Raw genomic sequence first — 57,671 nt, 5'->3', positions numbered from 1 at the left:
TTCTCTGCCGGGACGGGTATGCTAAGCGGCGTGCTGAAACCGTCGAAGCGCCCGACCAGCATCGCCTCGTCGACGCCCTCCGCGAAGCCCGCGAACGTCAGCGTGTCTTGTTGAATCGCGCCGAGCGCGCCGAACGCCTGCCATCTCACGATGCCCGCCGGAATCGTTCCGGTGCGTCCATCCGTCAGCGTCGCCTTCACTTCGAGCCGAATCGCATCGCCGGCGACCCATGCGCCCGGCGCTTTGCTCGGGACGACCTCGAGCTTCTGGACGAGCGTGCGATCGATAATTTCCACCGCGTAATCTTCGGCGATCGTGCCGGAATACGCGACTACGGTATCCGTCCCGCCCGCCGCTGCGGTGAACGAACCAGCCGCCGAATCGAGCAACAAATTCGTCCCTCTCGCCTTGAACTGCACCGGGACGGCCAGCTTCGCCGGGTCGAGCGGATTGTAATTGACGTCGTACGCTTTCGCCGAGTATGACGCGGTTTGCCCTTTCCACAACGTCTTCGGCCCGTCGACGATAAAATCCTTAAGCGCGGCCGGCAGCGCCGTCGTAAAAATGCCGAGACCGTTCACGACGCGGCGCTGCGAGCCGTCCTTCGGCGTATTGACGAGCTGCGCTTCGAATTCGCCGAGCGGCCGGGACACGATCGTCGTCGAGCCGCCGCCGTCCAAATTGACCGCGCGCCATAGCCCAAGGTCGACTAACAATTGCTGAAAATCGGGCAGCGTCGGCCCGACGCTGTCGTCGGCATGCTCCGCCGTCACCATATACACGTACCGTCCGTCTTTGGAAAACCCGACGGCGGTCCGAGCCGTGTTTCCGCTGCCGCTGATCCCCTTCACGTCTCTCGTGAATGCAGCGGGCGCGCCGTCGATCAGCAAAATCGTATGCCCGCCGATCAACATCTTAAAATCGTTCTCTGTATATTTCAGATTCGGATTCACGGGAACGAGCGAGGTTTTCGCCAGAAGCGCATCGCCGACCTTGACGTTCGCCGCCAAAAACTCGGCGCCCTTCCCGCCGGCGCTCAGGATATACCCGTTCGCCGGAACGGTTCCCGGAATGCGGCCGCCCGCCACGATGTTTTGCACGATCCCGTTAACGACCAGCACCTCGGTATGCGGCGTCGCGTCCTTCGCTCTCGTCGCGCTGCCCCATGCCGCATCGTACATGTAGATCGCGTTGCCGATCGTTCCGACGACCCGGTTCAAGCCCGTCAGCGGATACGTTTGACCGTTGACGGCCGCGACCGTCCCCGCCGAGGTGAACGTCTCGATGATCGGTTGGTTCTGCTTCGTAATTCCGAACGCGTACATTCCTTCGAGGCCCACGGTCGGCGTCGCCATCAGCGCGTTTCCCGCCACCTGCGGCCCGAGCGTCGACGGCTCTTGCGCCTGCATATCGAAATAGTCCCCGTTGACGCCGGCGACGGCCCCCGTCGCGCGCGCCATATCCAAGACGTTCGCCTTTTTCGTAAACTGCCCGTCGACGCCCGTCATGACGTCCAACTTGACGTTCGGGTTATGCAAATCCGCGATCAGCACCTGTACGTCGGTCGACACGGGCTGGGTATTCTTCGTCCGCGTCCATCGGTACGTTCGCAGCTTTACGCCAGCTGTGACGATCGACTCCTGCTGCATGACCAGCTGATGCTCCGCCGCGTATGCGGCCGGCGCGAAGGGACCGATGCCGGGAACGACGGCCGTACCGATCAAGAGGCTCCCTGCGACCGCGCCAATGAAGATCGGTTTTCCCCACCGCGGGAACGATGCTCTCTCGCCCATCCTAGTATTCTCTCTCCTATCTGTCCTTGAAGTCTAGTATCTCTCTAACAGTAATAGACTCCTAGACTATGGGAAAGGTTGCATTCTCTTTTAGTACATTTTTCTGGGAATGGCCCTCCTCTCCTAAAATTGATTCTCTTTACATACAACCTTCGTAGGAGAAATCCGTTTTCTGTCGGCCCGCTGGTAAAAAATCCTCTATAACGCAAAAAAAACGCCGCCCGCGATGATCGCGAACGGCGATGGATTGATCGATTCTGTCCTTCGGCTTACAGCGCTTCTTTGCGAAGCACTTCCGCTTTGTCGGTTCTTTCCCATGGCAAATCCAAGTCGTTGCGGCCGAAGTGGCCGTACGCCGCCGTTTGACGATACATCGGGCGACGGAGATCGAGCATCTTGATGATGCCCGCCGGACGCAAGTCGAAATGCTTACGCACGAGCTCGACCAGCTTTTCTTCCGATACCTTGCCCGTGCCGAACGTATCGACGGCGATCGAAACCGGCTGCGCGACGCCGATCGCGTAAGCGACCTGCACTTCGCACTTGTCGGCCAGACCTGCGGCGACAATGTTCTTCGCGACGTAACGAGCCGCGTATGCGCCGGAACGGTCGACCTTCGTCGGGTCTTTGCCCGAGAAAGCGCCGCCGCCGTGGCGCGCGTAACCGCCGTATGTATCGACGATGATTTTCCGGCCTGTCAGCCCGGCGTCGCCCTGCGGTCCGCCGATGACGAAACGACCCGTCGGGTTGATGAAGTACTTCGTCTCGCCGTCGAGCAGCGATACCGGAACGACCGGCTTGATTACGTGCTCCATGATGTCTTGCTTGATGCGTTCCAGCGTAATTTCTTCCGCATGCTGCGTCGAAATAACGATCGTATCTACGCGCACCGGCTTGTCGCCTTCATACTCGATCGTAACCTGCGTCTTACCGTCCGGGCGGAGGTATTCGACGATACCTTCTTTGCGGACTTCGGTCAAACGGCGCGACAGCTTGTGTGCGAGCGAAATCGGGAGCGGCATCAGCTCCGGCGTTTCATTCACGGCAAAACCGAACATAAGTCCCTGGTCGCCAGCGCCGATCGCTTCGATTTCTTCGTCCGTCATCAAGCCTTCGCGCGCTTCGAGCGCTTTGTCGACGCCTTGCGCGATGTCCGGCGACTGTTCGTCGATCGACGTCAGGACGGCGCAAGTTTGGTAATCGAAGCCGAATTTCGCGCGCGTATAGCCGATGTCCTTGATCGTATTGCGCACGATGGACGGAATGTCGACGTACTCGGAGCGCGTGCTGATCTCGCCGGCAACGAGCACAAGCCCGGTCGTTACCGACACTTCGCACGCGACCCGCGCGTTCGGGTCGTTCTTCAAGAAGGCATCAAGCACCGAATCGGAAATTTGATCGCAAATTTTGTCCGGATGTCCTTCCGTCACGGATTCGGACGTGAACAGGCGACGCCCGCGGTTTGTAGTCATGGTTATCGACCTCCTATAAGGAATAGTTTGCTGCGCCGAAGGCCAATCTATGCTCAAGGTGCGCATTCGCAAACGCAAAAAAAGGACCTTTCCCTAAGAAGGAAAAGGTTTCAACCTTTCGATTATCCATCATACCCCAACTGTCGAGACGTGTCAATTTCTAGGGAAGCGTCGTACCTCGCGCCGCTTCTTAGAAAATTACGGTTTCATGAATTGGAATAAGTCCTGCTGCGCCTGCTGAATCAAACGACGGGTAATATGCCCTCCGACGGCGCCGGTATCCCGGGAGGCGATATAGCCCCAGTAATCCTCTTTGCCGTTGTATGCGGCCGCTCCCGTTTCTCCAAGCTCTCCGGCGAATTCCGTGTCGCCAGCGCCGAAAGCGCCACTGCGCCCCGGTCCGACCGGAAGCCCGAGCTCCGCCGCGATCTCATACTTCATAGCATCCAACGCCTTGTGCGAATCGGGCACGATTTGGCGTCGTTTCGCGGATCCTTTCGCCATGGCGGTTCACCTCCTCTGTTGGTGTACCGTTAGTATGGCTCGATGGGGTTCGCCCCACGATGCAAACATATTGTCATGCTTCGCAACATTTGTCCTTTATTCCGTAACCTCGTTGCCTTGCGCGTCGATTTCCACATATGCGCCTTTGACGGTCACGTACACATCGTTCGGATAATCGGCTTTCACCTTCACGCCGCGCCCTTCCCGAGGAACCTGAAGAAGATGATTTTTCGGAATTAGCGTATCCAGCTTCAAATCGACGCCGTCCGTCAAGTCGGGAACGCCGTTTTCCGGGTTGCTGTGTACATAGGCTTGACCCGTCCGAACGATGAACTCAGTCCCCATCTCCCCGAGCAGCATATGTCCGGGCTTTAGCCTGATGACGGTGTAAGGCACCCCTGCATCCTGCGCTTCGGCCAACTGGGCTTCCAGCGCTGCGATTCGTTCCTGCAGCCTCTGAACCGTTGCGCCGGTTCCGCCGACCGCCTCGCCGTTCAACGCGCGTTGAATTTGTTCATCCACATAGCTTTTCGTTACGACCGGATCTTCCGAAGAACCCGGTTGCCCCGCCGCCGGAATGCCGTTCGCGAGCGCCGTGATCATCGAGCCGATGCCAACGCCGCAGCAAATCGCCGCTACGGCTGCAGCCGTTTTTCCCCACTTCATTGCTTTCCTCTCCCTTGTCTTCTCTTGTTTCATAATCATAACGAACGTACCGCTGCAAGCGCCATAAGTTTTTTAGTAAAAAAACCGCCGGACGTTCCGGCGGCTTTTTTCATTAATTGAGCGTTTCCGTGTAAAACCAACGAAGCTGCTTGCTTGCGACAAGCACCTTGTTGCCCTCGTGCGATAAGTACACGTTCAATTTGTAAGTTTGGAAGCTGCTGATTTTCCGCATAATTTGGTCGTCCTCGAACGTAATCGTCAACGGAATTCTCGTTCCTTCGGAAAGTGCGTTCGTCGTTCCCTTCAATGCGTACTCCTTCGAATAGGTCGCTTTGTTCGTAAGCTGGTCGACAACTTCGAAAATGACCTTTTGGTCGGACGGAATAAATTCGTACGAATCGTCGTGTGTGAGCGTGTAATTGAATTTTAAATCGAACCCTTTATAAACGGTACTGTTTTCGAGGTTCAGATTGGTGATAATCGTATCCAACGACAACGTGCTGCCGCCGATATAGATGTCTTTCAGCGTCGTGTTGATCGACGATTCAACCGCAACTCGATAACCCGTAGGTTTATACAGCACTTGCTTCGCCGTATCGCCGGTACCGACCGCGACGCTTTGGCCGACGACCATCTGGAAGTTGTTCAAGTCGAACTCGTTCGGCAAATTGCCGAACGCCGCATACAGCGCTTTGCCGTTCGGGGAAATTTTCGAATCGACCTTCGTGAACGATAAGCTCGCCGTCGTTTCGTTGCCGTCGATCAAGTATCCGCCCAACTGCGCGACAGAAGCCGTACGTTTTTCCTGGTTCGTCAGTTCGAACACGCCATAGAAGCTTTTCCCGTCTTCGCTTTCGTTGACGACAGTGTCGACCACTTTGACGTTAGCCTTATTGCCCGTCGTTAAGATTGGATACGATACGTTCGTCGACTGCCTGCCTAGAGGAACGATCGTACCGCTCAGCTGAGAAAGCACCTTGCTCTGCTCCGCGCTGACGGCCTCGGTCAGAACGAACGCGATGCTGGCGATTTCGGACGAGTACGGCAAATTCGCAAACACCGCTAATTCGTACGTCCCCTGAGCCGGAACCGTGATTTTCGAATCGACCGTCGCCTTCGTGCCGTCCAGCTTGACGCTGTCCGCCATAAAGTAGCCGGACAAATTCGGAATGCTGATCGGCGCATTCGTCTTATTCGTAACGGTCAGCTCCGCCACCAGCATGTCGTCTTCGCCGTCCGGCACTCGGTGAATCGCCGTCAGCCTAACGTCGTATGCGCTGTGGCTGTAGACGGCGCCGCCGCCTTCGTTACCGTTAGCCGTCTGCCCGCTAATGCCGTACATGCCGATCGCGATGCCTTTCCCGTTTTGAGAAGCGGCATTCTTTACGATCAGTCTCAGGTCCTCCGCCGAATATGTGCTCGGAATCTCCCCGGTCAGCGTATAGTCCTGCTGTATGTTCGGGAACAATGTCGTTACCGTTTCGGAAGCTTTCAACGGGTATTGAACGCCGGCCGCGGTTTCCGCGTAGAAGCTTAAGTTCGCTGCATTGACCGGCACCGCGCCCGTATTTTTTAACGAGAACGGGATCATAATGCTCTTGGTGGCACTGCCCTGGTTAATGAAAGCCGCGCGCGTCTGCGATTCCATGATTTGCCCGTCGATATAAATCGGGACGGTTTGTCCGACCTTCGCCGGCGTGCTGGATTCGATCTTCGGCAGGGCGAACGCCCCGATCGGCACGATCGTCGTTTCGTCCGTTCCTTTCTTCGCGACGATCAACGTCAGCGGCTGTTTCGCGATATTGATTGGAATGGAGGCTTGCAGCGGAACGATTTTACGCTCCTTCGGCTCCAACGTCATTTCATTCGTAGTCGTCGTTACGGTGTACACCGACATATCGTCGGTTTGAATGTAAAATTGCAAATTATTGAGATTCATCGACCGAAGACTGACGTTCTCGAGTAAAAATTGCAGCGTCACGTTGACCGAGGCTGTGTCGCTCGTAACTAAGTGGCCCTTCAGCGCCGCTCGCAGATTCGCCCCGTCGTACGCCATGACTCTCGCCTTATATTCAGGCGTCTTCACTTGCGAATTCGGAATTTGCCCGATCGTGCCGAGCGTCCTTTCGAAGTTTGCCACTGAAAAATCCCAAGCGATTACGTCGAAGACAATGTCGGATATGTTCGTTTTCGTATCGATGACCGCGTAATACGTTAAATATGTAGTCGTTTTGGGGGCGACCTCTCGCTTCGACTCGTCCGCTTTGATCAATTTCGGTTGGAACTTCGCGCCTGCTTTGTTCCTAACCTTAACCCAATAATCCATCAAATCCAGCGATACGTTCCCGTTGTTCGTAATCGCCGCGGTGAACGACAACACCTTGCCTTGCTCTTGCATCAATACTTGAACATCATGGATGCGAAACGTCGACGTCGAGTTCAATTGCACCTGTTGGCTGCTGACCGGCACCTGCTCGGTAACGGCAGCTTCGGTCACCGACGGTCGGACGACAGATATCGATTGAAGCAATGAGAGCGCAACGAGGGTGTTGACGGTAAGCTTCGTCCATTGCATAGCTTCTAACCTCCTAGGCAGTCTACTATATATAACGTAATTTCTGCACAAGAAGTTGCTCGCCACGCAGAAAGTATCGGAAAAAGAAGAAAGAGAGCCCGGATGGGCTCTCTTCTTGAAAGAACTGAGACTTAAGGATTAGTTCGTGCGCGTTACGCGTACCGTTGCCGTTACGCCGTCAGCGTACTCGAGCGTTACGTCGAATGCTTCGTACTGCTCGATACCCGTTACAGCTGCGGAAGCCGTACCGTTGCCAGTGATCGTTACGGAGCCCGTTACCGGTGCTACGCGGATTGCAACAGTCGTGATTGCCGTGCCGTCGTCGAACGTTACATGGCCGTTAGCAGCCGTTTGCTTGCTTGCGCCGTATTGGTCTTTCGCCCATACGTCGTAAGTTGCGCCGTTGAGGATGTCGGCAACGTTGAAGGAGTTGGAGCTGATCGACAACGTCGTCTTAGCCGTGCCGTCCTTACCTTTGCCGGACTCAACGAACTTCACGGAAGCAACCTTCGGAGCTACTTTCGAGATCGTTACGTCTTGAGCAAGCTTCTCGCCCGTCTTGCTGATAACAACCGTTACCGGTACTACGACTTCCGTCTTATCGCCATAGGATACCGGCGAGGACGCGATGTTCAACGTGCTGTCGTATACGTCGCCGTTGACCGTAGCGTTCGTCAGAGCCGATACCGTGTACTCCGTACCAACATCCAACTGAACTTTGTTGCCGTCGCCGAGTACGCCGTAAACTTTAACAGCTTTGTCGTATGCAGCTGCGTTCGTCTTGCTTGCGCCAGCTTCATCGTAAACCGTACCGATGGAGTCTACCGAGTACGAAACGTACTCCGTGCCGTCCGTTACGCGAAGCGTTACGTCTGCAGCGCTGGAAGAGATTGCCGCACCGTTGTCGCCATGGAGCGTCAACGTCAGTTTCTCGGAACCTTTGCCAGTCGTGTCAAACGTGACAGTGGATACCGTCGTACCGTTCGAAACGATGGAAGTTGCTCCACCCAGAACGATAACATCGTTAGAGTTGCCCGCTGCGTATTGTTGCGCAACTTCGATTTTGCGGTCCGTGTCAGCGTCCAACCAAGCCTTCACGTCTGCGTCAGCCATAACGCGGCCGTACTGGTCTTCGATCGCCAGGTTCGTGTACGTCAACGTTACGCCCGTCTTGCCTGCTTTGTATGCTTTTGCGAAGTCTGCGTCTACGCCGCGGATAAGCGTCGGTACAGCTGCGTCCTTCACTTCGAGCGTCAACGTCTTGATGTTGTAGCTCGACGTTTGAGCCATAACCGTTACATAGCCTTTAGCCGTGAACTTCGAAGCCGGGATCTCGATTTGAACGATGCCGTCTTTCTCAACGAAAGCGTTCGTGAGGTCGCCGTTAACGTTCACTTTAACGCCCTTCGTAGCGTGGTTCAACGTGCTCAGGTTCGTGATCGCGTTGCCTTGCTTGTCGAATACTTCGACTGCTACATACGCCTTCTCGCCAACATATACGGATCCCGGGCTGATCAGGTTGATCGTGTCAGCGCGAGCTGCTTCGGATACCGTGATGTTGAAGGATGCGTTCTTACCCGTCGTGTTGGAGATCAACGTAACGTTGTTCTGGCCAACCTTGATGCCTGCTGCCGGAGCATCGATGCGAACGACCGTCTTGTCGACGCCGTCGATCGAGAGCGTTTCGAAGTCTGCGTACGTCGTGCCGCCGGACGTGATGTCGCGAACGTCGACAACCGTGTTGTTCGACTGGCTCAGAACGAGGTCGCTTTCCAAACGCGTCAGGTTGGAAACCGGGTTGCCGTATTGGTCCTTCGCTTCTACTACGAGGTAGAATGCGTCCGTACCAAGGTTCGTGTCTTCATCCAAAGACTTGTTGTCTTTGTTGTACAGACCCGTGATCGCAACGTCGCCTACGCGAGCTTGTGCGACAACCGTGAACTGTTGAACTGCGGACGTAGCCGTCGACGGGTGGATCAACGTAACTGCTACTACGTCGTTCAGCTTGTAGTTGCCCGTGATTTCAACTTGCTTCGCCGAAGCGTTGACCGTACCGATGTTCGTCGTCAAGGACGTCGTCTTCGTGATGTCCTCGCCGTACTGGTTCGATACTACGTACGGGATTGCAAGGTCGTCGATGCCGTCGGAGTCAAGCTCCGTCAGCGGTGCGTTCGTTGCTTTGAACTCGATCTTCGCTACTTTCTCGTTTTCAGCCGTGAAAGAGGAAGTCAGGTCCGTTGCGCTTACGCCGCCAACCGTAACCGTGTACTCGCCTTCGGACAGCTTGCTGCTCAGTTCGAGCGTTACTGTCTTCTTGTCTTCGGAAACGGACTTGCTAGCTACGTTCAGCGAGATCGTGCCTTTCTTAACCGTGAACGTTGCTTTCGACTCGTCGATTGCCGCGCCGAATTTCACTTCGATCTTCTTCGCGCCTACCGGCGTTGCCGTTGCTGCTGCAACTACTTCGTCTTCTTCGCCGATAACCGCGTATGCCGAGTAGCTCGACTCTACGAGGATTTCGCGGGAAGCCGGTGCAGTGTAGTCGTCTTGCTCTGCGATCAGACCAGCTTCGATCGCTGCTGCAACATAAGGAGCTGCCCAAGGATCCGTGCCAGCAACCGTTGCGGATGCGTCTACGTCAAGATCAAGAGCTTCTACAATGATCTTAGCGAGTTCTTGGATCGTTACGTTAGCAGACGGATCGAATACGCCGTTGCCGCGACCTTCGAGGATGCCAGCTTTCGTAGCTGCGCCGATGTAACCAGCCGCCCACTCAGCGTCCTTCAGATCTTTGTAAACGGAAGCTGCCGATGCGTCTTGGTCAAGGCCGAGAAGCAACGCAACGATTTTCGCTGCTTGCGCGCGAGTCATGTTTTGGTCGAGGTGTGCTTGACCGTCCGGGAAGCCCTCGAAGATGCCTGCTTCAACAAGCGCTTGATATTTTTCTTCAGCCGTTTGCGGAGTAGCCGCGAATGCTGTAGCGGAGAATGCCGAGAATGCTACGGATGCTGCGAGAAGCAGCGATAAACCTTTTTTCATAACCTTTTTTTCTCCTCCTCGAATTACGTTCGGTGTGTGAGAATTTCTTTTAATGGAATAGCTCGATTCCCTCATCGCCGATTCACCCCCTTTCCAAGGTTGAGCGTTACTTTCCTATTAGGAAGTCTGCAACATTACAAACAAAAATTGCTGCTGCAGAAACTAGTAAACAAGGTTGCTAGACACTAAAACCACTTTACAATTATACATTGGTGAGCATGTACCGTAAAGAGGGGATTGTGAAATTGTTCCAACCTAACCCTCTGCCGGTCGACTCACCGCCCGAAACGGCGGTTCCCGTCTCGGTTTCAACATATTAAACGCATGGTTTCGCGAAAAGTTGCGATGATCTGTAAAACTTTTTTCGCTTCTTTTCTGCGTTGCAGCCCGGTATTGCTTGCCGGCTACGAAACATAGTATATCTCGATCTATCACTTTCGTCTATCACTTAAGATTTTCCATGAAAGCGGACCTTGCTTTCATAATTGAAAAACGGCGCCCTCTCGCGGGCGCCGCTTCATCCACCGTTGTTATTTCGGAATTTTGCCGAGCGATTTCATAATACGGATTATGACCGCAGCCGCTTGATCCCGCGTGAACGTCGTTTTCGGTTCGAACCGGTATGTCGGTTTTCTTTGGCCTTGCAGCGTAACGTTCTCCAAGCCTACGATATAGCCTTCGTCGACGACCGCCGCCACGGAAGCGCGCGAATATTGGTTGATCTCGTTCGCGTCCGTGAATTCCTTCTGCAAGTCCTTCAGCAATTTCGTTTGATCCGTGTCGAGCTTCAAATTGGCCGCCCGCGCGATCATGACGGCGGCGTCTTCCCGCGTAATGCTGCCGTTCGGTTCGAATCTTCCGTTCTCTTTGCCGCGGATGATGCCGGCGCGCGCTGCCGTCTCGATATACTTATAGTTATATATTCTGAAGTTCAGCAAATCGACCATCGGCACGTCGGTGAACGTCAATCCGCCGCCGTAGTTGAGCGGAATGTCGAACGCCTTCACGAGCAATGTGGCGAATTCGCCTCGAGTCATGACGTCGAACGGGCGGAACCAGCTGTTCTCTTTGTTCATCATCATGCCCTTGGAGTACAGAATGTCGAGTTCGTCTCGCGCCCATTCGTGCGTAATGACATCATTAAAGCTTTGGTCCATGTACATGACCTGATAATATCCGAATCGTTGGAACGGTACAGTAATTGTATTTCGGTTCGAGTCGACCTTCCCGCCGACGTTATGCCAGCCCCAAACGAGGTTCCCATAAGCGTCTTCCTGGGCGTCGTAATGGAATACGGTGACGTATTTCCAGCCATCGTTCCGAATGTTCCTATTATATTGAAGCGTCAATGTGCCCGCCGCCGTAGGCACGACTTGGTCCTCTGGGTTTCGGTTGTAGAACCGCGTGCCGTCGTATGGCTGCTGGCCGCTTCCGCGCATCGCGTCTTCGTAATCGTTCGTGTTCTCCTGAATGAAGCCGGCGTCGATCCAGAACATCGGGCTGGCTGCGCTGAACCGTTCCCGCTCCGTGCTGCCGAGACGGGAGATCGCGGCCGGGTCCGGCACCGGATGTCTGATTTTATCGAGTCTTCCGTCCGTATCATTCGCAATGCCTATCAGAATTTGCCTCTCCGACGTTATGAATTGATTCGCCGCGTCGGGGTCGTTCCGGCGCAGTTGCGCATTATTCGGGAACGTCAACGATAACTGTTTATTGAAGGCTTCCACCTTCTTGCCGATCGGAGCTTTGTACATCGCCCCTTCGGCCGTCGTATTGACGTTATTGACGATCACCTGAGCTTGGATCTGCTCGGTGCCCCGATAGATCGTAAATTTGACGGTGTTTTTCCCGCTCTTTAAATTTCGAACTTCGTACGTGTATGTGTCCTCGGCCGTCTCGACCGCATCTTCTTTATTAAAGACGATTCGATCCGAACCTTCCGCCTCGATGATCAACTCCACGAAGTTCGAGTTGATGTTCGCTTGGTCGATACCGTCGGCGTTTTTCGCGAATATCGGCAAAACCAACACATACGGCACCACTTCCCGGCGAATCGTTACCGTGTAGAACACTTGAATGCCGGATCCGTTCGTGATCGAGAATATGAACGTCGTGTTCCCCATCGGCGCCAAATCGAACACCGCGGTCGTGAAATCCGCATTGTCGGGGACCGCCATGCTGCTCGTACCCGCATCAGGTCCTCCGACGACCTCGATATTCATGGCCGTCGCATTTCTTACTCTCCCCGAAAACTGAACGGTCGATTCGTTCGTGGCGTATGTATTCGCGACGTTGGTCGTCTTATAGTCGTCGCGCCCCGCCGTCTCGACAGGCGTCATGCTCACGAAGCTCGGGATCGGCACCGTCGCCACGAAGAGGTTCAACGTTTGCTCTGTAACTCTCGTCGTTTTCGTCGTATCGCTGTACACGATCACCTTGAGCGTGTTGGAGCCTTCCTTCATTCTCCTCTCCGTGGCGGCGGATACGACCGGCGCCGTCAATTGGAAGGAGAAGATGTTGCCCGAAGTCGTGACGCCGCTCGCAACCACAATATCATTGAGGACGATATCCAGCTGGTTCGTGCCCTGCGGAATATTCGCCATCCGCACATTGACCGTTTTCGGGAAATCGGCGCCGGTCAACGTTTGGGCATCGTATAGATTTTGGAAAATAACGTACGGCGCTGCCGAAACGCTCAAGCTATAGCTTTTCCCGTTCGCCGCGTATTCCGTAGGTCCTGGACCAGTAAAAGGAGAGAAGCTAATGTCGTAATCGCCCAAAGGCAGAACGGAAGCACCCGTGCCGGTGAACGTAAATTCGGCCACGCCGCCGACGATCGACGTATCCGATTGAAGCACGGTGTTCCCGCGCTTCATATCGACCCGGTTCGTGTTGGCGCTCACGCGTACCCGGAACGTGATCGGATGCTCGTTCACTTGCGTCAGGGACGGGGACTCGCCCATGCGGACGTAAACTGAACCGTTCCCCAAACTGCGTTCCGCATAATCCACGTAAGGCGCCGCAGGATCTTGATACGTTACGCCGAACGTAGAACCGGTGACCGCGGGACCGCCGGCGCTGAATGCGAAGTCGATCGTCCGATTCCGTCCCGTGCCGCCTTGGTTGAGATCGAATGCGACGTCGTCCGAGAAATCGAACACGACATAATTGCCGCCGACCGGCGTCCAATCGGCATTGATCGGCAAGTTGTTCGTCGCCTGGCCGTCATTGGTGTTGTCCATATCGAGCGTGAACGTACGCCCTAACACCGTCAGCGTGTTGTATTGCAAGTTATTCGACGCGTCCAAATTGACTTTGATCTTGCCTGTCAACGCCACGGACGTGCTGGTGACCGTCGGTCCGAGAAGCAGCGTCTTATCGCCGGCCGGCGTACCGGTATCGTTGACGATCATCGAGAAGGCGAACGGTCCGCCGTTATCATAGACGAGCGTCCGATCCAGCCGATACGTACGCGTCGAGTTCGCCGCAACGAACGTGATCAGGTTGTCCCCCGGCTTCAGCTGCATATCCACGGAGGTGGAGCGGCCCTCCAAGTCGCCCGTCAGCGTAAATCCGCCGGTTTGGTCGACGCCTGCGACGATCTCTGTCGAGGAGCCGTTCAGGTAAGCGCTGAGCGTCGTGGCGTTGGGCGCCGCGCCCGTAATAACCGCTAGCGAATTCAACTGGGGATTGGCAGGAAATATCCGATTGCCGGAGAACGCCACATTATTGACCTTCAGGTCGGAAATCGTCGCCACCGACGAGGAATACACCCAGCCCGGACCAAAACGATTCCCTTCCAGCAGAACGGTGATCATGTTCAGCCCTTCGGTCAACGGCACTGCCCTGATCGTATGCAGCACCGAAGAAGTGCCGACCGGCTGCGGGTTCGCCCTTACGGTGGTCGCTTGCTTGGTGACGGTATTATAGATTTCTACCTGCATGCTCGCCTTCTGAGCGGGCGTGACGTCCTGCAGCGTGACGTCCACATCGATCGTTCTCGTCGTAACCGTGAAAATATTGCCGTCGCTCGCGGGGGGATTGTTCCCCGGCGTATCTTCTACATATAAGTTCGTAATCGTAACCACCAGCGCCGCCGATGCCGTGCCCATCGGAAGCAGCCCCGTCAACAGCGTCATCACCAATGCGATTTGTAACCACGGTAGCTTCAAGCGTTGCAAACCAATTCCTCCTTCGAATGCTTAAATCGCTTTATGTCGTTCGTTCTTCGCCTGCCTCGGTCGTTCGGTAGCTCCCCTTTCGTTCGGCACCTGGCGGCTTTCCTACAAAGATAGTGTCGCGATCAGTGCATAAAGTTTCATATATTCCAATATATCGGCAAACGGGTGTCCAAACTTAATAAACACGGACAGCCAAAAAAAGGGACCCTCCCTCGATAACGCTGTAAAAACGACAAAAACGCCCGCCTGAAATGGCGAGCGTTTCGAATATAAAACTTATTTTAAGGATAACAGACGCTGCACGAGATGGATGATCGGACGGCGCGTTTTGTGAACGATGCCGATCAGTTCCGCACCGATCTGCAGCACGAGCAGCGTGACCGCGATGACGATTAATGCGACCCACTGCGCGACCGTCGACAGCAAAATGGCGCTGAGCGCGAACATGGCCGCGATGCCGTAAATGGCCAGCACCGAATTGCGGTGGCCGAGGCCGAGCTGCAACAGGCAATGATGCAGGTGATTTTTGTCCGCGGCCGAAATCGGCTGCTTGTTGACCGCGCGGCGCACGATCGCGAAGAACGTATCCGACAGCGGTACGCCGAGAATAAAGATCGGCACGACGAAGGAAACGAGCGTGGCCTGCTTAAAGCCGAGCACCGACAAGGACGCTAGCGTAAAGCCGAGGAACAGCGCGCCGGAGTCGCCCATGAAAATTTTCGCCGGATGGAAGTTAAAGAATAGGAAGCCGAGAATGCTCCCGAGCAGCACTGCGCTAAGCGCCGCGACCGTCACGTTGTTCATCAGCAGCGCCAGCACGAAGATCGTGCCCGTCGCGATGGCGGATACGCCCGCCGCGAGGCCGTCCAAGCCGTCGATCAAATTGATCGCGTTCGTCACGCCGACGATCCAGAAAATCGTAATCGGGATCGCAAGCCAACCCATATTCGCCCCGTCGCCGAACGGCAGGTTGACGAAATCGACCTTCACGCCGAACGATACGACGACGCCCGCTGCGGCGATTTGGCCGAGCAGCTTCACCTTCGGCGACAAATCGAACCGGTCGTCCAGCGCGCCTACGATCGTTACGATCGTCCCTCCGAGCAGAAGGCCCCAAATGACATGCGATTTCTCGCCGCTGACGAGCGGCAGCACGACAAGCAGAGCGACCATAAACGCCAAATAAATCGCGAGACCGCCGAGACGCGGCATGATCCGCGTATGTACCTTCCGCTGGTTCGGCGCGTCGACGGCGCCTACCTTGAAGGCGAATCGTTTGACGAGCGGCGTGAACGCCAGCGCCGCTAATAGCGCCGCGGCAAACCCGAGCAAATATGCGTAGTCCATTTCTGTTCCCTTCCACCCCTTTGAAAGCTGACATTGCCCATTATACTCCTGCCGATTTCCGTTTACTAGCGCGAGAAAAGGCGGTTTTCACCGGTTTGCGCCGTTTTCAGTTCGTTTTCATAACGTACCCGATCAGAAAACGACGCATACGTTACTTTTCGCCGCGAAGCATCACTTTTACTGCGAATTTCGGCAAAACCAGCATGCGCCTCCATCGAGTCGGTTCCTGCAGAAGCCTGTACAACCATTCCAGCTTCGCCCGCTGCATCCAACCCGGCGCCCGTTTCAGCCTGCCCGACATGACGTCGAAGCTGCCGCCTACGCCGATCATGACGGGGACGCCCAACCGATCGCGGTATTTGCCGATCCAAGGATCCTGCGTGTGCACGGACCGCCCGACCAACAGCAGATCGGGAGCCGCGTCGGCGATGTCCTTGACGACTTCGTCATCCTCCGCCGGACCGAAAAATCCGTTGCGGCACCCGACGACGCGCAGTCCGGGATACTCGCTCAAGATTTTATCGCGAGCCGCCTCGATCGTCTCCTGCGTCGTGCCCAGCAAATAGACGCTCCAGCGTTCCTCGCTGCCGACTCGGAACAGCTCCTGCACGAGATCGTACCCGGCGACGCGCTCCTTCACCGGCTTCCCGAGACGGGCGGCCGCCCATACGAGACCCGCTCCGTCCGGCACGACGAGGTCCGCCTGCCGCAGCATGCGCATGAAGCTCTCGTCCTCGAAGCCCGTCATGAACATGATCGGGTTCGCCGTCACCACTTGGGTGACGCGCCGCTCGCGCACCGCGTCCGCCAGGTAAGCGACCGTTTCCCGCATTCCCATTTTCGAGACGTCGACCCCGAAGAGCGTGACCGTCTCCAATTTCGCTTTCGCTGCTCTGTTTTCCATATTAGACCAACCTTATATACGCATTTCGCTGAAAATTTGTTGCGCCGGTTTTCGGGAATCTTGCTGCATCGTTTCGATCGCGTCCCGCTTTTCCTCGTTCCAAGCAGTTTTCCCTTGTTCCAGCGTTCGTAAAACCGCATCCGCGAGCGCCGCCGGATCGAGCGTCTCGGTGTCGCCGACCGGCCGTTCGCCGAGCCGCTTCATGAATTGATCGATCTTCGGATCGTACGATACGGCGATCGGCGGCACGCCGGCGGTGGCGGCGTAGATCAGCGAATGAAGCCGCATGCCGATCAGCGCGTCGCAAGCGGCGACCTCTCGAAGCATGTCGCTCGGATGTTCGGTGCCGGGGTGGAGTTCCAGCCGATCCCGGGGGACGCCGAGGGCGGCCAGCTTCGCCGCCGTCTCCTCGGAGGCCTGCTTGTCCGACGGCAGATGGAACGGCAGCAGCGCGACGCGCACGTCGGGCCGCGCCCGCAGCACGGCCGCGAGCCCTTCGGCGACGGCCGCGAGCTCCCGGCGGTCGTCCCGCCAATATCGAAGCGATAAGCCGATGCGCGGTTCCTCGCCGGGGGACGCAGGGCGCCGTTCAAGCGCCAAGCCCATCCCCATCACCGGATCCGGCACGACGTCGATGCGCGCCGGCGCGACGCCGAACGAAGCGACGAGTTCCTTCGACTCTTCGTCCCGAACGGAAATATACCGGCAGGCGTCGAAGGCGGCGCGGACCATCGGGCCGAACCGGCCGCGGTCGCGGATCGGGCCGACGCCTTGGGCGTAAATATAGGTAGGTACGCGGAGCCAGCGGGCCAGGCGCAGAACGCCTAAGTAATACAGCATGGACTTCGCGCTCGTCACGTCCTGCAGCAGGCTGCCGCCTCCGCTGATCAGCGCATCGGCGCGCCGAAGGGCGCCGAGCAGCGCGAACGGGCGCATCCGGTGCACCGCTTCGACTCCGTGCAGGCGGCTCGTCTCTTCCGGCGCGCCCGACAGCACGACGATGCGCGCCTCGACGCCGGCCTCGCGAGCTTCGTGCCGCAGCGCCGTCACGATCGCGTGGAGCACCGCTTCGTCCCCGCTGTTGCGGAACCCGTAATATCCGGAAACCGCTATGGTTTTAACGCGCTGCCCCATCGTGCCCATCCTTTCTCAAACAGCTTCCATACCGCGATCAAGACGAGCCCGATCAGCAGGCCGAACAACAATCCGTACCCGACGCGAATGAGCGAGATGGTCAGCGGCGTGTGCAGATGCGCGAACGTATCGACCATCGACAGCTGCCCGATGGAGCCGAGCGCGATTAGCGCCATGCCCAGTCGTTTGCGCGCGGAAGCCGCCAAATACACGCCTAATACGAAGATCGGATGCGCGAACAAGAATTCTTTCGTGCGCGGCCGGACGCCGAGCGCATCCTGAAGCGCGTCTCGGAACGCCCGCTCCAATCCGGTCGTCGTCCCGGCATTGCCCGTGCGGGACAAATAGTACATCACCGCGGCTCCGGCGACGGCCGCCGCAGCGACCCAAAGCACCGTGACGTTCAGCATGAGGAACGACCGCACCCGGCGCAGCACGCCGCGAAGGCTTGTCTCCCCATGGAAGAAGCAGACGTAAGCGAACGCGAACGCGATCGGAGCCAGATGAAGCAGGCTGACGCCGCGGTATTGGCGCAGCACATACAAATAAGTAATATGATCGAGCAATCCGACGATGTAGGCGATGCCGATGAACGAGATCGCCGACGCGCCCGCCAGCAGCTTAACGGCCAGCGCGACGGGCTTGTCCCCGCGCTCGCCGCTTTCCGCGGCCCGCCGGACGGCGTACAGCGTCGCAAGCGTCGCCGACGCGATGCCGACGCCGAGGGCGAGGCCCTGCGACAATAGCGTCGTCGACAGAACGAGCAGTCCGGCGGAGCCGACGAGGCCGACGGCGAATGCCGGCAGCAGCAGCAGCGGAAAGAAGGCGCCGATCAGCAGCGCGATCAGCGCGACCGCGCCGAGCACGATCATCGCCTTCAGCGCCATAGAAACGGCGCCGGGGAGTCCCGCGTCCGCACGGAACGGCTCGGCAGCGCCCAGCGTGAAGCCGTTATCGCGAATGCGTGCCAGCGCGCCGTTCTCGCCTTCCAGACTTTTGACCAAATTGCCAACCGTGTCCTTCCGAATTCCGAGCGAAGTGTCCAAGGAGGCGGCCGTATTCAAAAAGATCATGCGGATGTTGCGGTCCTGCGCCGCAAGCGCGAACCGATCCGCCAAATCTTCCGGCGCCATGGACGACATGTTCGCCGGCAGCGAATGCAGCCGGACGACGTTGTAATTCGTCAAATGCGCCAGCTTGCCGAGCCCGACTTGCGGCTTCGCCATTTCGATCGTGGCCAGTCCGATGCCGTACTTGTTCATCAGCTCCGCCATAGCGGTCAGCGACTTCAGCTCCGGGTCGTCCGTCGCGCCCGTGACCGAACCGCCCTCGAAGACGATGCGCGTCACGCCGTGCGCCGCGAGGCGGGCCAGCAGCTCGTCCATGCGAGCCGCGTCGAACGGCTGCCATTGATCGCTCAGTCGAACGACGAGATGAAAACCGAGCGCCTGCAGCTCGGACATTGTAATCGGGTCGGGATCGAGCGCCTGCAGCATCGCCTCGTCCTTCGGCATCGAAATTTCGATGCCGGGAATATCGCCGTAGCTCCACGGCGCGATATCGACCCCTAGCCGTTCGAACGCGCCTTCGACGATCGGCCGAATGATCTCCTGCGACGCCTCGCCGAGGAAGAGCACGTACGTGCTCTTCTCGTTGGCGGCCAGGCGGAATTCGGTGAGCATCGCCGCTTCCGCGGACGAGAGCGTCTGCACGCGCCCGCTCAGCTCGAGCTCGCGGAGCGTGCTCTCGTACACCGCCATCGAATGTACGCCGGCCGCCTTCAGTTCCAAGAGCCGCTCGAGCGTATATTCCGAAGGCTTGCTTCGATACGACGCGACCTCGAGCAGGTCCCGGTAATCGAACACGAATTCGACGCGGTCGGCCGTCTGCTCTACGCCATGGCGGACGAAGGCGAACGGAATCGACGCGAGGACGCCGGCGATCGCCAGCGTCCACAGCGCCAGCTTCGCGCCGCGCCCCCATTTTTCAAACAAAGACAGCAAATCGAACACTCCTCAATACGCGTAATGGTCGGCGAATCGTTACACCGCCGCGTCCACTCGGGACATGACGGCGCCGGTCACCGCGTCAAGCTTCGCGCGGGCGTCTTCCGCGCTTTCGCCTCGCACCGCAAAGTACATCTTGATCTTCGGCTCGGTGCCGGACGGACGCAGGCAGAACCACGAGCCGTCCTCCAAAATATATTTCAGCACGTTCTCCAGCGGCAGCCCGTGCACGTCCTCCAAATAGTCGAGCCGCTGCGTCACGGCGAGGCCGGCGGCGTCGGCCGGCGGATTCGCCCGCCAATCGTCCATCAAGGCGCGCATTTTTTCGAGGCCGTCTTTCCCTTTCAACGTGCGCGACTGCAAGCTCTCCAAATAGTGCCCATGGCGCTCGTACAGCTTCTCCAGCACGTCGTACAGCGTCAACCCCTGACGCTTATAATAGACGGCCGCTTCCGCCACGAGCAGGGAAGCGACGACGGCGTCTTTGTCGCGCGCGTAGTTGCCCGCCAGATAGCCGTAGCTCTCTTCGTAGCCGAAGACGAACGACGCTTCGCCGGTCCGCTCGAACTGCGTCATCTTCTCCCCGATGTATTTGAAGCCGGTGAGCGTGTTCAGCACCTTCGCGCCGTAATGCTGCGCGACCACGGCGCCGAGCTCGCTCGTGACGATCGTCTTGATGACGACCGGATTCGGCGGCATCGCGTTCCGGGCGGTCAGGCTCGAGAGCAAGTACTCCGTCAACACGGCGCCGGTCTGGTTGCCGTTCAGCACGACGTACGCGCCGCTGCGGTCTTTCACGACGGCGCCGACCCGGTCGCAGTCCGGATCCGTGCCGAGCAGCAGCTCCGCGCCCGTCTTCTCCGCCATGGCGATCGCCAGCGCGAACGCCTCCCGCTCCTCGGGGTTCGGCGACTTGACCGTCGAGAAGCGCGGATCCGGCAGCTCCTGCTCCGGCACGACGACGACGTCCTCGAAGCCGGCCGCGGCGAGCGCCGCGCGCACCGGCACATTGCCGGCGCCATGCAGCGGGGTGTAAATGACGCTCACCTTCACGCCTTCGGCCGCAGCCTCCTTGACCAGCCCCGGGTTCGGGCTCGCGCCGACGACCGCGTTGATATAGGCGTCGTCGATGTCCTTGCCGATCCACGCGAGCAGACCGGCCGCTTCCGCCTCGCCGCGCTCCATGCGCGCGATGTCGTCGAACGATGCGACGCGGGCGATTTCCGCCATCACTCGCTCCGCCGTCTCGGGAACGAGCTGGCCGCCGTCAGAGCCGTACACTTTGTAACCGTTATATTCGGGCGGGTTGTGGGACGCCGTAATGACGATGCCCGCCGTCGCGCCGAGCTTGCGCACGGCGAAGCTCAGCTCCGGCGTCGGGCGGAGCCCCTCGAACACGTACGCCTTCACGCCGTTGCCCGCCAGCACGAGCGCCGCCTCGAGCGCGAATTCCGGAGACATGAACCGGGAATCGTGAGCGATCGCGACCGAGCCGTTGTCTCCGGCGACGGAACGCACATACTGCGCCAAGCCTTGCGTCGCTTTCGCCACCGTGTATCGGTTCATCCGGTTCGTGCCCGCGCCGATAACGCCGCGAAGTCCGCCCGTGCCGAATTCGAGATCCCGATAAAACCGATCCTCGATCTCCTTCGTCTGCCCTTCCAGGCCCCGAAGCTCTTCTTTGGTCGCCTCGTCGATGTTCGGGTCGTTCAACCACCGTTGATAAGCCTCTTCGAAGCTGCGAATGGTCATAAGAATCCCCTCTCCCTTTCTAACGGTATTTTCTATGTAATCAAATTGCGGATTTACGCGATTGCCGTCATACCTTTTGCAGCGAGAACATCAGCTCGGCCTCGGCGACCGTCTTTCCGTCGACGGTAGCGACGCCCGTTCCTTTGCCGATGGAGCCCTTCCACCGCGTGATTTGCACTTCGAGGCGCAGCGTATCGCCCGGAACGACCATGCCGCGAAATCTCGCGTTATCGATACCCGCGAAGAAGCCGATTTTGTCCTTGTTCTCTTCGACGCTGAGCAGCGCCACCGTGCCGACCTGCGCCAACGCCTCGATGATCAGTACGCCGGGCATGACCGGAAACTGCGGGAAGTGGCCGACGAAATACGGCTCGTTCATCGAAACGTTCTTGAGGCCGACGGCGCGGGTCCCCGCTTCGACCTCCAAAATGCGGTCCACCAATAAAAACGGCGGGCGATGCGGGATGATCTCTTGAATTTGTCTGGCGTCGAGCATAATCCATCCTCCTTCGGATACAATAACCAATGTCCCTTCGCTCGTCTGCAGCGGCGAAGGTTCACATAAGAGGGCGCCAGACCGTCCTGAAGCGGCGTGCTGGCGCCCTTTTCTTTCCTTGCCCCCACCATTATACCGTTCCGAAATGGAAAAAAAAACTCCCTCCAGAACCCCGGAGGGAGTGAGAAACGCGCTTAGCGCTCTGCGAATACGAGATCGATCATATGCTTCCAGGTTTCCCATTTCAGCACGTCCGCCGGATTGCCGCCTCCGAACTCTACATACCCGATCCGCAGCCCGATGTATGCCCCGATAATCAGCAATACGGGAAATATTGAGAGTCTGACGAGCCGGAGCGCGATCCGCGCGCCTTTCGGCAGCGGCTTTCGCTTCGGCTTCGACTGCTTTCCGTTCGTCATGCGTTTCACACCTTGGACTTGCCGCTATGCGCGCAAGTTATTCGTTAAGCTCATCATCGTATCGCTGGACGTAATCGCCCTAGCATTCAGTTGGTACGCCCGCTGCACGGTCATGAGCTCTGTCATTTCGTCCGTCAAATCGACGTTGGACTGCTCGAGAAAGCCTTGGCGAACGGCCACCTTCGTCGATTCGTTCGCGTTGTTCGTCGCAAGGTCCAGCACTTCTAAAATTCCGTCCACCGCCGCGTCCGGAGGCAGCACGAACTGATTCTGGCCGTGATTGATCAGCACTTGCGGCCGAAGCGTGCGGAGCACCTTCAGCTGACCGAACGCTTCCGGCTCCGCTTCCGGGTTCGCTTGATTCGTCCCGTACACGAAGCCCTGCTCGTCGATCCGGATCGAGTAATTCGGCGGCACCATAATCGGGCCGTCGTCGATGCCCCGCACCCGCTCCCCTTGTTTCGTCGTAAGCAACATCATGTCCGGAACCGCCGGGTCGTAGCTCAATTGGAACGAACCGTCCCGGGTCCACGCGATCTCCGGATTGCCGTCCGCGTCGACGCTCGTCCGCTCGATTTCGAACAAGCCGTTGCCCTCGATGCCGAGATCGAGCGGCTCGCCCGTCGAGATGAGCGCCGCCTGGGCGAGGTTCATTTCGACTTGGCCGATTTTCGCGCCCCAGCCTTGCGGGAAGCCGAGCGGCGTCAAGCGGCCCGCCTGAGCGAAGCCGGGCGGCTGCTGATACACGTTCGTCAAAATGTCCTGGAACGACGCCTCGCGGCGCTTGTACCCGGTCGTGTTGACATTCGCGATGTTGTGGGAGATTACATCCAGTTTTTGCTGAATCGACTGCATCGATACGAACGCACTAATCATGGAACGGTTCATACGCGTCCTACCTCGTTCACGGCCTTCTCCAGGCTCTTATCGTAAAACTGCACGACGCGTTGGTTCGTCTCGTACGCCCGCTGCGCCGCCATCAAATCGATCGTCGTTTGGACCGGGTCGACGTTGGACCGCTCCACGAAGCCTTGGAACACCTGCACGTCGTCCTCCGGCGCGACCGCCCCGGGGAGCTCGTCCCCTTCCGGAAGCCGGAAGTTGCCGTTCCCTTCGCGAATCAGGCGGTTCGGGTTGTCGATCCGGGCGATCAGGAACGAAATCGGCAGCCCGTTCTCGTCCGTCAGCGGGCCGCCCGACACCCCGTCGATCAGCTCGCCGGACGAGGTGATCTTCACCTCGGCGACGTTCTGGTCGAACCGAATCGGCCGGCGCTCGGCGTCGAGCACGAGATGCCCTTCGGACGTCACCAGCTGGCCGGCGGCGTCGATCGTAAATTTGCCGTTCCGCGTGTACTTCTCATCCCCGGAGCTTGTCCGCACCGCGAACATCGCTTGGGGCTGGAACTGCACCTCGCCGTCCGGCGACACGAACTTGCCGGCGGCGTCGAAGGCGACGCCCGGGACACCGATGTTCGACACGATCGCGAAGTCGGACCAATCTTTCGTCTCCATCAGATCGCCCTGCAAATACAATGCCGGCGCTTCCTCGGCGAACACGCCCGTATTCAGCCGCCCGACGCTCGACACGACCGCGTTCGTGCCGTCGCCGCCGCCCATCAGGGAAATGAGCATCTCCGGGAACGAACGCTGCACCGCGTTGTTCGCTTTGTAGCCCGGCGTATTCAAGTTGGCGATGTTGTTCGTCACCGTATCGTGCCGGCGCTGATTCGCGATCATACCGGCAGCGGCCGTATTCAATCCACGCAGCATTCGCGTACCTCTCCCCTTCGGGTTATTGGCGTTTGCGCGACACCTTGTCCAAATTGTCGAGCATGACGCCCGTTCCTTTGACGACGCAATGCATCGGGTCTTCCGCGATCAGCACCGGTACCTTGAGCTCGTCCATCATCAATTGATCGAGCCCGTGCAGCAACGCGCCGCCTCCGGTCAAAATGACGCCCCGATCGATAATGTCCGCGGACAATTCCGGCGGCGTCCGCTCCAGCACCGTCTTGGCCGATGCGACGATCGACGCGACCGGCTCCCACAGCGCTTCCCGCACCTCTTGGGAACGGATCGTAATCGTGAGCGGCAGCCCGCTGACCATATCGCGGCCGCGGATATCGATCTCCTCTTGGCGTCCCAGCGGATGGACCGAACCGATTTTCACCTTGATGTCCTCGCTGGTCCGCTCGCCGATCAACAGCTTGTATTTATCTTTAATATATTTCATTATGGCCGCATCGAACTTGTCCCCTGCAACCTTAATAGAAGAGGCGGTTACGATATCGCCCATCGACAAGACGGCTACGTCCGTCGTGCCTCCGCCGATATCGACCACCATGTTGCCGCTGGGTTGGAAAATATCCATGCCCGCGCCGACCGCCGCCGCTTTCGGTTCCTCTTCCAGGAACACCTCTTTTGCCCCGCTGCGTTCAGCAGCTTCTTGAATGGCCTTTTTTTCGACGGAGGTGATGTTGGTAGGGGCGCAAATCAAGATCCGGGGGTGGCTGTACCAGCGTTTGCCGCCCACCCGGCTAATGAAATGCTTCAACATCATCTCCGTGATTTCGAAATCCGCGATCACTCCGTCTTTCAACGGACGCACCGCGACGATATTGCCCGGGGTACGGCCGACCATGCGTCTCGCTTCCTCGCCTACGGCAAGCACGCGTTTCGTCTCGCTTTCGATCGCGACGACGGAAGGTTCGTCAAGGACGACCCCGCGCCCTTTGACGTGAATGAGAACGTTGGCCGTCCCCAAATCAATACCGATATCTTTGCCAAACATCCAAGAATCCTCCTCACGGCGTTCCCGCGGCTAACGGGACGAAGCACCGATGCACCATATTAAGCACGTTAACTATAAGAATATTCGCTGCAAAATGGCAAAATCCTTTTTTGGGAGTTGGGAAACTTAGATACTTGGTGAAAAAAGGAGCGAACGTTCCTACGGGCGTTAAGAACGTCCGGTCAGAGCGGGAGCCGGCTTCTGCTTCGTCTTCTTATATTTGATCTTCGTGGCTTCTCCTCCGCGCAGGTGGCGGATGGATTTGTGATACTCCAAGATCGTCTTCACCTGGTTGGCCAGCTCCGGATTGATTTCCGGCAGACGTTCGGTGAGATCCTTGTGCACCGTGCTTTTCGACACGCCGAATTCTTTCGCGATCGTACGAACCGTGTTTTTCGTTTCGACAATGCTGCGCCCGATTTTGATCGTTCGCTCCTTAATGTAATCGTGCACACCCCTCGCCTCCCTGTGATCGAGATGTTTGGTACAGTATATTGAGGGGCTTACACACTTATTCTTTAAAGCCAAGCCTGACAAGCTCAACTTGACGCATTATTTTCATTTTTCTCGTAATCGGGTCCGTTTCGCACAAAAAACGCGGCGCCTATGCGGCGCCGCGCCAATCGCTTTATTGCTCGATGTAATCTTCCGGGTTGACGGGCTTGCCGTTCTCCCACACTTCGAAGTGGACGTGGTTGCCGAGATCCTTCTCGAGCTCGTTGCGTCCGGACTTCGCGATCAACTCGCCCTTGGCCACTTGGTCCCCTTGCGCGACCTGCACTTGATCGACGCTGGAGTACACCGTGCTGAGGCCGTTCTCGTGCTTGATCTCGATTAGATGACCGACGATCGGCACTTGCTCGACACGAGTGACCGTGCCGCTCATCGCCGCGAGCACGTCGAACGCTTCGTTGTTCGGGCTCGCAAGGTCGATGCCGTAGTGCGGCGTGAACGTATCGCCGTATTCGACCATCGCCGCTTGGTTATCTTCGTTCGTGTTGTTCACGTCGAAGAACCCAAGGATGACTTCCAAACTGCCGTGATCTTGCACCGGCCAGCCGAGCGTCTCCGCTTCCGCCGTAACCGCTACCGCGTCCGGGCCTTGCGTTTCGCCGGACACGTCGCCGGTGACGTCGAGATTCATCTGATCCTCGTTCACCGCGGTCGAGTTTTGATCCTGATACACCCACATCAGCGTTAGGATGATTGCCGCAGCCGCCAGATAGGTAGCCGGGAACACCCACTTTTTACCGAGCAGTCGCTTCCAGAACGAAGCCTGCGCTCTTGGCCCTTCGACAGGACGGGAAGATGGGTTTTGCTCCCCCTGCAAAGGTTGAATCTTGTTTTCATCCTTCATTTCTATCACCTCACTAGCCATTGTTGCCAGCGCAACCCCTTTTATACACGGCCTCGCGGGGTGATAGAAAAAATATTTTAGAGACGGCTCGCCCGTTTTGCTAGATCGTCGTCCAGCGGTTCGATCTTCACGCCCGTATAATAATGAAGCAAAATCTCCTCCGCGGTTTTCCCTTGTTTGGCCATTCCGTTCGCTCCCCATTGGCTCATGCCGACGCCGTGCCCGTAGCCCTCGGTCCGGAATTCTACGAGCCCGTCCCGCACCGTCCACTTGAAATCGGTCGAGGCGAGTCCGAGCTTCTCGCGCACCTCCCTGCCGGTGAACGTTCGGCCGGCGATTCGAACCGACAATACGCGCCCGCTCTCCGACGACTCGAGGAGCGTCATCTTCGGCGCCGCGGCGGATCCTTTGAGCCCTAGCTTCTTGTACAGCTCCTGGTAAGGAACCGTCACTTTCCGTTCGTAATTCGGGGCATACATAGCGTCCCACGGCGATTCGACGCTGCGCAAATACGGCAACATCGCCTGCCAGTACGATTCCGAGTTTTCGGTATACCCGTTGCTCGTCGAAAAGAAAGCCGCTTGGATCGGTTCGCCATCGTACGTTAAGATAAGCCCTGCGGTTTCGTTCACCGCCTGCGTCAGCTTGTCTAAGTTCCGCGCATAGGCGAACCAACCCCACTTTGCCCGGAGCGCCTCTTCCGTAATATACGCTTGATGCGCTACCGTATCGGTGACGATCGCCCCTTGCGCCTCCGGCGGCATATCGTCCGCCCCTCCGGCCGCCAGCCGGCGCGCCAAATACGTCCGCGCGGCGATCGCCTGCGCTTTGAGCGCTTCGAGCTCGAAATCCGCCGGCATTTCGGCCGCAAGCACGCCCCGAACATATTGCTCCAGCGGTACCTTCACCACTTCCTTCCGCCCCGTGACGAACACCGGGACGACGATGGACGCGCTCGCCTCGTCCTCTACGATCTGTTCCTTCGGCTGCAGCGGCGCGATGACGGCCGGCTCCCACGCTTCGAAGCGATTTACTAGAATGCCTGGAATCACAAGCATGGCCGAAACCAAGGCCGCGACGCCCGCGGCGCCCCACAGCGCGGTTCGCCGCTTCCGCCGCATACGGCTTCCGGATATACGCATGATGGTCAGCCTCCCGTTCTGTCGCTACTATTCTATGAACGTCGGCTCCCTGCTAGAACCCCTGCATAAAGACAAAAAAGCGAGCCCGATGGCTCGCTTCCGTTGATGTATTGGTTGGTTGTCGAACGGGTTTACGCCAGAGACGGCGATATTTGCGGCGAGAAGAACGGTACGCCCTTCTCCTCTTCCACGATCGCCGCGGCCGCTTCGACTCGCTCGATGTCTGCGCCGAGACGACGCAGCTTGCCGGTAATGTCGACGTAGCCGCGGTCCAGGTGATGAAGCCCGGTCAGCTCCGTCTCGCCATCCGCCGCCAGCGCCGCCAAGATCAGCGCCGCGCCCGCGCGAAGATCCGTCGCGCACACCTTCGCCCCTTTCAGGGCGGCGTTGCCTTTGATAACCGCGGTGCGGCCGTCGACCTTGATCTGCGCGTTCATGCTCTTGAACTCGGCGACGTGCATGAACCGGTTTTCGAATACGGTTTCCGTAATGATGCTGGTGCCGTCCGACACGAGCAGCAGCGCCATCATTTGCGCCTGCATATCGGTCGGAAACCCGGGATACGGCAACGTTTTAATATCGACCGATTTCAACGCGCCGCCGGAACGAACGCGGATGCCGTTCTCGTCTTCCTCGACGACGACGCCCATCTCCTGCAGCTTCGAAATCACCGGCGTCAAATGGTCGGCGATCGCGCCTTCGACATAGACGTCGCCGCGCGTAATCGCCGCCGCGATCATGTACGTTCCAGCCTCGACGCGGTCGGGAATGACGGTGTGCGTCACGCCGTGAAGCGCGTCGACGCCTTCGATTCGAATCATCCCGGTGCCCGCTCCGCGCACTTTCGCGCCCATCGCGTTCAAGAAATTCGCCAAGTCGACGATTTCGGGCTCCTTCGCGGCGTTCTCGATCGTCGTGACGCCCTCGGCGAGCGCCGCGGCCATCATGATGTTTTCCGTAGCGCCGACGCTGGCGACGTCCAGGTAAATTTTCGCGCCCTGAAGCCGTTTTCCATTCGTCCGCGCTTCGATATACCCTTGGCCGAGGTCGATCTCGGCGCCCATCGCTTCGAATCCTTTCAGATGCTGGTCGATGGGTCTCGTACCGATCGCGCAGCCGCCGGGAAGCGCAATGCGCGCATACCCCGTGCGGGCGAGCAACGGACCCATGACCAAGAAGGAAGCTCTCATTTTGCGCACAAGCTCGTAAGGGGCTTCGCTCTTTGTCAGCTGCGATGCGGTTATGTAAATCGTCTCGTCTTTGTAACGAATGTTTACCCCAAGAGCGTGCAGCACTTGACTAATTGTAATGACATCGTCCAAAGGCGGCGCATCATGAATGCGGCACTCGCCCTCGGCGGCCAAAATCGAGGCAGCGATGATCGGCAATACGGCGTTCTTCGCACCGCTCACTTTCACTTTGCCGTGAAGACGGTTGCCCCCGCGGATCAAAATTTTGCTCATACGTTCGTTCCCTCCGCGTTTTCCGCTCTGTAGAAACGGCATAGCCGAACTTCGCCGAAAGCATGACAAAATTCGACGTGTTTCTGCACGCTGCTTTCCAGTTTAGCATCAGCCAACGCCTGAAACAACTGTTAGTTTTCTACAGTATTCGTTAGGGTCTTTCGATTTATGACGGTTGTACTACTTATTGTTAACAAACATTTTCGTTCCTATTCCGAAGCGTAGAAATCCGCCTCTCATCGCAGCGTCCAACCGATATAATCGAAGAGAAACGCGGAAAACTGACGGCCGACGATCACGGCGAGCAGCACGTGCAGCAGCTTCGCCTGCCGACTGCCCGGCACCGCGACGAACCGGTCGAACCGGAGCGCCTGCAGCGCCCACCAACTGATATAAATGCTTCCCAGCGAAATCGCCGCTTTGGCCAATGTTTCCGCCACGCGAATCCCTCCCGCATCTTCGATGTCTACTTGTTCAGTTCATGAGTCTGGCGAGCAGCGTGGCGAACTCCGCGCGGCTCGCGATTTCGCTCGGACGGAATGTGCCGTCTTTAAAGCCTTGCAGTCGTCCCTCCGCCGCGAATGCGGCAATATACGGCGCCGCCCAATGGCTGCGAGCCACGTCGGCGAAGACGTCTTTCGCCGGCGCCGCCGTCTTGCCCGCGGCAAGCGCCGCCATGACGGTCATCTCGGCGCGGGTTACCGGATCGTTCGGACGGAACGTTCCATCCGGATACCCGTGCACGACGCCTTGCCCCGCGGCCGCCTGCACCGCGTCGCTCGCCCAGTGCGTGCTCGGCACGTCCGGGAACGCCTGGGCGCCTTCGGACGCCTTCCAACCGTACGCCCGCGCCAGCATGGCAGCCGCTTCGGCTCGCGTCAACGTCCCGCTCGGCCGGAACCGATAATCCCCAAAGCCGGTGACGATGCCCTTCGCGACCAATTTTTCCACGGCTTCGGCGGCCCAGTGCCGATCCATATCGACGAAGCCGGCCACCAGCGGCGCGCGCTGGAACATGATGCCGTACTGCTTATCTTGGAACGCCGCATCCGTCATCAACCGAATGTAATAGACGCCGGGCTCCAATTCATGCCGCATGCGCATCGTCGTCGTGCCGAACGGGCTCGTTTTCCCATATTTCTGCTGCGTATTAGAATTATAGAGCGTGTAATACATGTACCGATCCAACGGAATGCCCGTCAGGTCGACCGTCACCAAGCTTCTTCGACTGATGCGGATTTGAAACCAATCCTCGTCTTTGGCCGAGTCGAATACGCCGTTATACACCTTATCGGCCGCCATCGTCGTCGCTTGATACGAACGGTTGTTGGGCTCGAATACGTCCGGCAGCTTCCGTTCGAAATCGATCGTCAGCTTATACTTGCCCGCCACCGGCAGCGGGTACACCGCTTTAATGTTTCTCACGCGGATGTAGTACAAACCCGGTTTCACGTCTATATTGCCGGAATATAGCGGCTTCCCTTCCCCGACCTCGTCGAACATATGGCCCGCCGAATCGCCGTCGCGGATGAAGTACAGCTCCGGTTCGATCCGCAGCGTGTCGGATTCCAACCGCAGCGACACGGTGCCCGGCGCGTCGACGGGCAGCGCGAACCAGTCTTGGTCGTCGATTTTGCTGAACGTGCCTTCGATGATATTGGATGCTTTCGCCGGCAGCCGGAACGCCTGGTATGCCTTGTCGTTCGGCTCGTACGGGTCCGTGTAAATATGGAAGGACGTTTCCATCTCATAGCGAACCGGCCCCGCCGCGCCCGGTTTCAACCGCAGCGCCGCGAGCAGCCGCTCCCCGTCCGGAGCCGGCAGCCTTACGGCCGCCCCGTTCGACAGATCGTACCGAATCCGGCTGCCGGTGCCTTGATCCAGCAGCAGTTCCGCGTTCACGGAAGCGCCGCGAAGCTTCACGCCGATTTCGCCCGGATACGGCGGATCGAACGCGAACCAATCTTCGTCCGATCCGTTCGTCAATTCCCCCCTAACGAGCCCGACGGTAGACACCGGTTTCGCCTGCTCCTTGCGGTCGTTCGGCTCGAAGGCGTCCGCCTTCGGCGTCAGCGCGACCGCCGCGTCCGCCCGCAGCAGCCCATAGCCGGTACGCGCGTTCCAACCGGGGCCGAGCGGCTGCGCCGACTGCCGCAGGTACTCCCGAATATCGCCCGGCGTCAAGCTCGGATCGAGGCCAAGAAGCAGCGCGGCGACGGCGGCCGTTTGCGGCGCGGCCATCGAGGTGCCCTCTTTTTTGACGTATTTGCCGTTCAATCCGGTCGTGTACACGTACCACGGCGCGATCAGATCGACCTCCGGACCGAAATTGGACAGCGCCTTGTGTTCGTTCGTAAGCGATGCGCCGCCCACGGCGACGACGGACGGGTACGCCGCCGGATATCGGACGGTCTTCCCTTCGTTCCCGGTCGCCGCCACGAGAAGCACGCCTTTGCTTTCCGCGTAATCGACGATTTCGGATAAGTACGGCGAATACAAATGAAGTCCGAGCGACAAGACGATGATATCCGCTCCATGATTGACGGCGTATTCGATGCCCTGCCCCAAATGCTCTTCCTCGCCGACGCCTTTGGCGTCGATCGCTTTGATCGGCATGATGCGCGCGTTGGACGCGATGCCGGCGATGCCTTCGCCGTTCCCCGCGACGGCCGCGATGACGCCGGCGACGGCGGTGCCGTGGCCGTTGTCGTCCTGCGGCGGCCGCTTCGGCTGCAAAATATTGACCCCTTCGATAAGCCTCCCTTTCAAATCGGGATGGTTCAAATCGATGCCGGTGTCGATCACCGCCACGGTCACCGGCTTCAGCGTCTTGCCCGTGGAAGCGATTCTCTCCCACGCCGCCGGCACGCCGATCTGGTTCAAGTAGCTCTGTTTATCATAATGCGGATCGTTAGGCGGAGCGGCGGCCGCCTGAAGGGAAGCAGCCCCGATGAAGGCGGCGGCCCATACGGCGACCAACGCCGGGATCCACGTTTTTATCCGTTTCAGTCGTTTCATGTTCGTTCCCCGCTTCCGCTAACCCTGCAAGGGAAAAGTCTGCTCCATTATTTGTATTCGCTATTGGGCTCCGAAAACCTCCCCCAAATCAACGTTCGGAAAAATGTAACAAACCGCCTGTATTTGTAAAGGAAAGTAAACGTCCGCGACAGACTATGCGACAAAAAAAAGGAGAGGCGCGCAGCCTCTCCTTCCTCCGGAAATCGCTAGATAAAGAAATCGGTCGTAAACCGGAACAACCCTTCCAACCATCCGAGCAGCGGACCCGGGAAAAAACCCATCAGCACGCCGGCCGCCGCCGACAGCCACAGGGCGGTACCCAATACCGGCGGAACCTTGATCGGCGTCTCCTCCGCGCCCGGGCGCATGAACATTTGGCGGATAAACCCGAAATAATAATAGAACGAAATGACGCTGGTCGCGATCATGAGCAGCGCGAGCCAGAACAGCTTCATCTCGATTGCGCCGAGCAGGATGAACAGCTTCCCGAAGAAACCGCCCGTCACCGGGATGCCGGCGAGCGACAGCACAATCAGCACGATCGCGAACGCCGTCCACGGCGCCCGATGATACAAGCCTGCGAACCCGCGCAGCTCGTCGTGGCCTTCCGTCCGCGAAACGATCGCGATCGCGGCGAACGCCCCCATGTTCATGAACAAGTAGGCGATCATATAGTAGACGAGCTCCGAGAAGCCGCTGACGCGGAACAATGCGACGTCGGCCGCGATCGGCACGAGCAAATAGCCGGCGTTCGCGACGCCCGACAGGGCGAGCAGCCGCTTGGCATTCTGCTGGCGAAGCGCCATCGCGTTGCCGATGACCATCGCCGCCGCCGCCAGCACGGCGAGGGCTAGGAACATGTCTTGATGCAGCGGCGCTTCCGTCGAACCAGTCTGGAAGAATGCCGTATAGAACAAGCGGAACAGCATCGCGAAGCCCGCCGCTTTCGAGACGACGGCCAGATACGCAGCCACCGGCGTCGCCGCGCCTTGGTATACGTCCGGCGCCCAAGCGTGGAACGGCGCCGCGGCGATTTTGAATCCGAGTCCCGTCAGCATAAGGAAGAAGCTGACGTACAGCAGCGCCGAGAAGCTCTCGATGCCGCCTGTCCGCAAGGCCATATTAATTTCAAGCAGATTCGTCGAGCCCGACAGCCCGTACAGGAACGACATGCCGTACAGCAGGAACGCCGACGAAATGCCCCCCATCACGATATACTTGAAGGCCGCTTCCGTGGAAACGGACAGCTTCTTGCGCATGCCTACCATAATATAAGTCGTGATGCTGAGGAGCTCGATCCCGACGAACAGCATAATGAGATCCGCCGACGATGCGACGATCATCGCCCCGAGCGTCGCGGGCAAATAGAAGTAATAGTATTCGCCCACATCGTCGCCCGCGAGATCGTCTTTCCGCATGCCCAAGCTGATCAGAATCGACAACGCCGCCCCGGCGAGGAACAGCAGCTTCATCACGAGCGCGAAATCGTCGACGCGATACGATTGGTTCAGCAAGGCGATAGGCTGTTCGACGCCGAGCTGCAGCGCCGCGAAGACGGCGGACGCCGCCAGGGCGGCGAGCGTCAGCCAGCCGATCGCCGTCCGGCTCGCGGAACGCGGCAGCGCGAGATCGAGCAGCGAGAAGACGACCGCCGCGATCACGAGCGTCAATTCCGGCGCCAAGTGAGCGAGGTCGGCGACTTTCAGCCGCAGCAAAGATTCGGTCGGTTCCATCGTTTACCCTCCCCCGTTCGCATCGGCACCCGCGAGCCACTGCTCGATCCCGCCGATCGTCGTTTGCAACGGTTCGCTCAAGACGGCGGGATAGATGCCGATCAGTAAAATAAACGCCGTCAACGCGATCATCGGGACCGCCTCGATCCATCGCGCGTCTTTGTAGCCCAGGGAAGCTTCCTTCGGCGGGCCGAACGTGATCGCGAGCACCCCGCGAAGCACGTAGACCGCCGCTAAAATGATGCCGAGGCAGCCGACGGCCGTCAAGATCGGCATCGCGTCGAACAACGACAGGAACGCGAGCAGCTCGCTGACGAAGCCGGAGAGACCCGGCAGTCCGAGCGAGGCCATGCCCGCGATCAGCAGCATCCCGCTCATGAACGGCATCGACTTCGCGAAGCCGCCCATCGCGGACAGCTGCGTCGACGACGTCCGTTCGTACAAGCTGCCGACCAGCAAGAACATGAGCGCGGAAATGAGGCCGTGCGACACCATTTGGAACACGGCGCCTTGCACCCCGATCCCGTTCATCGCCGCCGTGGCGAGCAGCACGATGCCCATGTGGCTCACGGACGAATACGCAAGGATAAGCTTGAACTCTTTCTGCACGAATGCGAGCGCGGCGCCGTACAAAATATTCACCACGCCCAAGACGGCGATCAGGACGGCCCACTGCTTCGCTTCGCTCGGGAACAGAAACACGCCGAATTTCAGCAAACCGTAAGCGCCCATCTTGAGGAGCACGCCGGAGTGAATCATGACGATCGGCGGCGGCGCTTCCGTATGCACCCGGAGCATCCACGTATGGAACGGGAAGATCGGCAGCTTGATGCCGAACGCGATCAACAGCAGGAAGAAGACCAGCGTCCGGTTCCCCTCCGTCAGGAAGAACGGATTCGGGAAGCTTTGTCCGAGCTCCGGTCCGAGATTCGCGAAGGAAGCCGCATCCTGCATGTTTTTCAGAATCGTGTCGTAGGCGCCGGAGTAAACGAACGAAGATCCTTCGACCGTCATCCCCGCCGTCGAAATCAAAATAAGGAACGCGATCAGCATGAACGCAGAACCCAAGCCGTTGTAGACAAGAAACTTGTTCGCCGCCTTTTCCCTTTCATACAGCCCGTAGATCCCTATTAAGAAGAACATAGGGACGAGCGTAATTTCGAAGAACAAGAAGAACAGGAACAAATCTCTCGCTAAAAACACGCCGAGCATGCCCGTTTCCAACAACAGAAACAGAATAAAATACGTCTTGAACCGCTTCTTGATCGTCACCGACGCGAGCGCTGCCATCGAGGCGACGAGCGCGGTCAGGAACACGAGCGGCAGCGATAAACCGTCCGCGGCCAGCGCGTAATCGAACTGCACATGATAGGTTTCTACCGACCCCAACCGTTCAAGCAGCTCCGTATTCAGAGAAACGTGAATCCAACGAAGCGTTTCCGCGAACTGGTCTCCCGCCTTCGCGATGTCGAAGGAGGCGTACAGCCAAGCGCTGAGCAGCAGCGGCAAGAACGTCGTTCCGATGCCGATCCATTGGATCAACCTGCCGTTGTGCCGAGGCACGAACAGCAGCGCAAGCACGCCGAGCAGCGGCGTGAACACGATCAAAGATAAGATTGGAATTTGATCGAGCATCTAGAGGAACCTCCTTCCCGCCAGCGCCGCGATCAGCAGAACGCAGCCGATCAGCATCATGGCTCCGTACGTTTGCAATTGACCGTTCTGCAGCCTCGTGCCGACGCGTCCGATGCCGGACGTCGCCGCGGCGACTAGCTTGACCAGGCCGTCGACGACATACACGTCGAACAAGTGAAGCGCCTGCCCGATCGCCCGGTACGGGGCTACGATAACGGCTTGATACAGTTCGTCGATATAAAACTTGTTGCGGAGCACGGCGTACCAGCCCGTTGCGTTCGCCTCGCCCTCCGGCTTCCGGAACACCGCATATCCAATGCCGATGCCCGCGAGCGCCGCGACGTTCGACAAAATGATCACGATCCAGTCCGCGTGCTCGGTGAGCGTCTTCCCTTCAAGCCACCCCGCAAGCCACGGTTCCCCCGGCAAGTTGACGAAACCGGCTGCGACCGCGAGCACCGCCAGCACGATAAGCGGCAGCGTCATGACCAGCGGCGATTCGTGCGCGTGCGATGGTTGGTCCGCGCGCCATTTCCCGAGAAATACTTTCACATACAACCGTGTCATGTAAAAAGCTGTAAAAAATGCAGCCAGCAATCCGACCGCGAATAGGATCGTGTGTCCGTGGTGGAGCGTCTCCGTCAAAATCGCGTCCTTCGACCAGAAGCCGGCGAACGGGAACAAGCCGGAGAGCGCCAGCGTGCCGATCGCGAACGTGACGGCGGTAATCTTCATCGGCCCGAACAATCCGCCCATCTCGCGGATGTCTTGTTTATGTACGGCGTGGATCACGCTGCCCGCCCCGAGGAACAGCAGCGCTTTGAAGAACGCGTGCGTAAACAGGTGGAACAGCGCGGCCGTCTTCCCGAGCTCTGAGCCCATGCCGAGCGACAGCATCATATACCCCAACTGGCTGACGGTGGAATACGCGAGCACCCGCTTGATATCGTTCTGCGCGACGGCGATCAACGCCGCGAACAGCGCGGTGAACGCGCCGACGTACGCCACGACGTCCAGCGCCAGCGGCGACGCCAAGAAAATATCGTACGTACGCGCCACTAAGTAGACGCCCGCCGCCACCATCGTCGCGGCATGGATGAGCGCCGAAATCGGCGTAGGTCCTTCCATCGCGTCCGGAAGCCAGGTGTGCAGCGGGAATTGACCCGACTTGCCGACCGCGCCGACGAAAATCAATATCGCGATCCATGCGGCGAGCCCCTGGTCGATCTCCCCTCCGATAAACGCATTGTGAATGGAGTTGAAATCGAGCTGGTGGCCTGGCATCGCCCACCACAGCAGCAGGATGGCGATAAACAACCCGACGTCGCCGATTCTCGTGACGATGAACGCCTTCTTCGCGGCGGCTTTCGCCTCGGGCTTGTGATACCAGAAGCCGATCAACAGGAACGAGCAGACGCCTACCAGCTCCCAGAAGATGTAAAGCATCAAGATGTTGGACGACAACACGAGCCCGAGCATCGAGAACGTAAAGAGCGACACGTACGCGAAGAACGTCGAGATGCGCTCGTCGTCGGACATGTAGCCGATGGAATACAAGTTTACCAAGGCGCTGACCAGCGTTACGATGACCAGCATCAGCGCGTTCAAATTCGTCACTTCGAAGCCCATATACAGCGAGAAGCTGCCGATGTCGATCCATCGCCAATCGTCCCACGTATAAGCCGCCGCCCCGTTCATCCGTTCGAAGAAGACGAGCAGCGAGAGGCCCAGCGACGCGAATGCGGCGACGGTGCCGATCGCCGGACCGACGACGCGCGCTCCTTTGCCCATGGCCGTCAGCATCAAGAAGCTCAGGAGCGGAAAGAGCGGGATCAGCCAAGCGTATTGCACGAACGTAGAATCCATCTGCCTTCCCCTCCTTTAATGCTTCATCTCGTTCATATCTTGCACGTCGCTAATTCCCCGGTTACGGAACAGCGCGATAAGGATGGCGACCCCGACCGCCGCCTCCGCCGCCGCGACCGTGATCGTAAACAGCGAGAACACTTGCCCCGTCAAGGACGGCACGACGCCGTACTTCGATAAGGCGACCAAGTTCAGGTTGACCGCGTTCAGCATCAATTCGATCGAAAGCAGCACGATGACCGCGTTGCGCTTCGTCAAGGCGCCGAACAGCCCGATGCAGAACAAAATCGCCGCCAAAGTGAGGTAAGAAGAGGCCAAATCCACCGTCACGGTCCTTCCTCCCTTCTGGCGAGCACGATGGCGCCGATGAAGGCGACGGTAAGCAGCACCGACACCAGTTCGAACGGCAGCACCCGCTCCGTGAAAATGATTTCGCCGATCGCGCGCGTATTATCGGCGCCCGGATCGAACGTTGCCCCTCTCGGCAGCTCGGCCCGTTGGATGGCGAAAAACAAAATGCCGAACAGCGCGACGCAGCCGAGCGCCGCCCATGTTTCTTGGCGCGTCCACGGCGGCGCCTCGTCGCTCGACTCGTGCTTCGTCAGCATGATCCCGAAAATCATCAGAATCGACACGGCGCCCGCGTAAATAAGAATTTGCACGAAGGCGACGAATTCAGCTTCCAAAAGCACGTACAGTCCGCCGAGGCTAAGAAATGCGAATGCCAGCGAGACGACCATATGCACCACTTTGGTGAAGCTCAGCATGAATATCGATCCGCCGATCACGAGGAGCGCAAACACGAAGAAGGCGACCAATTCGCCTGTCAGGAACGACATTTAATTGGCCCCTCCTTTGCCGCCAGGCTGCGGGTTGCGGGTATTCTCGCTGCGGATGTTCGTGTTGTTGTCGTTCAGCCATTCCATGTTTTTGAATAGATCGTCTCGGCTGTACGTCGCCAATTCGAAGTTGTTCGTCATGACGATCGCTTCGGTCGGGCATACCTCCGTGCACAGATCGCAAAGAATACAAATTTCGAAGTTGATGTCGTACGTGTCGATGACTTTGCCCTTTTTCTCCGGGTCCGGATTCGGCTTGCCCGTCAGCGTAATGCACTCGGTCGGGCAAATGCGCGCGCATTGGTTGCACACGATGCATTTGTCCGGGTCGAAATGCTGCACGCCGCGGAATCGATCCGGCATCGTCATCGGCACGTCGGGATAAGCGTAGGTCACTTTTTGTTTGGTCATGCTTTTGAGCGTGACGCCCAAGCCTTTCGCGATCCCTTTCATGGGTACCCCTCCATCCAGCTCTATTTACAGGAGTTCTTTCACGAGCGCCGTAAGGAAAATGTTCAAGAGCGCGATCGGCAGCAAATACTTCCAGGCGAGGCCCATCAGCTGATCCACCCGCACCCGCGGCATCGTCGCGCGCAGCCAGAACAGGAAGAACACGACCGCCGAAAACTTGAGCAGGAACCAAATCAATTCCGGCACGAACGCGAGGAACGGCAGCGGCGCATGCCATCCGCCGAGGAACAGCACCGTCGTCAACGCCGCGATCGCGTAGACGTATACGTACTCAGCCAGCATGAAGAAGGCGAACCGGAAGCCGCTGTACTCGACGTGATAGCCGGCGACAAGCTCCGATTCGGCCTCCGGCAGGTCGAACGGCGTCCGATTCAATTCGGACACCGCCGCGATCAGAAATACGCCGAAGGCGATGATTTGGGGGAACAGGTTCCAGTTCCAAAACCAGCCCGCTTGCCCTTCGACGATCGTTCGCAGGTTGAGGCTGCCCGACAGCATGATGACGCCGACCATCGACAGGATGAGCGGCACTTCGTACGAGATCATTTGCGCGGCGGAGCGCATCCCGCCGAGCAGCGAATATTTGTTGTTGGACGCCCAGCCGCCCAGCACGATGCCGAGCGTCGAGATGCTGGTGAGCGCGCCGTAATACAGCAAGCCGACGTTCAGGTCGGCCGCGTACAGGTTGCTCGTATACGGCAGCACGGCGATGACGCCGAACGAAGGGACGAACGCGATGGCCGGCGCGAGGATAAACAGGGCGCGGTCCGCTTTGGACGGAATCGTGTCTTCCTTCAGCAGCAGCTTCGCCACGTCCGCGACGGACTGGAGCAGGCCGAACGGGCCGACCCGGTTCGGGCCGATCCGAAACTGCATCCAGCCGATGACCTTGCGCTCGAAGTATATCGCGTAGGTGACGAACCCGAGCACGACGAGCAGCATCAGCACGCCGACCAGCAGCATCGTGATAAAACCGGTCCACGTCAGCGGATTTTCGAAATACGTCATCAGCCGTCGACCTCCCCGACTACGATATCGGTCGCCCCTAAAATCGTAATTAAGTTCGTCATCGATTCGCCGACGAGCAGCTTCGGCAAAATTTGCAGATTGACGAACGACGGGCGGCGGAATTTCAAGCGGAACGGCTTATCTTTGCCTCTCGATACGATATAGCAGCCGATTTCCCCCCGCGGCGATTCGATCGCGGCGTAAATTTCCCCTTCCGGCGGGCGGATGACCCGCGGTACTTTGCCCATGATCGGACCTTCGCCGGGGAAGTTGTCGACCGCCTGCTCCAGAATGCGAAGGCTTTGTTCGATCTCCGCAAGACGGACTTGGTAGCGGTCGTAGCAGTCGCCGTTCTTCCCGACGGGAACGTCGAAGTCGAATTTCGAATACAGGCTGTACGGTTGATCTTTGCGCAAATCCCATTTGACGCCGGTGCAGCGCAGGTTCGCCCCGCTAAGACCGTAATCGATGGCGGTTTGCGCGTCGTATTGGCCGACGCCTTTGATTCGGGACAAGAAAATTTCGTTGCCGCTGACGAGGTTATGGTATTCCTCCAGCTTCTCGCGCATATACGGCACGAAATCGCGGACCTTCTGAATCCAGCCCTCGGGCGCGTCCCATTTTACGCCGCCGACGCGCATGTAAAAGTATGTAAGACGCGCGCCGCACAGCTCGTTGAACAAATTGATAATGACTTCCCGATCCCGGAACGCGTACAGGAACGGACTCATCGCGCCGATATCGAGCAAGTACGTTCCCCACCAGACGAGATGGGACGCGACGCGTTGCAGCTCCATAACGATGAGGCGCAGGTACTCCGCGCGCTCCGGAATTTCGAGCTCCATCAATTTCTCTACCGTGTGGCACAGCACATAGTTATTCGTCATCGCCGATACGTAGTCCATCCGGTCCGTATACGGGATGATCTGCGTGTACGTTAAGTTCTCGGCGAGCTTCTCCGTGCCGCGGTGCAAGTACCCCATCACCGGCGTCGCTTCTTTGATGATCTCGCCGTCCAGCTTGACGACGATCCGGAATACGCCGTGGGTGCTCGGGTGCTGCGGGCCGACGTTGAGCAGCAGTTCTTCGGTTCTTAATGCCATGAGCCGGTTACACCTCCGGGTCCAGCGGTTCGTAGTCTTTGCGCAGCGGATGGCCGACCCAATCGTCGGCCATCATGATGCGGCGCAGGTCGGGATGACCCGGGAAATCGATGCCGAACAAATCGTACACTTCCCGCTCGTTCCAATCGGCCGTCGACCATAGCGGCGTGACCGAAGGGATCGACGGTTGTTCGCGGTCCGTTTTCACCTTGACGCACGCCTCCCGCTTCGATTCCAAGTGAATCAAGTGGTACACCACTTCGAGATGCGTTTCCTGATCGACGCCGGACAAGTTGCGGAGATAGTGGAATGACAGCTCCGGATGCGTCTTGAGCGTCCGGGCCGCGGCGAACCAGCGGTCGCTCTTCACGGTCAAGGTCGGGATCTCGCCGCTCTTGTCGTTGATTTCCGCCTTCTCGACCGCGTCTTCTCCGACTTCTTCCTTCAAAATGGCCGCGATGCGATCGAGCAGCGGCTGATTTTTCGACGGCTCCTTCGGCTTGGGCGGCTCCGCGGAGCCTTCCTCCGCCTTAGGCGCGCGCGGAGCGCGCGCAGGCCGTTCCGCGGCGCCTTCGCCTCCGGCGGCGGCGCGGGCCGCTCTCGCCTCGGCCGCGCGCTTTACGCGCGCTTCCTTCTCCTCGTCCGTAACCGCTTTCGCGGGAACAGGCTGCGTCTCGCCTTGCGAATCCGCTCCGCTTGTCTGCGCCTTTTCCTTCACTCCGGCATCGACGGCTTGGGCGTCCCGCGCCCGCTCCTTGGCGACCTCTTCCCCTTGCGCCTGCAGCGCTTCCGCCTTCTGCACCGTTGCCTCCGTCGGCGTCGCGTGTCCGTCCTCGACCTTCACCTTCTCGCCGACGGCGTTCGTATGGATTTCTCCGTCCTTATCCGGCTCCGGCGTATACTTCGCGACCTCCGCCTCGTTCTGCGGCACGGACACGTCGTATCCCTCCGGCGCCTTCTCTGGCGGATTCGGACCGGCTTCCTTCGCCAGTTCCTCCGCCGCCTTCTTTACTTTATCGTCTTCCGTCACTGACTCGTCACCCGCTTTCCGGTCTTCGCTTCGTACCGGATTTTCTCTTGCAGCTTGTTAATGCCGTAGATCAGAGCGGCCGGATTCGGCGGACAACCCGGAATGTACACGTCGACGGGCACGATTTGATCGACGCCCTTGACGACCGAGTACGATTTGACGTAAGGGCCGCCCGCGGTCGCGCACGAGCCCATCGCGATGACCCATTTCGGCTCCGGCATTTGGTCGTACAGCTTCCGCAGCAACGGTCCCATCTTCTTCGTCACGGTGCCCGCGACGATCATAACGTCCGATTGGCGGGGAGATGTCCGAAAAATGACGCCGAACCGGTCCAAGTCGTAGTGCGAACCGCCGGTGCCCATCATCTCGATCGCGCAGCAAGCGAGCCCGAACGTCATCGGCCAGAGCGAGTTGCTCCGCGCCCACGCCTTGAGCTGCTCGAGCGTCGTCATGAAAACGTTGCGCTGCATCTCCTCGTGTTCTTCGGGCGAAATTTTGTTTAAATCGAGGTCCATTTCAACACCTTCTTCTTCCAGGCATAGATCAAGCCGATCACGAGCAACAAGACGAAGATGAGCATCTCCACGACGGCGAACAGGCCCAATTGATCGTATGCGACGGCCCATGGATATAAGAACACGGCCTCGACATCGAAAATAACGAACATCAGCGCGAACAGATAGTATCGAACGTTGAACCGAACTTGCCCCGTGCCGACCGGCTCGTTGCCGCTTTCATACGTCGTCAGCTTCTCCGGCGTCGGCTTGTGCGGCCTGAGCAGCTTGCCGATCGTCAGCGCGGCGACGGGCAGGAAAATCCCGAGCGCGACGAAAATCGCCACGAGCACGTAATTGTTCATGTAATGTTCCAAGCCTTCGTCTCCTCCTTGTTCGCACATAAGGTTCCCTTATGAGACTTGAAATGTTTTCCTGATAAAACCGTTCTCATTATATCAAAAACTTCCACCCGCGTACATGAAAAGAAGCGTTTTCGTACAAGCTCTCCCGCCTGCCGCAAGCCTTTTCCCGCAGTCTCATTTTTCCATCGTTCCCAAAACCGCCGGATGTTTATCCGTCATTTTTCCCGTTTTCGCGGCGGCGCTGATAGTAACGGCGCGTTTTGGCCCGATTGCCGCAGTCGCTCATACTGCACCAGCGCCGGCTCCGATTTTTCGTCCGGTCCAAGAACAACCATCCGCAGCCGGGCGGTCCCTCGCATCGGCGCAGGTCGGCCGCCCGCGGAGAGACGAGCAGTTCGACGGCCGCCCGAACGATTGGGTACAGGGGCCGCAGCAGATCCGTTTTGCTCCCGAAGGTCCAGCGCCATTCGAAACCGCCGTCGCCGTGGGCGAGCGCAAGGCGCGCAGACGTCTCTTTCCACGCTTCATTGAGCCGGGCGACGTCCCGCTCGTCCGGCTTTTCCCGTCGAGCCGCCGCGCTGAATACGCGGAACATCGTTTCCCTAAGTTCGATCGCCTCCCGGAACGCCTCGTCCGCCTCTCGGTCTCGCCCGCGAGCGGCCGCAAGACATGTTTCCGCTTCATCTTCCGAAACGACCCCCGCGGCTATCGCCCACGCGACGAAATCCCCGTAGCCGCGAAGCCGGTCTTGCGGCGTCTCGCTAGTATGCCAGTCTACCGTATTGCAAAAATCGAGCGGCGCAGCCCCTCCAAGAAAGCTGAATGTCATACCCGTATCTTTATGTTCCATTCGTGCCGTCCCCCGTTCCGTTCTTGCGCATTTTATCTTTCTTTATATTACTTTGAGGATTGACATTGGCAATGTTGCCCAGTTACATTTGTATTATAACCATTAAAATCTGTTTTGGAGGTTATTCAAATGATTTTTACGCCCGGAGCCTTATTAGCGAAACAATTCGATATGATTTTCCTCGGCAACCATTGGTATGCTCCGCTGCAGGATTTGCTCGCCGCCGTGTCTGCGGAGGAAGCGATTCGCCGGCCGTCTCAAGGCGGGCACACGATTTACGAGCTGCTGCATCATTTAATGTACAGCGCCGAAGAAGCGACCCGTCGGCTTCGCGGGCTTCCCGAACAATGGGACGAGTCCCGCAGCTGGGTCGAAACCCCGGCGTCGCTGACCGCCGAAGCATGGAGCGAATCGATCGAACGCTATGCCGAAGTACGCCGGACGTTCCGCGAGACGGCCGTCTCGCTCGGCGACGAGGCTTTCCTCCTCGGGGCGAACCCGGAGCGTCCCGCGCCTTACGATCTCGTGCAGAATCTCCTTCATCATGAAGCGTTCCATGCCGGGCAAATCGCTTATGTACGCAGGCTTCACGGTCGCGAGCCCATCTTGTAACGGTTTGTAAAAAAAGGATGGCTTCCGACCATTGGTCCGGCGCCATCCCTTTTTTTATCGCGAGCTCTTAATCCAAGAATCGAATCAGAAGCTCCGCTTCGTCGCTGATCCGCGTATATTCGTGCGAACGGGAGGCCTCTTCGATGTGCCCGTAAGCCCAATGACGCTTTCCGGCGTCAGGCCACGACGGCGAGAAGTCGCCCGTCAGTTCGCCCCGTCCGATCGCGCGATTAATCGCGGTTACCGCCTCCGCGCGGGACAGGTCGCGGTTCGGATGGAACATGCCGTTCTCTCCGACCATGATGCCGAGCGCGTTCAACGATTCGATCAAATCGCGAGCCCAATGGTCCGAAATATCCGGGAACGAATAGCTCGCATTCGTCGGCGTGTTTTCGCGCCCGATGAAGCGCAGCAGCACCGCCGCGAACTCTCCGCGGGTAATCGGTTGATCCGGCTTGAACTCGCCGTCGTCGTACCCGCCCATCACGCCGCTCAGCTTCATGACTTCGATGTAGGAAGCCGCCCAATGCGCGTCCGTTACGTCGGGATACGTCACCGCGGCGCGCTTCTCGTTGCCTCGGTTCAGCAATCTTGCCAGGATGGCCGCCACTTCGGCCCGGGTAATCGAATTTTCCGGCCGGAACCGGCCGTCCGGATACCCGTTGATATATTTTTCATGCGTGCCCCCGTTGTCGAGCTTCAGCTCGAAAGACGTAAGGGCGTTCCATTGATTTTTCAGTTTCGCCGCCGCGGCGTCGTAGTTCACGATGATTTGGAGCCCTGCCGCGATCGGCTGATCAACCGTAATCGCGAGGCGGTTCCCCTTGAGCTCCACTTTGACGACCTTCGCCGGCTTTCCGCCGACGATGACCGTCAGGGCGTTCTCGTCGAAGTACGACGGCGCGTTGTTCAGCGTGACCTCGATGACGCCCTTTGCCGGCTGTGCGATTTCGGTCGTGACGACCTGGATCGGCGCCGGCGGTACGATTACGGGAGCCGTCGGCGCGGCCGTTGCGACGCGGAACATCGTGAACGTACTGAACTTCGGAATCGTGAACGCGATGCCGATCGGCCGGCCGTTCTCGTACACGATCGTCCCCGGAATATCGTCCGGGCCGCTGCCGCCTACGACTCTCTTCGTGCCGTCCGAGTGCTGAATGTAAACGCGAATCGAATTGACGTACCTCCGCAGTTCGTCCGGATCAGTCGGCAGCGTCAAGTTCGCGAACGGCAGCACGATGTCCGTATTCAGCCCGGTGTAGTTCGTCTCGATCTTCCGCGGGATATCGAGCACTTCGATCTCGTTCGTTCCCGCGGCCGCCTTGACGAGCGCGTCCTGCTCCGTTTGATTCGCGATCTCGTTCTTCTGCGCCGGATCCCGAATCGGCACGACCCGGAAGAACAAGTCGGTCCCCAACTCCTTGACGGCAGACAACGTGCTCGCCGGGAGCTTGATCGAGCCTTCCGGCGTTTCGATGTGCAGCGTATTCCCGGCTCCGAGTCTTTCGACTGCGGCAATCGGAATTTCCACGGCGAGCTCGTCGGCCCGCGCGAGCGGATTCACGTCCGACATATCGCTGAACTGCAGGCGAATGTCTTGGTTGCTCGCGTTCGCGCCGGCCAACGCGTTCATCGCGTCTTGCGACAAAACCAGCTTATCGATTTTCAGACCGTTGGACAGCGTCGTCCGGTTGATCGTCACCGGGATGTCCTCGCCGTTCGATACGACTTTGCTGTTTTCGCGCCCTACCGTTTGCTTCTGCTCCTCGACGACCGTGCTCTTCACGATCAGCAGGAACGTTCTGCTGAGCGGCGTTCCGTTCGCTTTGCGTACGGTCGCCGTCAGAATGACGCTCGTATCCGTCGTTTGGCGATTGACTTGCGCGACAAATTCCATCTTGCCGTTACCATCGTCGTCGTGCGCGGCGTCGGCGGAAATCTTAATGACGTTCTCGTTGCTCGACTTCCACCCGACCACCGTGTTGTTGGAGCCGTCTTTCACCAAGAAGAGCGGCAGCGTGATGCTTTCCCAGATGTCGCCCGGCGCGTATTGTACCTTCAGCTTTTTGAGCGCATCTTTAATATCTTCATTAATTTGCTCCAGCGATTGCAATTCGACCGACACCGTATTCGATTTCGGCGAAGATCCCGCGATATTGACGGCGACGACTTCGTATTTGTACGTTTTTCCGGCCGAGAGGCCTGTATCCTCGTACGTGAGCGCCGTCAGTCCCTGCGCGATCAGCACGCCGTCGCGATAGATGCTGTACGTGATTTGTCCCGGTCCGTTGACCGCCGTCCATTGCAATACCGCTCCGCTTTCCTTGATTTCCTTCGCTTGCAGCGTCGGAGCGGCCGGGACGGATGGCAGCGGCGTCATCTCAAGATCGTATTCGACGATCGTTTCGCCGACGTGAATGATGCCGTCCTTGATCCAACTGTCGCCGAGGTCGACCTCGCGCGCGTCGGTTCTGCTGTCGAATGCGACGTATCCGTTCTTCGTGCCGATCAGATAATAATCGCCGTCCGCGTAAACCATCCACGCGTATTCCCCCGCCGCCGTCGTCGACTGCGGGTTCCGGTTCTGGTTCGGCGCGAACAACTCCAACACCGGCAGCGGCACTTCCGTATTCACCGAACGATTTTTCGAGCGGTTCAGCGCCGTATCCGCCCAGTACAGCTTCATTAGCGCGCCTTCGATCGGCGCTTTCGTTACCGCGTCGCGGACGATGCCGTAAGGGTCGATCAAATCCGGCTCGATGACGAATTCGCCGTTCTGCCCGATCGTAACCTTCTTCCGTATGCCGGCCAAACGTTCGCCGTTCGGCGCGTTCATCTGGAAAAGAAGCGTGTACGTTCCCGGCGGAAGCTGTGCGACCTCGTATTTCCCATCCGGATGTATGGTTACCGTTTTTCCTGCGAGTTCATTGCCGTTCTCGTCGAAAATGCGGCCGCTCACCGGGTTGTCATGCTTCAATACGTCCGAGAGCGACAACGGGCCGTCGCTGAGAGAGCTGCCGGCGATAAACAAATAACCGCTGATTTGGTTCGTCGCCGGTACCGTTTCGCCCGGGGCCGTGTCTCCGCCGACGACGGCCGTTTGTTCGAATTCCATCATTACCGTGCGCGTCCCGACCGTAATCGGCGCTTTGAACTTTACGATATACGTAAAATCGACCTTCGGCACGAGCAAGCGGTATTTCCCGTCCGGTCCGGTAATGGCGGTTATCGTGTACCGGTTGCCGTCGATGATCATATCGATCGACACTTCGACGTTCGCCAGCGGCTTGCCGCCGCTGATGACGATCCCTTCGATCATGGCGGGCAGCAGCGTCGCGGTCACCTTTCGCTCGGCGAACACGCCGCGATCTAAGTCTCGAACGATAACCCACAGCTCTTCATTCTTCGGTTGGACTCCCTGCAGCCTCGGAGCGATCAACTCCGCCTCCGACAGCCCGTTCGCGTCGGTGACGGCTTCGTTCTTGCTCAACGTGCCGCCCGTCGTCGTATAGCGGACGGTCGCGCCGGAGACCGGCGTGTCGTCCAAGTACCGGAGCGAAGCGGTCAGTTTGCTCTTGGATTTGCCGTCCCCGACAATGCTCGACGGGTCGGCGGTCAGCAGCAGCTTCGCGCGCTCCGGCAAGGTCAGGTGCTGCGTCGCGACTTGGTTCGCGACGATCGTTACCGGCGCCGACACGAGCGTTCCCAACGTATTCTCCACGGCGACCGTAATCGGCCCGGAAGGAAGCGAGGATATGGCGTACACGCCGTCCGCGTCGGTGATCGACGAGCCGATCTTCGCGCCGTACACATCCCGTGCGACGACTTCTACATCTGCCACGAGTCCGCCCGTGAAGCTTCTCAGTTCGCCGGTCACGCCGCCATAGGTTTGTTGCGTTACCGTATAGGCGAAAGTGACGATGTCGCTGTCCCTCAGATTTTCCATTACGGCGAAAGCCTTAATCGTCGTATCGGCGGTCAGCGCAATCGGTGCGCTATATACCGCGCTAGTCCTGCTCGGCGTCGATTCGTCGACCGTGTAGTAGATCGTAGCTCCCGTCGTCGTCGATCCCAACTCGACTTGCGTACCGCTCGGCACGAGCCCCGGGGTCGGATTCGCCGTCGGCGCAGCCACTTGACCCTGCAGCGTGTACGTGAACGTCGAGATTACACTGTTTACCATCCCGGCTTTCACTGCGATCGCCTTCACCGTCACGGTATCCCCTGGATTCCCGGTGATCGTCACGCTCGTTCCGCTCGTATCGCCCGTGTCCGGGTCGCTCCCATCCGTCGTGTAGTGGATCGTCGCGTCGCCCGTCGTCGTGTTCAGCGTTACCTCGCTGTTATTTGCCACCGTCGATCCGCTCGCCGGATTCGCCGTCGGCGCGGCGACTTGACCTTGCAGCGTGTACGTGAACGTCGAGATTACGCTGTTCACCATGCCCGACTTTACCGCGATTGCCTTCACCGTCACCGTATCCCCTGGATTCCCGGTGATCGTCACGCTCGTTCCGCTCGCATCGCCCGTATCCGGATCGCTGCCGTCCATCGTGTAGTGGATCGTCGCGTCGCCCGTCGTCGTGTTCAGCGTTACCGCGCTCCCGTTCGCCACCGTCGATCCGCTAGCCGGATTCGCCGTCGGCGCGGCGACTTGACCCTGCAGCGTGTACGTAAACGTCGAGATTACGCTGTTCACCATGCCCGACTTCACCGCGATCGCCTTCACCGTCACGGTATCCCCGGGATTCCCGGTGATCGTCACGCTCGTTCCGCTCGTATCGCCCGTATCCGGGTCGCTCCCGTCCGTCGTGTAATGGATCGTCGCCTCGCCCGTCGTCGTGCTCAGCGTTACCGCGCTCCCGTTCGCCACCGTCGATCCGCTCGCCGGATTCGCCGTCGGCGCCGCCACTTGACCCTGGGTGATCGTAAACTCGCTCTCCGCAGGGGCAGAGTCGTTGCCATGCGCATCTGTTGCTATCGCCCTTAAAGTACGCAGCCCATATGCTAAATCGGACGTCGGCGTATAACTCCAGATACCGGAGCCGTTCGCCTTAAGACTGACAACCATTGCGCTTCCGGTACCCGGATCGATCTGCAAATCGATCGTCGCTCCAGGGTCAGACCCGCCGGAGATCGTCGGCGTGCGATTGTCGGTCATCGATTGATGTGCCGGCGCATCGATGCTCACCGTCGTTGTCGTATCGACGATCATCGTCTGCGAAGCGGATACGCCGCTTACGCTGGCCGTGACCGTATACATCCCGTCGGCCAATGGGGGCTCGGCTGTTTCGAACCGCCATACTCCGTTCGAAAGCGTCGCCGTCCCGGTTTTCACCACGGTCTCCCCTTGTTTGATCTGAACCGTTACCGTGCTCCCGTTCGCCGCGTTCGTGCGGCCGGTGATCGTCGGGAGATTGTCGTTCGTCGTGAACGGATCCCCGTTATCGATCGTAATGGAAGGCAACGTAACATTGTATGTTTTGCTGTCCGTGGCCGTATTGCCGGTGTTCGTCTTCGCTTTCGCGGTAATGATTCGGTTCCCTGCCGACAGCGGCTTCTCGGGCGTATAACTCCATGTACCCGGATTTTCGGTAATAATGTCTACAGTCACGCCGTCGATCTCCAGCTCCACGCGATCGGCGTTCGTACTCGTGCCGGAGATCGTCGGACGAGGCGATCCGTCCGTAGGCAGCGTGTTGATCGCTACTGTCGGCGTCACGACGACGGCCGAAGTGTACGTAAGCCGCTGGGTCGCCATCGCGAGCGGCGGCGAGTTCGGCGTATCCGAAAACTTCGCGGTAATGACGTACATTTTGCCATTCGAAGGAGAGGGCAGGCTAAAAGAACTCGATGACCATCTCCCGTTGTTCCCTACATTTTCGCCGCTGGTTCCAGTGACCCGATTACCATCAATATATAAATGTACTTTCCCGTTCCCGACCGCTGTTCCGCTGAACGCCCTCGACGTGCTGCTCGTCGTCACGGCCGCTCCGCCGTCGATCGTAATCGAGTTGGTCGTGTTGACTTTGATTGTGATTTCCTGCGTATAAGTTGCCGTCTTGCCCGAAGAACTGACTTCCGCGACGGCCGTGTAGGTGCCGTTCGAATCCGTAATACATGCCGGCAAAGTAAGACTCCACGTTTTATCGCCCGCCACAGTCGGCGAACCCGTATAGGTCGGCGTCGTGCAAGCCGTTCCTTCAATCCGAACCGTCACGCCCGAATGCGAGGTCACGCCGGTCATGACGTAACCGGTCGTCGTGTTGTATTCCTTGCTATATCCTCCGTCGATCGTCACGGAAGGCGCCGTCGTCCCCAACGTAACCGGCGCATACGAAGCGAACGAGGCTGTGTTCCCTTCGTCCATTCCATCCTTATTTATGACAGAGAGATTCGCCGCCTTGGAGCTGGCGAAATAGAGCTTTACCGAACTGCCTGCTTGCAGCGCGTTGCTCGTCGCCGCGGCGATCTCGGCGATCGGAACTTGAAAATCCAAGAAGTATTGCCCGTTCTCCGCAGCCACGATTCTAGTGCCCGGAACCGTATTCCCGTTGGCGGTCTCATAAATGCGACGAACGTTCGAGCCATCTGCATTCGCGATGTACACATAATCGATGCTCGGCGATTTCCCGTTCAGGCCGACGGTCGCAAGATGATTGCCGTTGCTACCCGCCAAATGGACCATCCATACCGACGACAAAAAACCGCCCTTCCGGTCGTACGGATTCCCTTTCAGCCGCAATCGAACGTAGAAATTGTCCGCGTCGGACGCGTGGTACACCGAAGGCAAATTGCCGATGCCTTTGTCCGTACCGCTCGTAATATCCACATCGATCGGACTGATCCCGGCCTCGCCCGCTTTATCGAAAATCGATTTTCCGTCGCTGGTTGTATAAGGAGTAAAGATAGCCGGCCAGGTCAGGCTATGCGTATCGGCCGAGGCGCTCGGGGCAGGAATCAGCGATGTAAAGCCGATGACTGCCGCGGTGAACATGCTAATAAATCTTCGTTTGAATTTCATCCTCTAACCTCGCTTTAGTATGTAGAGAAACATATTCGTCCGTACCGTTCCAAAGCTTCATTATAAAGCGGCCTAATAAACAATTACTGAACAAGCGTCAGTCGTCTTTCATGCAATTCCATCATTATACTTCACTTCAACCGATTCGAAATCCGAACCACGGATTGATTTTACGCGCGTCAAAATTTGAATAGACCCCTAATGCTCCGCCGAAAACAAAAAAAGAGCCGAAGGCTGTTCGCCTTCGGCTCTGCTATCCGTATTACATGTCTCGATTTTTCACGTTGATCCGCAGCATTGCGCGCGCCAACGCCCGCTCCGCGCGGTGGAAATCGACTTTCTCCTTCTGCGCTTCCCGAATTCGCGCTTCTGCGCGCTCGCGTGCGCGAGCGGCGCGATCCGCGTCGATCTCCTCAGGAAGCTCGGCGCTTTCGGCCAAGATGACGACCTTGTCCTTGCGCACTTCCATGAAACCGCCGTGAACGGCGATCACATGGTCCTTCTGCCCTTCCACCTTCGCGGTGACCGCGGCGATGCGAAGCGGCGTAACGAGCGGAATATGGTTCGGCAAAATGCCGAGCTCGCCTTCGAGGCCTTTGGCAAGCACCATAGAAACTTCCTGCCCGTAGATCTTCCGTTCCGGCGTCACGATTTCCAACAACATTGTGCTCATGGTCTACTGACCCCCGATCACAATGTTTTCGCTTTCTCTACCGCTTCTTCAATCGTGCCGACGTAGAGGAAAGCGGCTTCTGGGAGATCGTCATATCCACCGTCGAGGATCGCCTTGAAGCTGCGAACCGTCTCTTTGACCGGAACGTATTTACCCGGCATGCCGGTAAACTGCTCGGCGACGTGGAAGTTTTGCGACAAGAAACGTTGTACGCGGCGAGCGCGGGCAACCGTAACTTTATCTTCGTCGGACAGTTCGTCCATACCGAGGATCGCGATAATATCTTGAAGCTCTTTGTAGCGAGCAAGCAAACGCTTGACGCCTTGAGCGACTTCGTAATGCTCTTGACCGACGACTTCCGGCGTCAAAATCCGGGAGCTGGACGCCAGCGGATCGACCGCCGGGTAGATCCCGAGCTCGGAAATTTTCCGCTCGAGGTTCGTCGTCGCGTCGAGGTGGGCGAACGTCGTCGCCGGAGCCGGGTCGGTGTAGTCGTCCGCAGGAACGTAGATCGCCTGGATGGACGTAACGGAACCCTTCTTCGTGGACGTGATCCGCTCCTGGAGCTGACCCATTTCCGTCGCGAGCGTCGGCTGGTAACCTACCGCGGACGGCATGCGGCCGAGCAACGCGGATACTTCGGAACCGGCCTGCGTGAACCGGAAGATGTTGTCGACGAACAGCAGAACGTCGCGGCCTTCTTCGTCGCGGAAGAATTCGGCCATCGTGAGGCCCGTCAAAGCAACGCGGAGACGCGCGCCCGGCGGCTCGTTCATTTGTCCGAACACCATCGCCGTTTTGCCGATAACGCCGGAATCGCTCATCTCGTGGTACAAGTCGTTCCCTTCGCGGGTACGCTCGCCAACGCCGGCGAATACGGAGATACCGCCGTGCTCTTGCGCGATGTTATTGATAAGCTCCTGGATCAAGACCGTCTTGCCTACGCCGGCGCCGCCGAAGAGGCCGATTTTACCGCCCTTCGCGTACGGTGCGAGCAAGTCGATAACCTTGATGCCCGTTTCGAGAATTTCCGCTTGCGTGGACAATTCCGAGAAATGCGGGGCTTCGCGGTGAATCGGGAGCACCTTGTCGCGGGAAACTTCGCCCGCGTTGTCGATCGGCTCGCCGAGTACGTTGAATACGCGGCCGAGCGTCGCCGCGCCGACCGGTACGGAGATCGGAGCGCCCGTATCGACCGCTTCGCCGCCGCGGACGAGTCCGTCCGTCGAGGACATCGCGATCGTCCGTGCGACGTTATCGCCGAGGTGAACAGCGACTTCCGCCGTTACCGACGCTTCCGTTTCGCCCGAGCGAAACAATTTTACCGCATTGGAGATCTCGGGAAGTTGGCCGCGTTCGAATTCGACGTCGACAACCGGACCCAAGACCTGAAGAATGCGTCCTTTAACCATCGTTGTCCCTCCTTGCATCTTATGAGCCTGTTGCCGGCTCCGAACCATAACGCAATCGTTAGCCTTGCGCGTTCGCGCCCGCTACGATTTCCGTAATTTCTTGCGTGATCGACGCCTGACGCGCACGGTTGTATTGGAGCGTGAGCGTGTTGATGAACTTCGTCGCGTTTTTCGTCGCGCTGCTCATCGCCGTCATCCGAGCGCCGAATTCGCTCGCTTTGCCCTCGAGCACCGCGCTGTACACAAGCGTCTCCGCGTAACGCGGGAGAATGTGCTGCAGCACGACTTCCGGGGAAGGCTCGAATTCGTAGGCCGCCGTTGCGCCGCTCTTCTGCTCGGTCTCGCCGAGCGGAAGGAGCACTTTGTCGACAGGGCGCTGCGCGATCGCCGAGATGAACTCGTTGTACACGAGCACGAGCTCGTCGACGGTGCCTTCTTCGTACGCTTTGACGGCGCTTGCCGCCACTTCTTTAATATCCGAGAAGCGAGGGAAGTCCGTCAGGCCCGTTTTCTCGAACGCGATCGGGATTTCCCGACGGCGCAGGAAGTCGCGGCCTTTGCGGCCGATCACGAACATCATGAACTCGTCCGTGTTGGACTTATGCTTCTCGCGAATCGTAAGCAGCACCTTCCGGAGCAGGTTGGCGTTATAGCCGCCAGCGAGACCCCGGTCGGACGTGATGACGATGTAACCCGTCCGCTTAATCGGACGCTTCTCCAGCATCGGGTGCGACGCGCCGCCGGCGGCTGCGATCGCACCGATCACTTCGCGAAGCTTTTCCGCATACGGGCGAGCCGACTGCGCGGCGTCTTGGGCCCGCTTGAGGCGAGCGGCCGCGATCATTTCCATCGCCTTCGTGATCTGCTTCGTATTTTGAATGCTTTTGATTTGGCGCTTAATATCGCGCATCCCTTTAGCCATGCTTAGTCACGCCCCTTCCGCGCTCACGCCGAAACGGAGAAGCCCTTTTTGAACTTTTCCACCGCTTCGGTAATGAGTGCTTCGGTGTCCTTGCTCAGGTCCTTCGTGTCTCGGATCGCGCCGAAGATTTGCGGATAGTTCGCATCGACGTAGCCATGGAATTCCTTCTCGAAGCGCAGTACGTCCCCAACCGGAATGTCGTCCAGGAAGCCCTTCGTCGCAATGTAGATGCTGACGACTTGCTTCTCGACCGGCATCGGCTCGTGAACGCCTTGCTTCAAGATTTCCATCGTGCGCGCGCCCCGCGTGAGGCGAGCTTGCGTCGATTTGTCGAGATCCGAACCGAACTGCGCGAACGCCGCGAGCTCGCGGTATTGCGCCAGGTCGAGACGGAGCGTGCCCGCAACCTTCTTCATCGCCTTGATCTGCGCCGAACCGCCGACGCGGGATACGGAGATACCCGTATTGACCGCCGGACGCTGGCCGGAGTAGAACAGGTCGGCTTCCAAGAAGATCTGGCCGTCCGTGATCGAGATGACGTTCGTCGGGATGTACGCCGATACGTCGGAAGCTTGCGTTTCGATGAACGGCAGCGCCGTAATCGAACCTGCGCCGAGCGCATCGCTCAGCTTCGCCGCGCGCTCCAGCAAACGGGAGTGCAAGTAGAAGACGTCGCCCGGATACGCTTCGCGGCCCGGCGGGCGGCGGAGCAACAGGGACAGCTCGCGGTATGCCGCCGCTTGCTTCGTCAAGTCGTCATAGATGATCAATACGTGCTTGCCTTTGTACATGAAGTACTCGCCCATCGCAACGCCCGCGTACGGTGCAAGCCACAGCATCGGTGCCGGCTCGGAAGCGCCTGCGTTGACGACGATCGTGTAATCCATCGCGCCATGCTTGCGAAGCGTCTCGACGACTTGAGCAACCGTCGATTGCTTCTGGCCGATAGCGACGTAGATACAAAGCACGTCGGTGTTCTTTTGGTTGAGGATCGTGTCGATCGCGATCGACGTTTTCCCCGTTTGGCGGTCGCCGATGATCAATTCCCGCTGGCCGCGGCCGATCGGGATCATCGCGTCGATCGCTTTGATGCCGGTTTGCATCGGCTCGTGAACCGATTTCCGGTCGATAACGCCCGGAGCCGGGGATTCGACGTTCCGCATTTCCGTCGTGTTGATCGGGCCTTTGCCGTCGAGCGGCTGGCCGAGCGGGTTAACGACGCGGCCGAGCAGCGCTTCGCCGACCGGAACCTGCATGATGCGGCCGGTCCGCTTCACTTGCTGACCTTCTTTGATGTCGTGGTATTGACCCAAGATAACGATACCGACGTTATCTTCTTCCAGGTTCAATGCGTAGCCTACGGTGCCGTTCTCGAATTCGAGCAGCTCGCCGGCCATAACGTTCGAAAGTCCGTGCGCGCGCGCAACGCCGTCCCCGATTTGGATGACCGTGCCGACTTCCGTCACTTGAGCTTCGGACTGATATTGTTCAATCTGCTGCTTAATGAGCGTGCTGATTTCTTCGGGTCTGATACTCAACGAACCTTCACCCCTATCTTGCGTGATTAAACGATCTTTCAAGCTCCGCCAGCTTGGTCGCCAAGCTGCCGTCGTACAATGTATCGCCGATCCGCACGCGGATGCCGCCGAGAAGCGACGGGTCTACGACGGATTCGACCGTTACTTGCTTGCCTGTAATGGCGCTGAACTTGCTCGCGATGTCCTGCTGCTGCTCGGCCGTCAGTTCGAACGCCGACGCGACGGAAGCCACGGCTCGTCCGAGCGCTTCGTCAGCAATCGCGGCGTACGCGTCGCGTACCGGACCGATCGCCGCGGCGCGGCCGCGGTCGACGAGAAGCTGGACCGTTTGGAGCACGTACTCGTTCACTTTCCCGGAGATCGCCGTCCGAATCGCTTCCTTCTTCTTCGAAGCTGCGATATTCGGATGCTCGAGGAACGCCTGAATGTCAGAGCTGCTCGTCAGTGCGTCGACGACGGCGTCCAATTGCGCCTTCGTCTCTTCGACGAGACCTTTCTCCTGAGCGACGGCGAACAGGGCTTTCGCGTAGCGCTTAGCCGCTACTCCCATGCCGCTCATCGGCTTCCGACCTCTTTCAGATACTTATCGATCAACTCATCTTGCGATTTCGAGTCGACTTCCTTCTCGATAATCTTCGTAGCGATCTTGACGGACATTTCGCCCACTTGCTTGCGCAGTTCGGCGATCGCTTGGTTGCGCTCGTTGACGATGTCCTGCACCGCGGATTCTTTCAAACGCGCTGCCTCGCTCTTCGCCGCCTCGACGATGTCTTCCGCCGTTTTCGCGCTGACTTTGCGCGTTTGCTCGACGATGTCTTGAGCTTCCTTGCGGGCTTGCTCGATCGCTTTGCGCTGCTCCTCGAGAAGCGCTGCGCTCTCCTTGCGGTTCGCTTCCGCTTGCTCCAGCTCGCCGAGGACAAGACGCTTGCGCTGTTCCATAATATTAAATAACGGACCGAACGCGTACTTGTTCAACAGCAAGTACAGCAGCACGAACGCCACGATCGTAATGACGGTTGAAGTCCATACAAATTCCAAAGCTGACACTCCTTTCTGCTGAATCGTTCATGCCAGCCGTTATAAGGCTGAATCCAAACGGAAGGCGTGGAGGGCTGAAGCCTTCCGCGCCTCTACGCATTTATGAGCGTTTCTTACGCTCCGAAGAACATCAGGAAGCCGACGACGACGCCGATGATCGGAACGACCTCGACGATACCGACGCCGATGAACATGGTCGTTTGGAGCGTGCCGCGAAGTTCCGGCTGACGAGCGATGCCTTCTACCGTCTTGCTGACGATCAAACCGTTACCGATACCGGCGCCGAGCGCGCCCAAACCGACTGCCAATGCTGCTGCCAAGAATTCCATTTGAAAATCCTCCTTAAGAGTTAAATATTTTTATAGTTTGTTTGTTGCTGCCGACGCGTTAGTGAGCGCCTTCGTCATGCACGGTCGCCTGCGAAATGTACACCATCGTGAGGATCGTGAACAGGAACGCTTGGATCGCGCCGATGAAAATACTGAAGCCTTGCCAAGCCGCCATGAATGGGAGACCGAACCAACCCATCATCAAAATCGTAGCGATCAACACCTCGCCCGCGAAAATGTTCGCGTAGAGACGCAACGCCAGCGTAAGCGGTTTTGAGAGCTCTTTCAGGATGTTCAACGGAAGGAATACCGCGTAAGGCTCGAAGTAGTGCTTGAAGTAATGCTTCGTGTTATCGCGGATTCCCAAGAAGTGAACCATGCTGATAACAACGAGCGCAAGCCCCGCCGTAACGGACAAATCCGCCGTCGGCGACTTCCACCACGCGAAAGCCGCGTGTTCTCCGTTGTGGTGCATCTCTTCCAGGTCGTGCTCGGAGAGAATCTCCAAGCCGAAGACGGTAACCGGGCCGTGATGATCTTCCGGCACCTCCGTCACGATCCCGAACGGAAGACCGAGCAAGTTCGAAATGAAAATGAACATGATCAGCGTCATCCCGAGCGAGATGTAACGTTTCGCCTTCTCAAGCGGCATCGTGCTGGCAATGGTGTTA

Annotated in this window: 45 protein-coding genes (2 of these 45 cut by a window edge); 1 reads left to right on the top strand and 44 read right to left on the bottom strand. The window is 58.4% G+C overall.

What is annotated here, in order from left to right; genetic code table 11:
• The 35 genes from VE009_RS21060 to VE009_RS20890 all read right to left on the bottom strand — a co-directional run.
• Positions 1 to 1,793 carry the 5' portion of a stalk domain-containing protein gene (locus VE009_RS21060; protein WP_325011089.1) on the bottom strand. Its footprint begins 835 nt before the window's first position, so the window shows 1,793 of its 2,628 coding nt (coding positions 1-1,793); its start codon is at positions 1,791 to 1,793; its stop codon lies beyond the left edge, outside the window.
• 269 nt (positions 1,794 to 2,062) lie between these two features.
• Positions 2,063 to 3,265 carry a methionine adenosyltransferase gene (metK, locus tag VE009_RS21055; RefSeq protein ID WP_325011087.1) on the bottom strand — a complete coding sequence of 401 codons (1,203 nt, stop codon included), beginning with the start codon at positions 3,263 to 3,265 and terminating at the stop codon, positions 2,063 to 2,065.
• Positions 3,266 to 3,463: 198 nt separating this feature from the next.
• On the bottom strand, positions 3,464 to 3,769 hold the full coding sequence (locus tag VE009_RS21050; RefSeq protein WP_325011085.1) for an alpha/beta-type small acid-soluble spore protein: 306 nt from the start codon (positions 3,767 to 3,769) through the stop codon (positions 3,464 to 3,466).
• Between the two features lie 96 nt (positions 3,770 to 3,865).
• Positions 3,866 to 4,435: a hypothetical protein gene (locus tag VE009_RS21045; protein WP_325011083.1), complete on the bottom strand. Its 570-nt coding sequence runs from the start codon at positions 4,433 to 4,435 to the stop codon at positions 3,866 to 3,868.
• A 112-nt stretch (positions 4,436 to 4,547) separates the two neighbouring features.
• On the bottom strand, positions 4,548 to 7,010 hold the full coding sequence (locus VE009_RS21040) for a hypothetical protein (protein WP_325011081.1): 2,463 nt from the start codon (positions 7,008 to 7,010) through the stop codon (positions 4,548 to 4,550).
• A gap of 138 nt (positions 7,011 to 7,148) precedes the next feature.
• Positions 7,149 to 10,049, bottom strand: coding sequence for an S-layer homology domain-containing protein (locus VE009_RS21035; protein WP_325011079.1), 2,901 nt, complete (start codon positions 10,047 to 10,049; stop codon positions 7,149 to 7,151).
• A 530-nt stretch (positions 10,050 to 10,579) separates the two neighbouring features.
• Entirely contained in the window at positions 10,580 to 14,230 is a 3,651-nt protein-coding gene (locus VE009_RS21030) for an S-layer homology domain-containing protein (RefSeq protein WP_325011077.1), read from the bottom strand.
• 276 nt (positions 14,231 to 14,506) lie between these two features.
• Positions 14,507 to 15,577 carry an MraY family glycosyltransferase gene (locus VE009_RS21025; protein ID WP_325011075.1) on the bottom strand — a complete coding sequence of 357 codons (1,071 nt, stop codon included), beginning with the start codon at positions 15,575 to 15,577 and terminating at the stop codon, positions 14,507 to 14,509.
• A 151-nt stretch (positions 15,578 to 15,728) separates the two neighbouring features.
• Positions 15,729 to 16,481 carry a WecB/TagA/CpsF family glycosyltransferase gene (locus tag VE009_RS21020; RefSeq protein WP_325011073.1) on the bottom strand — a complete coding sequence of 251 codons (753 nt, stop codon included), beginning with the start codon at positions 16,479 to 16,481 and terminating at the stop codon, positions 15,729 to 15,731.
• 12 nt (positions 16,482 to 16,493) lie between these two features.
• Positions 16,494 to 17,615: a polysaccharide pyruvyl transferase CsaB gene (gene csaB, locus VE009_RS21015; protein WP_325011071.1), complete on the bottom strand. Its 1,122-nt coding sequence runs from the start codon at positions 17,613 to 17,615 to the stop codon at positions 16,494 to 16,496.
• On the bottom strand, positions 17,591 to 19,618 hold the full coding sequence (locus VE009_RS21010) for a DUF5693 family protein (protein WP_325011069.1): 2,028 nt from the start codon (positions 19,616 to 19,618) through the stop codon (positions 17,591 to 17,593). Before VE009_RS21010 ends, csaB begins: the two co-directional genes overlap by 25 nt.
• Before the next feature lie 39 nt (positions 19,619 to 19,657).
• Positions 19,658 to 21,373 (bottom strand): phospho-sugar mutase, encoded by a 1,716-nt coding sequence (locus VE009_RS21005; RefSeq protein ID WP_325011067.1) that lies wholly within the window; start codon positions 21,371 to 21,373, stop codon positions 19,658 to 19,660.
• Positions 21,374 to 21,440: 67 nt separating this feature from the next.
• Positions 21,441 to 21,869 (bottom strand): 3-hydroxyacyl-ACP dehydratase FabZ, encoded by a 429-nt coding sequence (fabZ, locus tag VE009_RS21000; protein ID WP_325011065.1) that lies wholly within the window; start codon positions 21,867 to 21,869, stop codon positions 21,441 to 21,443.
• A gap of 194 nt (positions 21,870 to 22,063) precedes the next feature.
• On the bottom strand, positions 22,064 to 22,288 hold the full coding sequence (locus tag VE009_RS20995; RefSeq protein ID WP_325011063.1) for a DNA-directed RNA polymerase subunit beta: 225 nt from the start codon (positions 22,286 to 22,288) through the stop codon (positions 22,064 to 22,066).
• A gap of 24 nt (positions 22,289 to 22,312) precedes the next feature.
• Positions 22,313 to 23,176, bottom strand: a complete 864-nt coding sequence (locus VE009_RS20990) for a flagellar hook-basal body protein (protein WP_325011061.1) — start codon at positions 23,174 to 23,176, stop codon at positions 22,313 to 22,315.
• Complete coding sequence (locus VE009_RS20985) at positions 23,173 to 24,060, bottom strand: flagellar hook-basal body protein (RefSeq protein WP_325011059.1); 888 nt, start codon at positions 24,058 to 24,060, stop codon at positions 23,173 to 23,175. Before VE009_RS20985 ends, VE009_RS20990 begins: the two co-directional genes overlap by 4 nt.
• A gap of 22 nt (positions 24,061 to 24,082) precedes the next feature.
• Positions 24,083 to 25,081 (bottom strand): rod shape-determining protein, encoded by a 999-nt coding sequence (locus VE009_RS20980; RefSeq protein WP_325011058.1) that lies wholly within the window; start codon positions 25,079 to 25,081, stop codon positions 24,083 to 24,085.
• 168 nt (positions 25,082 to 25,249) lie between these two features.
• On the bottom strand, positions 25,250 to 25,534 hold the full coding sequence (gene spoIIID, locus VE009_RS20975; protein WP_325011055.1) for a sporulation transcriptional regulator SpoIIID: 285 nt from the start codon (positions 25,532 to 25,534) through the stop codon (positions 25,250 to 25,252).
• A gap of 175 nt (positions 25,535 to 25,709) precedes the next feature.
• Positions 25,710 to 26,438: a M23 family metallopeptidase gene (locus VE009_RS20970; RefSeq protein ID WP_325011053.1), complete on the bottom strand. Its 729-nt coding sequence runs from the start codon at positions 26,436 to 26,438 to the stop codon at positions 25,710 to 25,712.
• A 77-nt stretch (positions 26,439 to 26,515) separates the two neighbouring features.
• A complete protein-coding gene (gene spoIID / locus VE009_RS20965) occupies positions 26,516 to 27,580 on the bottom strand; it encodes a stage II sporulation protein D (RefSeq protein ID WP_325011052.1) in 1,065 nt (354 codons plus the stop codon).
• Between the two features lie 131 nt (positions 27,581 to 27,711).
• A complete protein-coding gene (gene murA / locus VE009_RS20960) occupies positions 27,712 to 29,043 on the bottom strand; it encodes a UDP-N-acetylglucosamine 1-carboxyvinyltransferase (protein ID WP_325011050.1) in 1,332 nt (443 codons plus the stop codon).
• 236 nt (positions 29,044 to 29,279) lie between these two features.
• Complete coding sequence (locus VE009_RS20955) at positions 29,280 to 29,483, bottom strand: DUF1146 family protein (RefSeq protein WP_325011048.1); 204 nt, start codon at positions 29,481 to 29,483, stop codon at positions 29,280 to 29,282.
• Between the two features lie 34 nt (positions 29,484 to 29,517).
• Positions 29,518 to 32,061 carry a S8 family serine peptidase gene (locus VE009_RS20950; RefSeq protein ID WP_325011046.1) on the bottom strand — a complete coding sequence of 848 codons (2,544 nt, stop codon included), beginning with the start codon at positions 32,059 to 32,061 and terminating at the stop codon, positions 29,518 to 29,520.
• A gap of 206 nt (positions 32,062 to 32,267) precedes the next feature.
• On the bottom strand, positions 32,268 to 33,794 hold the full coding sequence (locus tag VE009_RS20945; RefSeq protein ID WP_325011043.1) for an NADH-quinone oxidoreductase subunit N: 1,527 nt from the start codon (positions 33,792 to 33,794) through the stop codon (positions 32,268 to 32,270).
• Positions 33,795 to 33,797: 3 nt separating this feature from the next.
• Complete coding sequence (locus VE009_RS20940; RefSeq protein ID WP_325011041.1) at positions 33,798 to 35,429, bottom strand: NADH-quinone oxidoreductase subunit M; 1,632 nt, start codon at positions 35,427 to 35,429, stop codon at positions 33,798 to 33,800.
• Complete coding sequence (gene nuoL / locus VE009_RS20935) at positions 35,430 to 37,295, bottom strand: NADH-quinone oxidoreductase subunit L (RefSeq protein ID WP_325011039.1); 1,866 nt, start codon at positions 37,293 to 37,295, stop codon at positions 35,430 to 35,432.
• Between the two features lie 15 nt (positions 37,296 to 37,310).
• Positions 37,311 to 37,613: an NADH-quinone oxidoreductase subunit NuoK gene (nuoK, locus tag VE009_RS20930; protein ID WP_325011466.1), complete on the bottom strand. Its 303-nt coding sequence runs from the start codon at positions 37,611 to 37,613 to the stop codon at positions 37,311 to 37,313.
• Positions 37,614 to 37,621: 8 nt separating this feature from the next.
• The gene (locus VE009_RS20925; protein ID WP_325011037.1) at positions 37,622 to 38,134 is read right to left on the bottom strand and encodes an NADH-quinone oxidoreductase subunit J; all 513 of its coding nucleotides are present in this window, start codon (positions 38,132 to 38,134) and stop codon (positions 37,622 to 37,624) included.
• Positions 38,135 to 38,587 carry an NADH-quinone oxidoreductase subunit NuoI gene (gene nuoI, locus VE009_RS20920; protein WP_325011035.1) on the bottom strand — a complete coding sequence of 151 codons (453 nt, stop codon included), beginning with the start codon at positions 38,585 to 38,587 and terminating at the stop codon, positions 38,135 to 38,137. It abuts the gene before it with no gap.
• 24 nt (positions 38,588 to 38,611) lie between these two features.
• Complete coding sequence (gene nuoH, locus VE009_RS20915) at positions 38,612 to 39,613, bottom strand: NADH-quinone oxidoreductase subunit NuoH (RefSeq protein WP_325011033.1); 1,002 nt, start codon at positions 39,611 to 39,613, stop codon at positions 38,612 to 38,614.
• A complete protein-coding gene (locus tag VE009_RS20910; RefSeq protein WP_325011031.1) occupies positions 39,613 to 40,716 on the bottom strand; it encodes an NADH-quinone oxidoreductase subunit D in 1,104 nt (367 codons plus the stop codon). Before VE009_RS20910 ends, nuoH begins: the two co-directional genes overlap by 1 nt.
• Before the next feature lie 7 nt (positions 40,717 to 40,723).
• Positions 40,724 to 41,746 (bottom strand): NADH-quinone oxidoreductase subunit C, encoded by a 1,023-nt coding sequence (locus VE009_RS20905; RefSeq protein ID WP_325011030.1) that lies wholly within the window; start codon positions 41,744 to 41,746, stop codon positions 40,724 to 40,726.
• Positions 41,743 to 42,261: an NADH-quinone oxidoreductase subunit B family protein gene (locus VE009_RS20900; protein ID WP_325011028.1), complete on the bottom strand. Its 519-nt coding sequence runs from the start codon at positions 42,259 to 42,261 to the stop codon at positions 41,743 to 41,745. The genes VE009_RS20905 and VE009_RS20900 overlap by 4 nt, the downstream gene beginning before the upstream one ends.
• Positions 42,246 to 42,644, bottom strand: a complete 399-nt coding sequence (locus tag VE009_RS20895) for an NADH-quinone oxidoreductase subunit A (RefSeq protein WP_325011026.1) — start codon at positions 42,642 to 42,644, stop codon at positions 42,246 to 42,248. Before VE009_RS20895 ends, VE009_RS20900 begins: the two co-directional genes overlap by 16 nt.
• Positions 42,645 to 42,813: 169 nt before the next feature.
• Positions 42,814 to 43,455: a CGNR zinc finger domain-containing protein gene (locus tag VE009_RS20890; protein ID WP_325011024.1), complete on the bottom strand. Its 642-nt coding sequence runs from the start codon at positions 43,453 to 43,455 to the stop codon at positions 42,814 to 42,816.
• Between the two features lie 129 nt (positions 43,456 to 43,584).
• Between VE009_RS20890 and VE009_RS20885 the strand changes: the two genes are divergently transcribed.
• Complete coding sequence (locus VE009_RS20885; protein ID WP_325011022.1) at positions 43,585 to 44,067, top strand: DinB family protein; 483 nt, start codon at positions 43,585 to 43,587, stop codon at positions 44,065 to 44,067.
• 67 nt (positions 44,068 to 44,134) lie between these two features.
• On the opposite strand, the gene VE009_RS20880 is transcribed toward VE009_RS20885, so the two are convergent.
• From VE009_RS20880 to atpB, 9 genes are all read right to left on the bottom strand, one after another.
• Positions 44,135 to 51,088 (bottom strand): chitobiase/beta-hexosaminidase C-terminal domain-containing protein, encoded by a 6,954-nt coding sequence (locus tag VE009_RS20880; RefSeq protein WP_325011020.1) that lies wholly within the window; start codon positions 51,086 to 51,088, stop codon positions 44,135 to 44,137.
• A 262-nt stretch (positions 51,089 to 51,350) separates the two neighbouring features.
• On the bottom strand, positions 51,351 to 51,761 hold the full coding sequence (locus VE009_RS20875; RefSeq protein ID WP_325011019.1) for a F0F1 ATP synthase subunit epsilon: 411 nt from the start codon (positions 51,759 to 51,761) through the stop codon (positions 51,351 to 51,353).
• A gap of 17 nt (positions 51,762 to 51,778) precedes the next feature.
• Positions 51,779 to 53,173 (bottom strand): F0F1 ATP synthase subunit beta, encoded by a 1,395-nt coding sequence (gene atpD / locus VE009_RS20870; RefSeq protein WP_325011017.1) that lies wholly within the window; start codon positions 53,171 to 53,173, stop codon positions 51,779 to 51,781.
• 58 nt (positions 53,174 to 53,231) lie between these two features.
• Positions 53,232 to 54,095, bottom strand: coding sequence for an ATP synthase F1 subunit gamma (atpG, locus tag VE009_RS20865; RefSeq protein ID WP_325011015.1), 864 nt, complete (start codon positions 54,093 to 54,095; stop codon positions 53,232 to 53,234).
• Between the two features lie 23 nt (positions 54,096 to 54,118).
• Positions 54,119 to 55,633, bottom strand: coding sequence for a F0F1 ATP synthase subunit alpha (atpA, locus tag VE009_RS20860; protein ID WP_325011013.1), 1,515 nt, complete (start codon positions 55,631 to 55,633; stop codon positions 54,119 to 54,121).
• Positions 55,634 to 55,646: 13 nt separating this feature from the next.
• Positions 55,647 to 56,192: a F0F1 ATP synthase subunit delta gene (locus VE009_RS20855; RefSeq protein ID WP_325011011.1), complete on the bottom strand. Its 546-nt coding sequence runs from the start codon at positions 56,190 to 56,192 to the stop codon at positions 55,647 to 55,649.
• Positions 56,189 to 56,680 carry a F0F1 ATP synthase subunit B gene (gene atpF / locus VE009_RS20850; RefSeq protein WP_325011010.1) on the bottom strand — a complete coding sequence of 164 codons (492 nt, stop codon included), beginning with the start codon at positions 56,678 to 56,680 and terminating at the stop codon, positions 56,189 to 56,191. The genes VE009_RS20855 and atpF overlap by 4 nt, the downstream gene beginning before the upstream one ends.
• Positions 56,681 to 56,784: 104 nt before the next feature.
• Positions 56,785 to 57,000, bottom strand: a complete 216-nt coding sequence (gene atpE / locus VE009_RS20845; protein ID WP_325011008.1) for a F0F1 ATP synthase subunit C — start codon at positions 56,998 to 57,000, stop codon at positions 56,785 to 56,787.
• Positions 57,001 to 57,058: 58 nt separating this feature from the next.
• Positions 57,059 to 57,671: the 3' portion of a F0F1 ATP synthase subunit A gene (gene atpB, locus VE009_RS20840; RefSeq protein ID WP_325011007.1), read on the bottom strand. It continues 179 nt past the right edge of the window; only the last 613 of its 792 coding nucleotides appear in the window; the start codon falls outside the window, past its right edge; its stop codon occupies positions 57,059 to 57,061.

The sequence above is a fragment of the Paenibacillus sp. genome (genome assembly GCF_035645195.1).
In the GTDB taxonomy this organism is placed as follows: Bacteria; Bacillota; Bacilli; order Paenibacillales; family YIM-B00363; genus Paenibacillus_AE.
This window is presented reverse-complemented; position numbering and strand designations above follow the sequence as displayed.

Bases quoted from the DNA above. Each gene is read 5' to 3' on its own strand.
- metK (WP_325011087.1), bottom strand. From the start codon at position 3,265: ATGACTACAAACCGCGGGCGTCGCCTGTTCACGTCCGAATCCGTGACG.
- VE009_RS21050 (WP_325011085.1), bottom strand. From the start codon at position 3,769: ATGGCGAAAGGATCCGCGAAACGACGCCAAATCGTGCCCGATTCGCAC.
- VE009_RS21045 (WP_325011083.1), bottom strand. From the start codon at position 4,435: ATGAAGTGGGGAAAAACGGCTGCAGCCGTAGCGGCGATTTGCTGCGGC.
- VE009_RS21040 (WP_325011081.1), bottom strand. From the start codon at position 7,010: ATGCAATGGACGAAGCTTACCGTCAACACCCTCGTTGCGCTCTCATTG.
- VE009_RS21035 (WP_325011079.1), bottom strand. From the start codon at position 10,049: ATGAAAAAAGGTTTATCGCTGCTTCTCGCAGCATCCGTAGCATTCTCG.
- VE009_RS21025 (WP_325011075.1), bottom strand. From the start codon at position 15,577: ATGGACTACGCATATTTGCTCGGGTTTGCCGCGGCGCTATTAGCGGCG.
- VE009_RS21020 (WP_325011073.1), bottom strand. From the start codon at position 16,481: ATGGAAAACAGAGCAGCGAAAGCGAAATTGGAGACGGTCACGCTCTTC.
- csaB (WP_325011071.1), bottom strand. From the start codon at position 17,615: ATGGGGCAGCGCGTTAAAACCATAGCGGTTTCCGGATATTACGGGTTC.
- VE009_RS21005 (WP_325011067.1), bottom strand. From the start codon at position 21,373: ATGACCATTCGCAGCTTCGAAGAGGCTTATCAACGGTGGTTGAACGAC.
- fabZ (WP_325011065.1), bottom strand. From the start codon at position 21,869: ATGCTCGACGCCAGACAAATTCAAGAGATCATCCCGCATCGCCCGCCG.
- VE009_RS20995 (WP_325011063.1), bottom strand. From the start codon at position 22,288: ATGACGAACGGAAAGCAGTCGAAGCCGAAGCGAAAGCCGCTGCCGAAA.
- VE009_RS20990 (WP_325011061.1), bottom strand. From the start codon at position 23,176: ATGAACCGTTCCATGATTAGTGCGTTCGTATCGATGCAGTCGATTCAG.
- VE009_RS20985 (WP_325011059.1), bottom strand. From the start codon at position 24,060: ATGCTGCGTGGATTGAATACGGCCGCTGCCGGTATGATCGCGAATCAG.
- VE009_RS20980 (WP_325011058.1), bottom strand. From the start codon at position 25,081: ATGTTTGGCAAAGATATCGGTATTGATTTGGGGACGGCCAACGTTCTC.
- VE009_RS20970 (WP_325011053.1), bottom strand. From the start codon at position 26,438: ATGAAGGATGAAAACAAGATTCAACCTTTGCAGGGGGAGCAAAACCCA.
- spoIID (WP_325011052.1), bottom strand. From the start codon at position 27,580: ATGCGTATATCCGGAAGCCGTATGCGGCGGAAGCGGCGAACCGCGCTG.
- murA (WP_325011050.1), bottom strand. From the start codon at position 29,043: ATGAGCAAAATTTTGATCCGCGGGGGCAACCGTCTTCACGGCAAAGTG.
- VE009_RS20950 (WP_325011046.1), bottom strand. From the start codon at position 32,061: ATGAAACGACTGAAACGGATAAAAACGTGGATCCCGGCGTTGGTCGCC.
- VE009_RS20945 (WP_325011043.1), bottom strand. From the start codon at position 33,794: ATGGAACCGACCGAATCTTTGCTGCGGCTGAAAGTCGCCGACCTCGCT.
- VE009_RS20940 (WP_325011041.1), bottom strand. From the start codon at position 35,429: ATGCTCGATCAAATTCCAATCTTATCTTTGATCGTGTTCACGCCGCTG.
- nuoL (WP_325011039.1), bottom strand. From the start codon at position 37,295: ATGGATTCTACGTTCGTGCAATACGCTTGGCTGATCCCGCTCTTTCCG.
- VE009_RS20925 (WP_325011037.1), bottom strand. From the start codon at position 38,134: ATGTCGTTCCTGACAGGCGAATTGGTCGCCTTCTTCGTGTTTGCGCTC.
- nuoI (WP_325011035.1), bottom strand. From the start codon at position 38,587: ATGAAAGGGATCGCGAAAGGCTTGGGCGTCACGCTCAAAAGCATGACC.
- nuoH (WP_325011033.1), bottom strand. From the start codon at position 39,613: ATGACGTATTTCGAAAATCCGCTGACGTGGACCGGTTTTATCACGATG.
- VE009_RS20910 (WP_325011031.1), bottom strand. From the start codon at position 40,716: ATGGCATTAAGAACCGAAGAACTGCTGCTCAACGTCGGCCCGCAGCAC.
- VE009_RS20900 (WP_325011028.1), bottom strand. From the start codon at position 42,261: ATGGACCTCGATTTAAACAAAATTTCGCCCGAAGAACACGAGGAGATG.
- VE009_RS20895 (WP_325011026.1), bottom strand. From the start codon at position 42,644: ATGTGCGAACAAGGAGGAGACGAAGGCTTGGAACATTACATGAACAAT.
- VE009_RS20890 (WP_325011024.1), bottom strand. From the start codon at position 43,455: ATGGAACATAAAGATACGGGTATGACATTCAGCTTTCTTGGAGGGGCT.
- VE009_RS20885 (WP_325011022.1), top strand. From the start codon at position 43,585: ATGATTTTTACGCCCGGAGCCTTATTAGCGAAACAATTCGATATGATT.
- VE009_RS20880 (WP_325011020.1), bottom strand. From the start codon at position 51,088: ATGAAATTCAAACGAAGATTTATTAGCATGTTCACCGCGGCAGTCATC.
- VE009_RS20875 (WP_325011019.1), bottom strand. From the start codon at position 51,761: ATGAGCACAATGTTGTTGGAAATCGTGACGCCGGAACGGAAGATCTAC.
- atpD (WP_325011017.1), bottom strand. From the start codon at position 53,173: ATGGTTAAAGGACGCATTCTTCAGGTCTTGGGTCCGGTTGTCGACGTC.
- atpG (WP_325011015.1), bottom strand. From the start codon at position 54,095: ATGGCTAAAGGGATGCGCGATATTAAGCGCCAAATCAAAAGCATTCAA.
- VE009_RS20855 (WP_325011011.1), bottom strand. From the start codon at position 56,192: ATGAGCGGCATGGGAGTAGCGGCTAAGCGCTACGCGAAAGCCCTGTTC.
- atpE (WP_325011008.1), bottom strand. From the start codon at position 57,000: ATGGAATTCTTGGCAGCAGCATTGGCAGTCGGTTTGGGCGCGCTCGGC.